Source organism: Streptomyces sp. NPDC046915, from assembly GCF_040644935.1.
GTDB lineage: Bacteria > Actinomycetota > Actinomycetes > Streptomycetales > Streptomycetaceae > Streptomyces.
Map to the genome: position 1 here is coordinate 626,446 of NZ_JBEYXB010000001.1, position 56,999 is coordinate 683,444.

The window sequence follows — 56,999 nt, forward strand, 5'->3', positions numbered from 1 at the left end:
TGCGCCAGCCGTAGAGGTAGACGGCGATGAGGACGGCCTCCAGGAAGAACGCCCAGGCCTCGACACCGAACCCGATGCCGAAGACATCGCCCCACCTGCCCATCATGCCCGGCCAGAGCAGGCCGAACTCGAAGGACAGCACGGTGCCGGTGACGACCCCGATCGCGAACTGGACCGCCATCACCGCCGACCACCGCCGCGCCAGCAGCAGGGCGGTCGGGTCGTCGCGGCGCAGACCGTAGCCGTGCATGATGAGCGTGATCAGCGGCAGCGCCACGCCCAGCGGCACCAGGATGATGTGGGAGGCGAGGGTGAAGGCCATCAACGATCTGGCCGGGAGCGTTTGCGCCGGCACGTCCGCCAGCGACAGGACCGTGTACATGGGAGCCTCTCCGGGGCCGGCGCGGGTGCGGTGGGTCAGCCGCCGGTGGCGAACCCGGGGAAGAGGGTCATCCCGCCGTCCACGAAGAGGGTGGTGCCCACGACGTAGTCCATGAGGTCGGAGGCGAGGCCCACGACGGCGTTGGCGATGTCGTCGGGGTCGCCGACGCGGTCGTAGGGGATCAGCCGCAGGAGATCCTTCTGAGCCGCGGCCGTCTCCCAGGCGCTGCGGTTGATGGGCGTCTTGATGGCTCCCGGGGCGACCGCGTTGACGCGGATCTTCTTCGGGGCGAGCTCCTGGGCCAGGGTCTCCATCATCATCTGTACGCCGCCCTTGGAAGCGGCGTAGTTGACGTGCCCCGCCCACGGGATGACCTGGTGCACCGAGCTCATGCAGATGATCTTCCCGGCGGCGCGGGACACCTCGGGGACGACTCCGCGCCGCAGGAACTCCTTGGTCGCCTCCCGGGCGCAGAGGAACTGCCCGGTGAGGTTGACGTCCAGGACCTTCTGCCACTGGGCGAGGCTCATGTCGGTGAACGAGGCGTCGCGCTGCATCCCGGCGTTGGCGACCAGGATGTCGATCGTGCCGAACTCCTGGACCATCCGGTCCATCATGGCGACGACCTGGTCCTCCTTGGACACGTCCGCCTCGTAGGCCGCGGCCCGCGCGCCGAAGGAGGTGATCTCGTCGACCACCTTCTCCGCTTCCTCGGCGCCGGCCACATAGTTGACGACCACGTCGGCCCCGGCCCGGCCGAGGGCGATGGCCGTCGCCCTGCCGATTCCGGAGTTCGCGCCGGTGACCAGCGCCTTCTGGCCCTTGAGCAGCTGCGCGGGGATCACGCCCTGGGGTGCGCCCTCGGTGGAACTCACGATGCCCTACTCCTCCGTCGCGGGACCCGGGATTCCGCAGGGCCGTGGCGGGGCCGTGGCCCGGGGTTCGGTGCCACACCACCACCGTGGCCGGGCGGCGGCACCCCGGGAGGCCCCGCATTGAGCCGACCGGCTGAGGATCTCGCCCGGTCGGACGGTCGGGCCGCTCGTCGGATGCCGGTCAGCTCAGCCGCTCCAGGAGGTGGTCTCCCACCCGCAGGGCGTTCGCGATGGCCGTCAGGGACGGATTCACCGCCCCGATGCTCGGGAAGAAGCTCGTGTCGACGACGTACAGGTTGTCCAGGTCGTGGGCCTTGCAGTTGACGTCCAGGGCCGAGGACACCGGATCGGTGCCGAACCGCACCGTGCCCGCCTGGTGCGCGGTCGCGCCGATCGGCATGCCCTTGTGCAGATAGATGCTGTGGGACAGCAGACGGTGCTCGTGCATGCCCAGGTGGCCGAGCATGTGCTGGAGCTTGTGCCGCAGGCGTTTCAGACCGGCGATGTTGTTGTCCTCGTCGAGCGTCAGCCGGATGCGGCCGTCGCCGTCCAGGGTGACCCGGTTGTCCGGCTGCGGCAGGTCCTCCCCGCACAGCCAGAAGTCGACGGCGTGATGGGCCAGGACCTCGAAGGGCATGTCCGGTGCGACCGCTCCGGCCCAGCGCGGGGCCTCGCCGTGGATCTGCTCGGCGTCCGACTTGCCGAGCATCTGGATGCCACCGAGGGGGTACTCCCAGTCGTCCGCGCCGAGGTACCAGTCGTGCAGGGCGAGGGTCTTCTGGAACTGCGTGTCGTTGGGCTCCTTCGAAATGGCCATCAGGGCGAGGTTGTTGTGCCGCATGTAGTGCCGGCCGACCACGTCCGAGCTGTTCGCGAGCCCATGGGGGTGCCGGTCGTTCGCCGAAGCGAGCAGCAGCACGGCGGAGTTGACCGCCCCGCAGGCCACCACCACGATGTCCGCGGTGAATCGGGCCTCCTCCTCGCCCGGGAGCCGGGCGACGACCGTGGTGACGCTACGGCCCGCCGGATCGGTCTCCAGCCTCGTCACATGGGCCTTGGTCACCATGTCGACGTTCTCGTGCCGCAGCGCGGGTTCCACGCAGATCACCTGGGCGTCGGACTTGGCGCGGACCAGGCAGGGGAAGCCGTCGACCCGGTTGCAGCGGATGCAGGCGCTGGAGTGGGTGGCCTGCCCGTTCTCGCCCTGGGTGAGGTTGACCCCGATGGGCAGGTGGAAGGGGTGCAGTCCCTGCTTCTCCAGGTCGTAGCTCAACTGCTGGATGCGCGGCTCGTGTTCGACCGGCGGGTAGGCGTATTGTGCGCTGCTCGGCCCTTCCCAGGGGTCCTCGCCGTGCCGGCCGTGCACCAGGTACAGGTGCTCGGCCTGGGTGTAGTACGGCTCCAGGTCCTCGTAGCGGATCGGCCAGGCGGGAGAGACGCCGTCGTGGTGGCTCAGTTCTCCGAAGTCCTCGGGCCGCAGCCGGAACAGCGCCGCCCCGTAGAACTTGGTGTTGCCGCCGACGTAGTAGTTGACCTCGGGCGGGAACTCGTTGCCGTGCTTGTCGAGCCAGAACTCGTCGGCCCGGTACTTGCCCTTGACGAACACGGCCGTGGAGTCCCAGTTGTCGCGTTCGCGCCGCAGATAGTCACCGCGTTCGAGGACGAGCACCCGTTTGCCCGAGGGGGCGAGGCGGTGGGCGAGCGTCCCGCCGCCGGCGCCGGTACCGATGATGATGATGTCGTAATGGGGGGAGTCGCCCATGGCGACCACCGTCCTCACTTCGTCATTGTCCCACTTCGAACGTATATGCCCTGGGGCGGTGCGGCACCTGGAGCGAACGGTGCCCGGACGCGGTCACAGGACGGCGATCGGGTTGACCGGAGAGCCGGTGGCCGCCGGCAGCCGCAGGGGGGCGACCACGCACAGGAAGTGCCAGCGGCCCAACCGTTCACAGACAGGTGCCAGTTCCTCGAAGTCGAGCCAGTCCATGAGGTGCAGCCCCAGCGCGTTCACGGCCAGTACGTGCACGGGGAACGGGACCTCGGCCACCGCGCTGGGGGCCGTGTCGTTGTTGCCGTCCGAGCCCAGCGCGGCCACGCGCCGCTCGGCCACCACGGCCATCGCCGCCGGGTGCAGGCCCGCCCGCGCCTCCGTCGTGTCCCAGGCGCCGTGGCTGCGCCGGCGACGCCGGTGCCCGACCCGTACGAACAGCAGGTCACCCGGGCCGACCGTGACCTCCTGGGCCGCCTCGGCCGCCGTGAGGTCACCGGCGGTCACATGGTCGCCGGGGGCGAGCCACGGCACGCCCCGCAGGCGCGGGATGTCCAGCAGGACCCCGCGGCCGACGATGCCGTCCCGCACCAGGTCCAGCGTGAGCGCGCCGGCGCCCTCCGGTGTCACGCTGCTCGCCGGGACACCGCCGTACAGTTCACCGTCGAACATCACGTGGCACAGCGCGTCGAGGTGACTGTCGGCGTCCCCGTGCACGTTCATGGCGAACCGGTCGCGGGCGAACCGCAGCCCTCGCGCGTCGTCGTCCGCCCGGTGCGCCGCCGCGGTCATCCTGTGCTGGGCGGGCTCGGGGTTGTCCGGACCCGGCGTGGTCTCGATGGGGGCGGCGAGCGACACCGTGTGTCCGTGCCGGACCTCGCCCGCGGCGGCCAGCACCCGCTCGGGGGTGAGGTGGCCCAGCGCTCCGCGCGGCTGGTCACCGTCGTGCCGTGCCTGATCGCGCAGCCGGCGGTACAGGGAGCGGAAGTCCGCCTCGGACATCGTCCGCCGGTCACCGTGCATCACGGCGGGTCAGCCGAGCACCCGGCGCTTCTGGGCCTCGAACTCCTCCTCGGTGAGCACCCCTTGGGCCTTCAGGTCGGCGAGTTGCTTCAGCTGGTCGATCTTGTCGGTCATGTCGTCGGCGACCGGTTGCGTCGCCGCGGGCGGTGGCGCGGGGGGCGGTGGTGCCGCGGCCTGCTGGGCCGCGAGTTGCCGCTCGTAGTCCTGCTCGGCCCACCGGCCCGCCTGCCGCCGGGAGACGCGGTTGGACACCGCGGTGGCCGTACCCGCGACCACCGCCGTGCGGGCGGCGCCGCGAAGAAGTCCTGGCATGCTCACTCATCTCCCATCAGGCGGCCACGGGCCCGCTCGGGGGCGTCGTCGGTTCGGTCGCGTCCAGCGAGGCCAGCAGCGCCTGCACGGGAATGCGGCCGCTCGCCACCAACTGGGCTCCCTCGCGCCGCAGGGCACGGGCCAGCGGCGCGGCCCACACGTTCTCGTACACGAGGACCGCGGCGGAGTTGCCGGGTTCCAGCGCGGCACCCGCGTCGTCCAGGTCGCTCTGGTCCAGCACTCCGGAGGAGGCTCCCTCGAACACCGTGAGATCGATCTCGTCCCCGATCTCCTTGAGTTCCAGCGCGGCGATCGACCCGTCGGTGTCCTTGCGGACGAAGACGAGGTCGATGATGCGGATGATGCCGCGTTCGACCAGATCGACGAGCAAGGGGAAGCCCTCCCCCGTCATACGGTTGCCGGGGAACTCGACGATCAGATAGTCGACGGGTCCCATTTCCTCGAGGTCATCGGTCATGGCCACTCCTCGGAGGCGGACGGTCCCTCCAGCCATTGCAACACCCGGCCCAGGGACCCGCACGTCCAGCAGCCCGCTTCCGGCGGCCGGGGGCCGCCCCGGTCACCTCACCCCTCGGTGACCTCCATGCGCTGGGTGCCGATGACCGACAGCAGCCGCAGCGCCTCCTCGGACCGTGAGCCGGGTTCGGCGGTGTAGATCACGACCCGCTGGTCGCGGTCGGTGATGGACAGGACGTCGCAGTTGACGGTGACGGGGCCGACCAGCGGGTGCTGGAAGGTCTTGATCAGGGTGGGCGCGGCGGACACGTCGTGGGAGGCCCACAGCCGGGCGAACTCCGCGCTCCCGCGGAGGAGTTCGCCCACCAGCCCGGTGACTTCCGGATCGTCGGGGTAGCGGGCGGCGGTGGCGCGCAGGTGCTGGGCCGAGGCATGGCCGAAGGCGTCCACGTCCGACAGCCCGTAGAGCCGCAGCCCCTGCCGATGCGGCCCGAGGAAGGCACGGCGCACCAGGTTGCGCTCGCGCCGGGGCAGGGCGGAGAAGTCCTCCATGAGGGCGGCCGCGAGATCGTTCCAGGCGATCACCTCGTACGTCGCGGACGTCACGATCGCCGCGGCCTGCGGCAGCCGTCGCAGCAGGTCGAGGATGCTCTGGCGGACCTCGCGCGAGGGTCCCGGCGGCGGGCCGGGCGGGGCGCCGGCGAGATGGTGGAGGTGGTCGCGCTCGGCGTCCGACAGCCGCAGGGCCCGGGCCAGCCCGGCCAGCACCTCGCGCGAGGGGCGCGGGCCGCGGGCCTGCTCCAGCCGCGTGTAGTACTCGGTGGAGATGAACGCCAACTGCGCCGCCTCCTCCCGGCGCAGTCCCGGAGTGCGGCGGCGCGGCCCGGCGGGCAGCCCCACATCGGCAGGGGTGATCCGCTCCCGCCTGCTGCGCAGGAAGGCGGCCAGTTCTCGTCGGTCCACCTTTCGAGTGTGCCCGAGTGCCGGTGAGCCGATCCAGGTACTGCCGGTGCCTGGATCGGCCCGGCCGGGCGGGCGCAGGCTCGCTGCCATGGACAACACACAGACCGACGACACCACCACTCCCGCCACCGCTCCCGCCGCGCCCGGCCTGCTGGCCGGCAAGGTCGCCTTCATCACCGGTGCCGGGCGCGGCATCGGCGCCGCCGCGGCGCGGCTGTTCGCCCGGGAGGGCGCCCGGGTGCTGCTCGCGGCCCGCACCGAGGACCAGCTGAAGGCGGTGACCGAGGAGGTCCGGGCGGCGGGTGGCACCGCCGACCACGTGGTGTGCGATCTGGCCGACGCCGACAGCGTGCGCGCCGCCGTCGACCGCGCCGTGGACCTGTACGGGCGGCTCGACGTCGCCTTCAACAACGGGGCTACGATCCAGCCGCCGGGCCCGATGGACCGGCTGCCGGAGGCCGGCTTCGACCACGTCTACGCCGTGAACCTCAGGGGCCCGTGGCTGGCCATGGTCGCCGAGGTCGCCGCCATCCGGGCCACCGCCGGGACGGGTGCCATCGTCAACAACTCCTCCGTCGGCAGCCTGCGGGGCAACCCCGAACTCCCGGCCTACGGTGCGATGAAGCGGGCGCTCAACAGCCTCACCGAATCGGCCGCCGTCACCTACGGCCCCGAGGGCATCCGCGTCAACGCCATCGCCCCCGGCGGCACGCTGACCGACATGATCCGGGCCTGGGAGGCGGAATCACCCGGTCTCCTGGAACGCCTCAAGGCCGCGACCCCCCTGCGCCGTCCGGCCGACCCCGACGAGATCGCGCAGGCCGCGGCCTGGCTCCTCAGCGACCGTGCCTCCTTCGTGACCGGCGCCGTCCTCCCCGTCGACGGAGGCGCGCGGGCCTGAGCCGGCCGAGCCCCGCCGCCTGTGAGTCGCCCGTGAGCCGTCCGTGAGGCGTCTGTGCGGGCTGATGTAGCGTCAGCGGACATGACCATAATCATGTCCGCAACACATCGACGGTGGAGCGGGGTGGTCGGCGCGTGTCTGGCTCTGCTGCTCTCGGCCGTCACGCTGTCCGTGGCGCACCCGGCGGCCGCCGCGTCGGTACTGGCCCCGATCGACCCCGGTGGCTTCAAGATGCGGGCGGGGGACTTCACGGACCGTGGTGACGCGATCCAGCACATCGAGGCGTCGGGGAGCGTCTCCGTGCGCACCTCGCCCGAACAGGTGCTCGCCGACGGCGGCCACGCCGGCCGGGCGGCGCTGTGCCACAACACCAACCTGGACGGCTCGCTCAAGTACGACGGCTTCTGCTGGGACCAGGCCGACGACACCTCGGCCGACTGGACGCCCCAGGGACTGACCGGCTCGCACGACGCGCAGCCCGGCGGGACCTGGAACGGGCACTACCTCTACATCGCCTCCTGGCACTACACGGACAACGGCTACGCCCGGATCACCATCGCGGAGTCCACGGGCACCTCGGTCACGTACCAGCACGTGCTGCTGGTCGACCCGTACTCCACCGGCAGCGGCTACACCTTCCGCCCGGTGGGCGGGGCCGGTGACCGGTCCGGGATGGACGTGCTGAGCGGCCACGCCGACGGTGTCACCTGGTACGGCAACAAGCTCTTCGTCGCCACCGGACACCAGCTCCAGGTCTACGACCTGCGGCACCTGTGGAAGATGAGCGACACCTCCACCGACCAGGTCGGCATCCTGCCGGGCGGCAAGTCCTCGGCCCGCTACCACAACTGGGCGCTGCCCATGGCCGGCATCTACTTCACCGGCAGCACGGGTGACCCCTGCGACGCCACGCGGCCGTGCCTGACCTCGCTCAGCCTGGACCGGAAGTCCTCTCCGGACGCCCTGGTCACCTCGCAGATCGCCACCAAGGGCGGTGGCCCGCTGATCCGCTGGCCGCTGAACGCGAGCACGGCGCTGCCGGACACCGACACCGCGAACGACTACACCGGGACGGTCACGGCGACCGGGGCCTACACCGTGCCGATCTGGAAGGTGCAGGGAGCCGCCACCGACGGCACCTACTACTACTTCAGCGGCGAGTGCCCCGAGACGGCGGGCACCACCGACTCCGACGTGCCGTACTGCATCCACCGAGCGCTGCCGGGCGCCGCCCCGCACGTCCTCACCCATGCCCCGCCGCTGACCCAGAACCTCTCCTACGCCCCGTCGTCGGGACGCCTGTGGGGGCTCAACGAGCGGGAGAACACCACCACCGGGAAGCGGGTGGTCTTCTCCCTGGTGCCCTCGGCCTGAGGACACTCCGGCCGGCCGCCCACCGGGGCGGCCGGCACGCCGTCACTTCCGGTAACCGAGGATGGTCATCATTCCGGACTCGGAGTGGTACTGGTTGTGGCAGTGGAGCATCCACAGGCCCGGGTTGTCGGCGTTGAAGTCGACGACCATCTTGCGGTGCGGCATCAGGATGGAGGTGTCCTTGCGGGCCCCGAGCCCGTCGAGGCCGCGCAGGGCGAACGTGTGGCCGTGCAGGTGCACGGGATGCCACATGTCGGTGGCGTTGATGAGGGTCAGCCGGACCCGTTCACCCTGCCGGACCGGACGGCGCTCCTCGACGGAGTAGGGCCGGTGGTCGAAGCCCCAGTTGAAGGCCCTCATGTTGCCGGTCAGCCTGATCCGCATCTCACGGTCCGGCTCCCGGTGGCACAGGGCGACGGACTCGTCCGGCACGAGCCGTCTGGCCGGCACGACCTTCCCCTCTAGTTCATCCGGGTGCACGGAGGAGCGGGGCATGCCCCCGCCTCCGGTACGCAGCACCGCCAGCGCCCTGCCGTTCTTGCCCTCCGCCAGCGCGACCAGCGGGAACACCCCGTCCTTGGCGGTGATCAGCACGTCGTAGCGCTCGGCCATCCCCAGCAGCAGCGCGTCCGTCCGCTTGTGCTCGACCGGGTAGCCGTCCGTGTGCGTCACCGTCATCTCGTGGCCGCCCAGGGCGACCCGGAAGGCCGTCTCGGCGCCGGCGTTGATGATGCGCAGCCGGATGCGGTCCCCGGGGCGGGCCCGGAAGACCGAAGGCTCGTGCGCGAGACGCCCGTTGACCAGGTAGAACGGGTAGTCGACGCTGCCGCCCTCGCTGTGCAGCATGCGGCTGTGGGAGTCGTGGAGCAGCCGGGAGGGGCTCTTGGACCTGCCGGGGTCCCAGTCCCCCGATTCGTCCCAGGTCTCGTGGCCGGAACCGTCGTGTTCCGTGCCGTGTTCCTCGTCCTCCCCCATGTCCATGCCCATCGGCGCACGCTTGCCGTGGTGCAGTTCCGCGAGCACCGCGTCCGGGGTGGAGCCCTGCACGCCGTCCAGCCAGTCGTCCAGGACGACCACCCACTCCTTGTCGTACGACAAGGGCTCCCTGGGGTCCTCGACGATGAGCGGCGCGTACAGGCCGCGGTCCAGTTGCAGCCCCGTGTGGGAGTGCAGCCAGTAGGTGCCGGGGTGGACCACGGCGAAGCGGTAGTTGTAGTCCTCGCCGGACTGGATGGAGCGCTGGGTCAGGCCCGGTACGCCGTCCATGTCGCAGCGCATCCGCACCCCGTGCGAGTGCAGTGTGGTCGACCGGGGCAGCCGGTTGGCGAGCGTGAGGTCGAGGATGTCACCCGCGTGGATCCGCACCTCCCGGCCGGGCAGTCTGTCGTTGTACGCCCATGACCTGACCATCAGCCCGCCCAGGTCAAGGAACGTTTCATCAGCGGTGAGCCGGAACCTGCGCACCGGTCCCTGACCACGTTCCCGTTCGGCCTCGAGGACCTCGGGATCGGACGGGTTCACGTACCCCGCGGGCCCCCTGGGAACGAATGCCTCGCCTTGGTGGCCGGCCGTGCCGGTTCCGGGACGGGAGCCCGGCGCCGGGCGGGGAGCCGGGCGGGCGTGGGGGCTGTCCGCCGGGTGGGAGCCGGGCTCCGAGAGGGGTGCGGACCCGGAGCATGCGGTCAGGATCCCCGAGCCGCCGGCCACGATCGAGGCACCGAGCACTGTGCGCCGTGTGTGTGTCTGCATGAATAAATAAGACACGTTTTATGACCATATGTGTGAGAACTGGCGCGGCGCGTCTCATGAATCGCGGGCGCCGACGACGGTGCGGCCGATAGTGCGGCTATGCGGATCACGATCGCCGGCACCTCCCTCACCAAGCGCAGGCTGCTCGCCCTGGCCGTCGCCGGCGCCGTCGCCGGTGCCGGCGTCCTGGTCGGCACCCTCCAGCACGGGGGCCGCCGCTCCCCCGCCCCCGGCCCCTCCGCCGCCTCGTCCGGCGCGGCCCCCTCCCCCGGCGCCCCCGGCATCGGCGACCCGCTCCTGCCGCTCGACGGCAACGGCGGCTACAAAGTCCGCCGCTACACCCTCGGCTTCGACTGGCGGGCGCCCCGGACCCCCTTCGACGCCGCCACCACCATCAGCGCCACCGCCACCCAGGCCCTGTCCCGCTTCGACCTCGACTTCGCGGGCAACACCCTGCGCACGGTCACCGTCGACGGCGTGCCGGCGACCACCGCACGCGAAGGCGACGAACTCGTGATCACCCCCGCGAAGCCGATCCCCCGGGGCGCCGGCTTCACCGTGCGGGTCGCCTACACCGCCGACCCGACGCGGCAACGGCACCGCGGCGACGCGATCGCGGACTACGGCTGGGTGCCCACGCCCGACGGCACCGTGCTGTGCCCGCAGCCCGACGGCGCCAAAATGATCTTCCCGGCCGACGACCATCCGAGCCTGCGCGCACCGGTCACCTTCCGCATCACCACCCCGCCGGGCGTCAGCGCCGTCGCGACCGGCCGGCTCGTCGAACGCGTCCGGCGGCCCGACGGACGCACCCGGTGGACGTACGACTCCGAGCAGCCCGTCGCGGCCCAGCTGGTCCAGATGGCGATCGGAAGGTTCGCGGTCGTCGACACCACCGGCCCGCACGGGCTGCCCGTCCGGGACGTGGTCCCCGAGGACCTGGTCACCGGCACCGAGGCCTACCGCTCGCTCACCCCCGGGCATCTGGCCTGGCTGGAGCGGCGGCTGGGCCCGTACCCCTTCGGCCGGTACGGGGTGCTGGTCGGGGACACCGCCCTGCCGGTGGCCCTGGAGACGCAGTCGCTGTCCGTCCTGCCGAGCGCCGATCTGCTGGGCGACCGGGTCCACGCCGAACGCAACCTCGTGCACGAACTGACCCACCACTGGACCGGGGACAGCGTCGCCATCCGACGGTGGTCCGACCTGTGGCTGAGCGAGGGGCACGCCCAGTTCTACGAACGCCTGTACTCCGACACGCACGGCGGCGACAGCATGGAGGCCGCGATGCGGGCGGCGTACGAGCGGCACGACCAGTGGCGGCACGACGACGGGGCGCCCGCCGAACCCACCGAGCCGACCCTGTTCCGCCAGATCAGGTACGACGGCTCGGCGCTGGTGCTGTACGCCCTGCGGGAGGAGGTCGGTGAGGAGACCTTCGGCCGGATCGAGCGGTCCTGGGTGACGAGGTACCGGGGCCGGGCCGCCGGCACCGCGGACTTCGTCGCGCTCGCCTCCGAGGTCGCGGGCAGGGATCTGAAACCGTTTCTGACGCCGTGGCTGTACGGGGAACACACCCCGCCCATGCCCGGGCACCCCGACTGGCGGACCGACCCGGTCGAGGACTGAGCCGCCCGGCCGCCGCGGCCCGCGTACTGCCGCCGACCGAGTGGCGTGTGCCGGGCGGCTGGTCCACGTGGTCGACGTTCGGCGCGACGCGGCGCGCGGAGCACGGAAACGTACGAGGGGTGGCGTAAAGGGCAACTTTCCTTGCCCTGCTTGCGCTTGTCCTGTCGCGACGAGCCCGTTGGAGACATCTGCCATGAGAAGACGCGTCGCCCCCCGTGTCCTCATCGCCGTACGCGAGCACCGCCTGACGGCCTGTGTGGCAGCGTCGGCAGCGCTCCTGATTCCGGTACTGGCCTTCCCACCGTCCGATTCCGAGGAGGCGGCCGACCAGCACCTGCAGAACGACTTCACGGCCGCCGCGGACGAGTTCCACGTGCCGCGCAGCGTACTGATGGGCGTGTCCTATCTCCAGTCGCGCTGGGACTCCCATCCGGGCGCGGCGAGCGTGAGCGGCGGTTACGGGCCGATGCACCTGGTGGACGCCGTCCCGGGGCGGGCCGCCGGGCCGCCCGCGCAGCCGCCCGATCCGGGCCGCGCCCAGCCGCCGGCCGAACTGCGCCGCGCCGCCGACCTGATCGGGGTACCGGCGAAGCGGCTGCGCACCGACACCACCGCCAACGTGCGCGGCGGGGCCGCCCTGCTGGCGGCGACCCAACGACAGCTCGGCAAGCCGCTCAGCGACAACCCGACGGACTGGTGGGACGCGGTGGCGCGCTTCTCGGGCACCAGCGACACGGACGAGGCGGCGACCTATGCCAACGACGTGTTCGGGGTGATCAGCAAGGGTGCCCACCGCATCACCGACGCGGCGCAGAACGTCACGCTCCCCGCCGACCCCAAGGTGCGTCCGCACGCCCCCCGTCCGGCGGAGAAGCGACCGAAGGAGGTCGAGTGCCCGGCGGAGCTGGCCTGCTCCTGGCTCAGCGCGCCGTACGAGCAGACCGGCGACGCCTACGGGAACCACGACCTGGCCGACCGGCCCTGGGACGAGAAGATCGAGTACATCGTCATCCACGACACCGAGGCGTCCCTGAAGTCCATGTTCCAGACGGTGCAGGACCCGACCGAGGCGTCGTGGAACTACTCGATCCGCTCCGGCGACGGCCATGTCACCCAGCACATCAGGACCAAGGACTCGGCCTGGCACTCCGGCAACCAGTTCGTGAACGCCCACTCGATCGGCATCGAGCACGAGGGGTTCCTCACGCAGCCCGACGCCTGGTACTCGGAGAAGATGTACCGGGCCTCGGCCCGCCTGGTGCGTTACCTGGCGAAGAAGTACGGCATCCCGCTCGACCGGCAGCACATCTTCGGCCATGACAACGTACCGGCGCCGACCGGTTCGTCCATCCCCGACATGCACGAGGACCCCGGCCCGTACTGGGACTGGCGGCACTACTTCGACCTCCTCGGCGCACCCTTGCGTGCCACGGCCGGGCCGGACAGCGCCATGGTGATGGTGCTGCCGGACTACGCCACCTACAAACCGCGGTACACGGGCTGCAAGGGCAGCGGTGTGCCGTGCGCGCCGCACGGCTCGAGCGCCGTCCGCCTGCACACCGAGCCGCGCGAGGACGCCCCGCTGATCCAGGACATCGGCCGCCGTCCGAACGGCGAGGACTCCACGGAGGACGTCAGCGACCTGGGGTCACGGGTCTCCACCGGCCAGACCTACGCGGTCGCCGACCGCAGCGGCGACTGGACGGCGATCTGGTACCTGGGCCGCAAGGCGTGGTTCAACAACCCGAGGAAACACCCGACGGCCGTCGGCGCGAGCGGCCGGATGGTGACTCCGAAGGAAGGCCTGAGCGAGATCCCGGTGTTCGGGCGTGCCCTCCCGGAGGAGGAGGCCTACCCGGACGGGTTCCCGGAGCAGACCGAGTCACCGCTTCCGTACAGCGTCCTCGCGGGCCAGCGGTATGTGACGCAGTCCAGCCTCACCGGTACCGACGTCGACAGATCCTCCTTCGTGCAGACACCCAACCCGGTGATCAACGGCCAGGAGCAGTACTACGAGATCCAGTTCGGCCACCGGCTCGCCTACGTCCGGGCGAACGACGTGGACGTGGTGACCGCGCCCGCCGCGCCCGCCGCGGCAGGGGCGCCGGGACACGCGACGCGCTCCGGTCGGCGGTGACGAGGGCGGAGCCCACGGTGCCACCGCCCTCGGCGGACGCGCTCAGCACACCCCGGGCGGCCGGGCTCGCGGGGATCCTCTTCGGCCTGCTGCTGGGGACCGCCATCGTGCTGGTCAGACTCGCGCTGCCGGCGCATCCGGCGGACGCCGGCCCCTGGCTGACCGGCTCGTCGCGGCGCGCGGCCGTCCAGGTCGCGCTGGACCTGGTGCCGTTCGCGGGGATCGCCTTCCTGTGGTTCCTCGCCGCGGTACGGGACCGGATCGGGGAGCGCGAGGACAGGTTCTTCGCCACCGTCTTCATCGGCAGCGGGCTGGTGTTCACGGCCGTTCTGCTGTGCGGGGCCGCGGCCGCCGGGGGGATGCTGGCCACCGCCGGCGACACGAACCGGCCGCTGTGGGGCTACGGCCACAGCCTCGCCTACGCCCTGCTGACCGAGTACTCGATGCGCATGGCCGCGGTGTTCGTGCTGTGCACCTCCACCATCGGCCACCGGCTGCGCGTGCTGCCGCGCGCCCTGGTGTGGCTGGGCTGGCTGGTCGGAATGGCACTGATCATCGGTACCGGCGACGTGGCCTGGCTGGAGCTGGCGTTCCCGCTGTGGAGTGTGCTCCTCGGCGGACACATGCTGACCGCCGGGCCGAGGGCGGTCCGGTGAGCGCTATCCGGCGGGCGTCCGGGGTGCCGACAGCGAGCGTTCGATGCCGGTGAACTGGCTGTCGATGCCCGTCAGCCACACTTCGAGATCGACGACCGTGGGCAGGGCCGGACGGGACGGCGGTGGCGGGGCGTGCGGGGCACGGCCGGACGCGGTGCACCGGGCCCGGCCGAGGAGTTCGGCGATCCGGTCGGCGTCCGCCCCGAGCCGCGCGGCCGTCCGGCGGGTCCAGGCGCTCGTCGTCCCCGGCACCTCGCCCGGCGTCTCCTCGAAGCGCGGCAGCCGTTGTGCCCCCAGTACGGTCGTGTACGCCACGACGAGGACCGCGTGCCAGTCGGCGCGCACGCCTTCCCGGTTCGCGGGCGGCTCGCCGCAGAACTGCGCGTAGGCGGACTCCGCCAGCCGCAGGTGCCGCTCGACCGGCCAGGTCCGGGGCGGGGAGGGGCGCCGGTCCGGGGAGGACAGCACGGTGTCGACCGTGACGGGGATCAGCGCGCCGCACGAGCGCAGCAGGCTCGCCATGGTCCGGTGGACCTCCCGGCGGGCTCCCGCCGGCCAGGCCAGCAGTCCGCACACCAGGCCGATGGCGCTGCCGGTGACGACATCGGCCAGGCGGACTTCGGACAGCCGCCAGGTGGTGGGGGCGATCTGGGCGAAGACGAGGGAGACCACCAGCGTGAACAGCCCCTGCGCGTAGGCGATGCCGAGCAGGGGTCCCAGTGTGAAGGCGATGAGCATGCCGGGCACGAGCAGGACGGCACCGGCGTCCTGGTGGGGGCCGACCGCCAGGAGCAGCGCGCCGGCCGCGACGGCTCCGACCAGGGTGCCGGCCACGGCCTGGCGTACGGCCTGCCAGGTGGCGCCGGCCGTGGTGCGCCCCAGGGTGAGGACCGCCAGGAGGACCCAGAATCCGTGGGTGAGGTCGAGGCTTCCGGCGACGAGCCGGGCCGCCGCGAGACCGCAGGCGACCCGCACGGCGTTCTGGAACCACACCGAGCGGGGCGTCATGTTGCCGGCGAGCCGGGTCGCCCACAGCCAGGCAGTGGACCGGTCCGCGTACCAGAAGAACTCGTGCGGCGGGTGCGGCCACGGACCGCGGCCGGCGGCGACACCCACGGCGACCACCACGATCCAGGTGGACTCGGCCAGGGCCAGCACGATCGCCTGCCGCCGCCGGCCGTCCGGGCCGGGGCCCGGATCCGCCGGATCGGCGGCGCACCGCATCCGGTCCGCCTGGAACCGCCGTATCGCCTGCTCCAGCGGCCCGGCCGCCGGTGGCTGCCCGCCGGTGCGCAGGGCCGTGCTCGTGGCGGCGCACATCGAGGCGACCCGGTCGAGGAGGGCCGCCGACGAGCGGTCCGGCACGGGAGGTGTCCCGGCCGGCGCGGACGCCGTGGCCAGGGACGCGAGGTGGTCCAGCATCCGGCGGGCGGCGGCACCGGCGTGCGAGAGCGCCCGGTCCCGGCGGCCCGCGCCGGCCGGGCGCTCACCGGGCGCGACGTGCGACGCCCGCAACGCCTCGCCGCGGTCGCGCAGGTGGGTGAGCGAGGCGTGCCCCGGTTCGGCCGCCGCCCGGGCCGCCGTCTCCAGCGCGTCGGCGAGACGCCGCCGATAGCTCTCGGCAGGCGGTCCGGGCAGGAGCAGGGCCTGGCACAGCGCGATGAGGACGACGCCCACGGCCAGTCCGGTCAGCCGGGCGCCCAGTGTCTGCGGAGCGTAGGGCGGGAAGCACGCCAGGATGTAGAAGAGCTGGAGCGCGGGCGCGGCTCCCGCCGGACGGGGGCCGGCCACCGCGGCGAAGCTCAGCAGGAAGCCGATGACGAGCATCCCGGCCACGGCCGCCGCGGTGCTCGCCGCGAGCGCCGTGCCCAGGGCGACCAGAAGTGCCCCGAACGGCAGGGTCCGCAAGGTGACCGACGCCTGCTCACGGCCGGTCCCGGGGATGACGGACAGCACGCCGAGCGCGATGGGCGCGAAGAGAGCGTAGAGCGCCGCGACGGGCTGCCCGAGGCCGTAGAGGAGAACGAGGAAGCCGGTGCCCGCCGCGCAGCTGACCTGGATCGACCGTCGTACGATCACCGCGCGGTCCGGCCGACGCCCCATGCCTCCCATTCTCGACCCGCCGGAAACCGGGCGCCTGCCGTGCGTCAGTGGTCGAAGGCGGTACCGACAGGCGGCCCGTGTACGCCAGTTCACGGTGCCCTCCACCTGGTGTTTATGTCGTTCGGAAGCGGTGAGACGGCTGGGATGCAACCTGCGCAGGTGGCCCGGTGAGCGAAACCGTACAGGCCGTATCCGTCCATGGCAGCCCCGCGAGCGGGACAGGGCCCGCACCGCACACGTCACCCGTTCGCGCCGAGGGGCGCGACGCCTTCTTCGACAACGCCAAGTACCTGGCGATCGTACTGGTGGCGATGGGACACGCCTGGGAGCCGCTGCGTTCCGGCAGCCGTGCGGTCACCGCGCTCTACACGGTCGTCTACGCCTTCCACATGCCGGCGTTCGTCATCGTCTCCGGCTACTTCTCACGCGGTTTCGACGCGAGTCCCTCGAAGATCAAGCGCCTCGTCGCCGGGCTCGTCGTGCCCTACGTCGTCTTCGAGACGGCGTACACCCTCTTCACCAGGTGGAGCGACGGGGCCTGGGACCGGCCGGTCAGCCTGCTCGACCCGCTGTACCTGACCTGGTTCCTGGCCGCGTTGTTCATCTGGCGGCTGACCACGCCGCTGTGGCAGCGGGTGCGCCATCCGCTGCCGCTCGCGCTCGGCCTCGCGGCGCTGGCGACGCTGTCGCCGTCCATAGGAAGCGACCTCGACCTCCAGCGGACCTTGCAGTTCCTGCCCTACTTCGTGCTGGGTCTGTGCCTGCGGCCGGAGCACTTCCTGCTGGTGCGCCGCCGCGCGGTGCGGGTCGTGGCGGCCGGCGTCTTCGCGGGCGCGCTCGCCCTGGCCTACTGGGCGGCCCCCCGGTTCGACTACGCCTGGTTCTTCCACCGCGACAGCGCCGCGGAGCTGGGCGTGCCCTCCTGGTACGGGCCGGTCATGACCCTGGCCGTCTTCGGCTGCTCCCTGACCCTGGTCGCCTGCTTCCTCGCCTGGGTGCCCGGCCGTCGCACCTGGTTCACCGCGCTGGGCGCGGGCACCCTCTACGGCTATCTGCTGCACGGCTTCGTCGTCCAGGCCGCGAACCACTGGAACTGGTCCCGGTCCGGCTGGAGTCGTGAGCCCTTCGGCGAGCTCACCGCCACCCTCGTCGCGGGCCTGGTGGTCACCGCGCTGTGCACCGCTCCGGTACGCCGCGTCTTCCGCTTCGCGGTGGAACCCCGACTCGACGGGGCGTTCCGCCGGGACGCGGTCCTGGCCGCGCCCTCGCGTCAAAGCCGGCCGGACGGGTATATGCGCTGACACGGCCACGGCAGGGAGGCGACCGGTGTGAGCGATTCTTCACTGAGGGCGGTGGGCTGGGCACGTTCGCTGCCGCTCGACAGCAGTGTCAAGACGGCGCGCGACTGGGCGCGAGGCCATCTGCGCTCACTGGGCTGGACGGAGTCGGCACCCGACACGGTGGACGACGTGCTGCTGACCATCTCCGAACTGGTCACCAACGCCCATGTGCACGCGCACAGCACCGCGCACCTCGTGCTGACGTGGGACAGCCGGTGCCTGCACGTGTCCGTCCACGACTCCTCCCCGCTGCTGCCCACTCCCCGCCCGCCCTCCGCCGAGCGCACGGGCGGGCGGGGCATGCTCCTCATCGACGCGTTGGCCGACACCTGGCAGGCGCGTCCCTGCCCCGACGGGAAGATCGTCCACGCCTGCTTCCGGCCGCCCGACTCCGCGGCGCCGAGTCGTCACTGACGGGAGCCGTGCCGCTCACCAGCTGTGGGCGACGTCCACCACCAGCCGGTCGGGCAGTGTGAGCACCCGGAACGGAAGCCGCGCCCGCACCCCGAGTCCGACCTGCGTGACGCCTTCGAAGCTGGAGCCGAACTTCGTGTCACGGAAGGTGCGGTAGCCCGTCAGGTCGACGCCGGGCAGTGCCTTGCCGGGCCGGCCGGGATAGGTCGTGTGGCCGGTCTCCGGGTCGTACGCGGTGGCGCCGACACGGATGTCGAGGATCGCCCCGCCGGAGACCGGTATCACCGCGCCGGACGGATCCTGGTGGAACACGTCGACGTACGCGACGGAGTAGGCCAGCGGGCCGGTGCCCGAACCGACGTCGAGGACGAGGCGGTCGTAGCAGTCGTGCCGCCCGGTCCGGATGCCGGTCAGCGAGTGCGGCGCCACCTCGGCCGTGCCCTGCTCGGGCAGGCTGCCCCAGCCCGTCGGGCACGCGGTCGCGGCCGTGCCGGCGGTTCGGCCGGCGGCGGATGCCGCCGGGGCCGCCAGGCCCAGAGATCCCACTGCCACCAGCACGGCCGCCGCAGCCGCGATCTGTCGTCCCTTGTGCATGATTTCCCCCTTGCTGTGGCGTTTTCCCACGATGCGTCACCCCTATGACCTCCGGCACGACCGATTGGTTGTACGGCGCCCGGCCCGTTCCGGATCGACTGCCACGCGGGAGCGACGAGGGGGAGGAACCGCCGCGCCATGTGGCAACGTTGGGCCATGACCACCGACAACGACGGGGCGCGTCCCGCGAACCAGCCCGGACCGCTCACCGAGACCCTGCGCTACGCGGCCTTCACCCACGATCCCGCGGGCGGCAACCCGGCCGGCGTGGTGCTCGACGCCTCCGGGCTCGACGACGCCGCGATGCTCGCGATCGCCGCCGACGTAGGCTACTCCGAGACGGCCTTCGTGACCCGACGTGACGAAGCGGCCCGGCGGTTCCAGGTCCGCTACTTCAGCCCACTCGCCGAGGTGGCGTTCTGCGGGCACGCCACCGTCGCCCTGGCGGTCGCCCTCGCCGAGCGGCTGGGCGCGGGCGACATCGTCCTGGACACCCCGGCGGGTGAGATACCGGTGGCCACCGGCGTGGGCGACGACGGCACCGTACGGGCCACCCTGACGAGCGTTCCGACGCGTTCACGTCCCGCCACCGACACCGAACTGGAGCCGGCGCTCAAGGCCCTGGGCTGGGCCCCGGGCGATCTCGACGCGGCACTGCCGCCGCACGTGGCGTTCGGCGGGAACGACCATCTGGTGCTGGCCGCCGCCACCCGCGAGCGGCTGGCGGACCTGGAGTACGACTTCGACGGTCTCGCCGAACTGATGAGCCGTCATGGATGGACCACCGTGCATCTGGTCTGGCGGGAGTCGCCGGAACGCTTCCACGCCAGGGACCCCTTCCCCGTCGGCGGCGTGGTGGAGGATCCGGCGACGGGAGCCGCGGCGGCGGCCTTCGGCGGATACCTGCGCACGCTGGGCCTGGTCACCGGACCGGCCACGATCACCGTCCGCCAGGGGGAGGACATGGGGCGCCCCAGCGACCTGCTGATCGACGTGACCCCGCAGGACTCCCGAACCCGGGTCAGCGGGCAGGCCGTGCCGATGACCGCCGGGCACTGAGGCCCCGCAGGGCGGCTCGGTTATTCGAAGCGTCCCCTCATGACGCGCGCCGCCGCCTCGCTCTCGGCGGCGGCGGGCGACAGCTCGCTCAGCGTGTCCAGGTCGGTGTCCACCTGGAGCTCCGTCTCCCACGCGGCGGCGAGTCTCTCCTGCTCCTCGCGTGACTCCCGCTGGACCTCTTCCCGGTCGTGCGGGCTCAGGGCGGCCAAGAATCGCTCGATGGTATCGATCGGCATCCTGTTCTCCTCGGTGACGCAAACCGGGTGACGCAAACCGGGTAACGGAAACGCGGTGGCGGAAACCCGAACCCCAGCCGAATGGTCCGGGCCGCGGAGGGGAGCGGTGCCGGACCCAGCCGGTGATTCGCCCGCGTTCACCCGCGCGGACGAAGCGTCATGCCGTCACATGGCCGACCGGACGGGTGACCGCGAGGAGTGCGGCACGGAAGTCCGCCGCCGTCCGCGGGTCGGAGAGAGTGCGGCCGGTCAGCTCCTCGACGCGGCGCAGCCGGTAGCGGACGGTGTTGGGGTGCACGAAGAGGCTGCGGGCCGCGCCGGCCGCGGAGCCGGCCGCGGCGAACCAGTGCTCCAGGGTTTCCAGGAGACGGGCGCGTTCCGGGGCGGGCAGGTCGAGGACGGGCCCCAGGGCGACCGTCACCAGGTGCGCCGCTTCCGCCGGGGCGGCGGCGATCACCATGGCGAAAGGGTCGTCGTCGAACCGCGCGACACCCGGCCCGGCGCCCGGGAGGCCGGCCAGGGCCAGCCGGGCGAACCGCAGCGCCTGCGGGGTGTCGCGGAGGGAGCCGAAGCCGGGGCTGAGGCCCACGCGGGCGTGCGCGCGCCGCAGGATGCGCACGGCGGCGTGCTCCGCGGCCGGCGTGGCCAGGGCGACCAGACCGATCTGCTGGTCGGGCAGCAACCGCCAGGCGGACGGCAGACCCGCCTGCCGCAGGGCCGCCTCCGTCCCGGTCAGGGGCCCCGTGCCCGGCGCGACGGATTCGGCGGCGACGACCGCGTACGGTCCGCGCTCGGGCATGCCCAGCTCGCGGGCGGCCTCCCACAGGGTCGTGCGGTCGGCGATGGCGCCCGTGAGGAGCGCTTCCACCAGCGCCGAGCGCCGGGCCTGGCGTTGCAGGGACAGTTCGGCGGTGGTCTCCCGATGGGCCTCCGCCACCGCCTCGGCGTAGCGGCCGAACAGCGCCCAGATCTGGGCGGACCCGGCCACCAGCTCGGTGTCGGAGACCTCCGGATGGGCGCGTGCCTCCTCGAGGATCCGCGACCACAGGAACTCGAAGCCGATCCGGTAGGCGTGCAGGGTGTCGGCGAGCGGCATGCCGTACTCGGCGCGGATGCGGCCGGTCTCCCGGGCCGGGCCGGGGTCCGGGGCCTCGGCGGGATGGAAGTGTCTGAGGACCAGGTCGGCGTTGGCGGTGCACGAGCGGCGCAGGGAGTCGAAGGGGATGAGCGTCTCGTCCCGGTAGGCCTCGACGTCCGAGCGGATGCGCTCCGCGAGCCGTTCGCCGAGTTCCGGAAGCCGGGCGTGGATCGCCGCCACCACGCCCGAGAAGTCCATTCCCGCAGTTTAGCGCCGTGTGTTTGTTCCCCGGAACAACCGCGGGCGGGGGACGCTGTCGGCCCTCCCATAGGTCGTCGGGGCCGGCGCCAGCACCATGTCGTGAACGTGAACGGCGGATTTCGACGGTGACATGCGTGGAGGCGGGTCATGCCCAATCTGGCGGAGTTCCTGGTACGGACGGCGGCGCGGCAGCCGGAGCGTCCCGCGCTGCGGCTGGGCACGCAGGTCACCACCTACGCCGAGCTGGACGAGCGCACCGCCCGCGCCGCCGCGCTGCTGCGGGCCGAGGGGGTGCGGCCGGGCGACCGGGTCGCCGTGATGCTGCCGAACGTCCCCGAGTTCGTCGTGCTGTACTACGGCGTGCTGCGGGCCGGGGCGATCGTGGTGCCGATGAACCCGCTGCTGAAGACCCGCGAGACCGAGTTCCACCTGAAGGACTCCGGGGCCGTGCTGCTGTTCGAGTGGCACCAGGCGCCCGGCGAGGGTGCGCGGGGGGCCGCCGCCGCCGGAGTGCCGCACCTCTGCGTCGAGCCCGCCGCCTTCACCGCACTGCTGGCCGGGCACGAGCCGCTGACCGAGGTGACGGACACGGCCGGTGACGACGTGGCCGTCCTGCTCTACACCTCCGGCACCACCGGACGGCCCAAGGGCGCCGCGCTCACCCATGCCGGGCTGCGGCACAACACCGAGGTCAACACCGTCCATGTGCAGCGCATGACGCCGCAGGACGTGGTGGTCGGCTGTCTGCCGCTGTTCCACATCTTCGGCCAGGTCTGCGCCATGAGTGTCACCGTGCACAGTGGCGCCTCGCTCACCCTCGTCCCCCGCTTCGACCCGGGGACGGTCCTGGAGGCCGTCGCCCGGGACCGGGCCACGGTGTTCGAAGGGGTGCCGACGATGTACGCGGCGCTGTTGCAGCATCCGGGGGAGGCCGATGTGTCGACCCTGCGGACCTGTGTCTCCGGTGGTGCCTCGCTGCCCGTGGAGGTGCTGCACGGATTCGAGCGGCGCTTCGGCTGCATGGTGCTGGAGGGCTTCGGCATGTCCGAGACGAGCCCGGTGGTCTCCTTCAACCACCCCGACCGGCCACGCAAGCCGGGGTCGGTCGGCACCCCGATCCGGGACGTGGAGGTCCGGCTGCTGGACGGCCGGGGTGAGGAGGTGGCTCCGGGCGAGATCGGTGAACTGGCCGTGCGCGGCCCGAACCTCATGAAGGGCTACTGGAACCTGCCCGAGGAGACCGCGGCCGCCATGCCCGACGGCTGGCTGCGCAGCGGCGACCTCGCCCGGCAGGACGAGGACGGCTATCTGTACATCGTCGACCGCAAGAAGGACATGATCATCCGCGGCGGCTACAACGTCTACCCCCGCGAGATCGAGGAGGTGCTGCACGAGCACCCGGCGGTCGCGCTGGCGGCCGTGGTGGGCGTGCCGCACGAGCGGCTCGGCGAGGAGATCGCCGCCGCGGTCGTGCTGCGGCCGACCGTCCGGGCCACGCCCGCCGAACTCCAGCAGTTCGTCAAGGACAGGGTGGCGGCGTACAAGTATCCGCGCGCGGTGTGGCTCGTGGACGCGCTGCCGACCGGGCCCAGCGGCAAGATCCTCAAGCGGGAGATCAGCGCGCCGGCGGGATGAGCGGCGGGGCTCAGTGGAGCAGTCCGGCCTTGTCGCAGGCGGGCCGCAGCTGTCGGGTGCAGATCTGGTCGACGGTGTAGACGCGGCCCTTGACGAGCATCCGGTCGATGTCGCCCACCGTCACGGCCCGCGGGCTGAGCAGGACGGTCGGGACGTCGCGGGTGGTGGGGCTGTCCGTGGTCGTCGTGGCGATGTCCCGCGGATCCCCGCCGTGTCCCAGGGTGACGGCCATGGCGGCGACCGCGTCCGCCTCCGCCTTGAAGGGCTTGTACACCGTCATGTACTGCTCGCCCTTGACGATGCGCCGCACGGCGTCGATCTCGGCGTCCTGGCCGGTGACGGGGGGAAGGTCGCGGACCCGGGCGCTCTTGAGGGCGGAGATGACGCCCGCGGCCATGGCGTCGTTGGCCGCCAGGACGCCGTCGATCCGGTCCGGGCCCAGGGCCGCGATGGCGGCGGCCATGTTGGCGTGGGCGTTCTCCGTGCTCCAGCCCGGGGTGTCGTAGGACCTGCCGATCCGCACCTTGCCGGCGAGGACGGACATCGCGCCCTTCCGGTACCACGCGGCGTTGGGGCTGAGCGGATCGCCGTTCATCATGACGACGCGTCCGCCCTTCGCGTGGTCGCCCATGGCCCTGAGGAGTGCCTGGCCCTGGAGCCTGCCGACCTGCGCACCGTCGAAACTCACATAGCCCGAGATCGGGCCCTCGGCGAGCCGGTCGTAGGCGACGACGTGCACACCCGCCTTGCGTGCCTGCTGGATCGAGGAGCGGATCGCCCTGGTGTCGGCGGCGTCGACGATCAGGACCCTGACCCCTTTGGTGATCATGGAGATCATCTGCTGGCTCTGCCGTGTGGCGTCGTTCTCGGCGTTGGCGTACGCCACGGAGCAGCCGCGGCACAGATGCTTCACCCGCTTCTCGATCAGCGGTTTGTCGAAACGCTCCCAGCGGGGCAGTTCCCGGCTCGGGAGCAGCAGGCCGACGGTGAAACGGTCGCCTCCCACCGCGTCGTCCCGGCCGCAGGCGGCCAGGGGCATCGCCACGAGCCCGGCGAGGAGCGCCGCGACCATCCGCCACATCCGGGTTCTCACGACCAGCCCCCTCGCTCCGTACCGGGCCCCGGGCCCGCGCCGGCCGGCTCGCGCCCCGGCACGACGAGTTCGCTCCACACCTGCTTGCCGCGGGCCACCGGCATCGTGCCGAAGGCATCCGACATCGCCTCGACCAGGAGCAGCCCGCGGCCGCCGGTCGACTCCCAGTCCACGATGACCGGTTTGGCGGGCGCGCGCGGGGACGAGTCGCTGACGCTGACCCGCACCCGGTCCCCGCGCAGGATCAGGTCGACGTGGACCGGCCCCTGGGTGTGCACCAAGGCGTTGGTGACGAGTTCGGAGACGACCAGCAGCACCGCGTCGGCGACTTCCTCCACCTTCCAGCGGCGCAGGGTGCGCGCGGTGAAGCGACGGGCGTGCATGACCGCGTCGGGCAGCCGCCACACCGCCCATCCGGCCCGTATCGGCCGGGTCTTCATGCCGTCGTAGCGCAGCAGCAACAGCGCCACGTCGTCCTCACGACGGCCCGCTTCGCCCAGCAATTGGTCGGCCACGCGCCCCGGATCCGACGGATCGGCCGCGGCGAGCGAGGCGCGCGTCCGGTGCATGCCCTCGTCCAGGGGCAGGTCGGCGGCCTCGACCAGACCGTCGGTGATCAGGGCGAGCATCGTTCCGGGGGCGAGTGCGACCGAGGTCATGGGAAACTCCGCGTCGGCCGAGATGCCCAGCGGGAGCGCGCCCTCGACCTGCACCTCCTCGGTGCTGCCGTCGGGATGGCGGATCAGCGGTGCGAGGTGCCCGGCCCGGACGAACAGGATGTTGCCCTCCTCCAGGTCCAGCTCGGCGTAGCAGCAGGTGGCGAAGAGGTCGGTCTCCATGCCGACGAGGAGCCGGTTGGCGTGCGAGACGACCACGTCGGGCGGATGTCCCTCCACCGCGTACGCCCTGACCGCGGTACGCATCTGGCCCATGATCGTGGCGGCTCCGGCGCTGTGTCCCTGCACGTCGCCGATGACCAGCGCCACCCGGTCCTCGGAGAGGGCGATGACGTCGTACCAGTCGCCGCCCACCTCCAGCCCCCGCCGGGCGGGCAGGTAGCGGGCGACGGCCGTTCCGCCGGGCAGTTCGGGCAGGCGCCGGGGCAGCAGGCTGCGCTGGAGCATCGTCGCGAGCTCCTGCTCGGCGTCGTGCGCGTGGGCGCGTTTCAGGGCCTGCCCGACCAGCGCCGCGGTGGCGGTCAGCAGGGACCGCTCCTCGGGGACGAAATCGTGCGAGGCGTCCCAGCCGATCAGGCACACACCGGCCGCCCGGCCCTTGGCGGGGAGCGGCAGGACGGCCAGTCCCCCGGGGCCGATTCCCGTGAGTCCGGGTTCGAGGGCCGTGCCGGCGGGACACAGTCCCATGCGTCCCTCCCGCAGGACCGCCTGAAGGGTGGGCAGGGCGCTGACCGGCGTGTCGGGCCAGTCGGGACGCCACGCCTCCGGCCAGGCCACGGCCTGCGGCGGGTCCAGCACGGTGACCGTGAGCCGGTCGTCCTGCAACTCGGCGAGCGCCACCCGGTCGGCGCCCAGCGGCTCACGCAGCGCGGTGACCACCACGCGGCTGACATCGGGGACGCTCGCGGCATCGTCGAGTGCGGCGGTCAGCCACTGGATCCGGGAGACGTCGTCGGTGCTGCGGGGCAGGACCGAGGTCGCCGTCACCACTCCCAGCACCTGGTCCGGCCGGAGGTCGGTGCTGGCCGCCACCCGGCAGATCAGGCTCAGCCAGCGCATCTCACCGGTGGGGCGGCGGACCCGGAACTCCAGCTCCCTGCGTCCGATCGCCTGGGCCGAGGGTTCCAGGACCGACATGAGTGCGTGCATGTCCTCGGGGAGGGCGTGGGCGAGCAGGGTGTCCGCCTTGCCGTCGAAGCCGTCCGGGGTGATGCCGACCAGGTCGAGCAGAGTCTCGTCCGCCTCGATCAGCCCCGTGTCCGGCACCAGGACGAAGGAGCCGACGCGCAGGCTGCGCAGGGCGGGGTCCAGCAGGCGCGGCGGCGCCGGTTCGCCGGCCCGGACGTGCAGCAGGCCGGCGACCGCGTCGGCGTAGCGTTCCAGGAAGCGCTGCTGCTCGGGTTCGAAGCCGGCCACGCCGGCGCTCACGACGACGAGGCAGCCCAGCCGCCTGTTTCCCGTCATCAGGGGCAGCGCACCGAGCGACACCTCCCCGGGCGGTGGCGCGGGGCCGCCCTCCGGGAAGCCGGCCAGTGCCGCCGGAGTCAGCCACAGCGGCCGGCCGGCGTGCAGGGCGTGTGCCGCGGGTGAGCCACCGGACGTGGGCAGCCGCTCCGGCAGCCGGTACGCGGAACCGGCGGATCCGGCGGTCTCCACCAGCCGGAGCTCCTGGCCGGGGCCGGGAGCGTAGACGGCCGCCAGCACCGCTCCGGCGAACGTCAGAGCGCGCGCGCTCGCGGTGGCCTCCGGCACCGGAGGCGGTGAGCCGGTGTCCGCGAGGCCAGCCTCGTACGCCCGCAGGCGCGAGACCGCGGCCCGCGCACCGCCGTCATGAGGCATGTCCGCACCCCATCTCCCGTGCAGGCCGGGGCGCCGGCAGGCTGAGATCCCGGCATCCCGTACCAGAATCGCATATGTGAGCTAACCGTTCAGATCGGGTATATGCCATGGGTTCGCAGATCGCCGAGGCCGGTGCCACACTGACGGTGTGGTCGCCGCTCACGTGACGCGCGACCCGCACGGCCCGGCCTACTCGCAGACGATCTCCGCGCCGCGAAGCGCGCGCACCGGTCTCCCTCGGGAAGGTCCCTGGCATGAAGGCCCTCATCTGGAACGCGGCCAGGATCACGGCCGCGGCCTGCGCGGCCGCCGCACTCGCGGCCTGCGGGCCGGGGGCCGGAAGCGACCCCGGCAGGGGGAACACGCGGACGATCGGCATCCTGCTGCCGGACGCCACCACGGCCCGTTGGGAGACACAGGACCGGCCCCTGCTCGAGAAGAGGATCAAGCAGCTGTGCCACGACTGCGCGGTCGAGCATGTCAACGCCAAGGGTGACGTGGCCCTCCAGCAGGAACAGATGGACTCGCTGATCACCAAGGGGGTCGACGCCATCGTCCTGGTGGCCGTGGACGCCCGGTCGATGGGCGCCACCGTCGCGAAGGCCCATGCGGCGGGCATCCCCGTCATCGCCTACGACCGCCTCGCCGAGGGCCCGATCTCGGGATACGTCTCCTTCGACGGCCGGGAGATCGGCAGGCTCCAGGGCAGGGCACTGCTGAAGGCCATGGGCGGCCGGGTGCCCGGCGGCCGGATCGTCATGATGAACGGCGATCCCAGCGACCCCAACGCGGTGGCGTTCAGGCAGGGCGCGCTGTCCGTGCTCAAGGGGAAGGTGAGGATCGCCAAGGCGTACGACACCCTCGAGTGGCGGCCGGAGACGGCGCACATCAACATGAACGGCGCCATCTCCGCGGTCGGCGCCGGCAACATCGACGGGGTCTACGCGGCCAACGACGGCCTCGCCGCCGGCAGCATCTCCGCGCTGAAGGCGAACAAGGTCAGCCCGCTGCCCCCCGTCACCGGGCAGGACGCCGAACTCGCGGCCGTACAGCGCATCGTCGACGGCGATCAGTACATGACGGTGTACAAGCCCTTCGGCCCCGAGGCCTCCGCCGGTGGTGCGATGGCCGTGGCCGCGGTCCGCGGTGACAGCCTCGACAAGATCGCCACGGGCAAGGTACGGATGCACGACGGGAAGACCGTTCCGGCCGTCATGCTCACCCCGGTCTCCGTGACCGCCGCCGACATCAAGAACACCCTGGTCAAGGATGGCATGTACACAATACGGCAGATCTGCACCCCCCGGCTCGGGACCGACTGCGACAAGGCCGGGCTGACCTGACCGGCCGGCTCCCGACCAGGGGGAAGAGACGCACGACATGGCGGACAACACGCGGGCCGAATCCGCCGAGGCCGCCACCGGAAGGCGGCGGCCGCACCCGGGGCGTGCCGTCGCCCGGGCGGCACGGGACGCGGCCGCCGCCTTCCGGCACAAGCTGAGCTCCGGTGAACTCGCCCAGCTCCCCGTCGTCCTGGTCCTCGCCGTGGTCTGGATCACCTTCCAGAGCATCGACCGGAGCTTCCTCTCCCCCCGGAACCTGTCCAACCTCAGCGTGGACATCGTGGGTACGGGGCTGATCGCGGTCGGCATCGTCTTCGTGCTGCTGCTCGGTGAACTCGATCTGTCGGTCGGCTCGATCAGCGGCCTCGCTGCGGCGCTCTTCGCCGTGCTCAACGTCGACAACGGCGTGCCGGAATGGCTCGCCCTCGTCCTCGCGGTGCTCGCGGGCACCGTGGCGGGCACCGTCCAGGGCTACTCCTTCGCCAAGACCCGGGTGCCGGCCTTCGTCGTCACCCTCGCGGGGCTGCTGGCCTGGAACGGCCTCATGCTCTCCCTCCTCGGGACGAGCGGCACCGTCAACCTCGACGAGAACGGGCTCGTCGCCAGGCTGACCAGCTATTACTTCACCGATGACGGCGCCGCCTACGGGCTGGCGGCACTCGTCACGGGCATGGTGTTCCTCGTGTCCTACCTGGACCGGCGGCGCCGCAGGGCCATCGGCATGCCGCACCGCCCGCTCCGGGCCATCGGGGCGCGCACGGCGGGACTCGCGGTGGTCGCGTTCGCCTCCGCGTACGTGCTGAACCAGTTCCAGGGGCTGCCGCTCGCTCTGCTGATCTTCCTCGTGGTGGCGGCCGGCCTCGACGTCATGCTCCGGCGCACGCACTACGGACGGCAGGTCTACGCACTCGGCGGCAGCGTCGAGGCGGCCCGGCGCGCCAGCCTGAGCGTGACACGGGTGCGGACCGCGGTGCTCGCCGTCTCGGGCACCATGGCCGCGGCCGGCGGGCTGTTGATCGCCTCGCGCATCACCTCGGTGAGTCAGAGCTCGGGCTCGGGACCGCTGCTGCTCAACGCCATCGCGGCGGCCGTCATCGGGGGCACCAGCCTGTTCGGCGGCCGGGGTACGACCTGGTCCGCGGTGCTGGGCATCCTGGTCATCCAGTCGATCGCGTCGGGCATGGCGCTCACCGACACCCCCACCGCCGTCCAGCTCGTGATCACGGGCGGGGTCCTGTTCGCCGCCGTGGTCGTCGACGCCCTGTCACGACGCTCGCAGGAGGCACACGGACGGGCCTGACTCCCGCGCGGAGCGTGTGCCGGGGCGGTGCGTCCGCCGGGGGACGGCGTCCGGTCAGGACGCGCGGGTCAGCCGGGAGGGTGCGCCGGGTGTCGTCGGCCGCGCGGGCGATGCCGAAGTCGATGAGCGGCGGGTGGCGGCGGCCCAGCGGTATGCCGGACGGCTCGACGTCCCGGTGCGCCGGGCCCGCCCGGTGCACCGCCCGCAGGGCTTCGGCGAGTTCGGCCGCGAGGGCCCGTACGCCGGCTTCGGGCAGCGGTCCGTGCCGCTCGACCCGGTCGGCGGGGGAGGGCGCGGGCACGTACTCCGTGGCCGGCCACTGGGGCCGCCGGCCCGCCGGGCTGTGGTCGACCACGGACACCGTCCACGGGGAGCACGGTCTTCAGTGCCGGCGGGCGGCCGGAGGGTGCCGGACGGGATGGTCAGGCGGGCTCGTCGGGCAGGGCGATGCGGGCCGTGACGCGCTTGCCGACCGGTTCCCGCTGCACCTCGAAGCCCTGGGCGACGGCCATGACGATCTCCAGTCCGTGCTGGCCGACCCGGCCCGGGTCGGCGGCCCGCGCGACCGGCAGGACCGGGTCGCTGTCCCACACCTGTACTTCCACCAGGTCCCCGGCGATGCGCAGCTCCAGCAGCAGCGGGCCGGGAGCGTACTTGCGGGCGTTGGTCACCAGCTCACTGACCACCAGCTGGGTCAGGTCCACGGCGCGGGCGGACACCGGCAGCCCGTACTCGGCCTGGACGCGGACGAGGAAGCCGGCCGCACGGTGACGGGCCTCCGCGATGCAACTGCCGTCCTCGTCAAGGGCGATGATCTCCTGTAGCTCGGCGTCTCTCACGCCTTCACCGCCAGGGGCCGACTCCACTGGGTCCATAGCTGTTCCCCCGTTCACGCGGCAGCGTCTACCCGGAGGGCCGCGTCATATGCCTCGCGCGACGGAACGGGGCCGGACCGAGGTATGTCCGCGTGGCATCGGGGCAGGCTACCGACGCACGTACCGGACCGGGCCGGTGCCGGCGGACGGGTTGGTGAGGAGACCGTGACAGACACCCATGACGCGGCGCGGTCCGGCCGGCCGGCGATCGGTCACCGCACCGTCGACGGCATCCGTGTCGTCACCCTCAGCGGCGAGATCGACCACACCGTCCGCGACCGTCTCGGCCGGGCTCTGCTGCCGCCCGGCGACGCCGCGCGCCCGTGTACGGTCATCGACCTCAGCGGTGTGACCTTCATGGACTCCAGCGGTATCAACGCCCTGATCGCCGCCCATCACGCCACCGAGGACGCCGACGGCTGGCTGCGGCTGGCCGGCCCCCGGGAACCCGTCGTGCGGATCATGCGGCTGGTCGGTATCGACCGCCTCATCCCCTGCTATCCGGACCTGCGGCGGGCACTGGACAACTGATCGTCGTCCGCCGCCCATGACCCGGTTTCCCGCCGCCCGTGATCGCACCGTGGCGCCCGCCGGTACTGTACGGACAGCACCGACCCGGGAAGGGACCAACCACGTGATCATCTTCGGCACCAGGGGATACCTGTACCAGCTCGCGATACTGACGCTGGTGTGCGGCCGTTGCGGCAATCCCGCCGCGCACACGCTCCGCAAGCGCGTCACGAAGTTCACGCTGTTCTTCGTGCCGCTGTTCCCGATCTCGACGAAGTACACCACTCAGTGCACCTTCTGCGGTGCGGAGTCGAAGCTGGCCAAGGAGCAGGCGGAGCAGCTTCAGGCACAGGCCGCGGGCGCTCACGCCGGTCAGCCGTACGGGCAGCCGCAGCAGCAGCCGTACCAGTCCTGAGCGGTCACCGGCCGCGCCCGGACGGAGCCTTGGGCGGGGGCGGCCTAAGCCGTGGGCGGCGCCGCGACCAGCGCCGCCCCGTGCGACGGTGACATGCGTTGATAGCGTCGACGTGTGCCGTGCCGCCCGGTGCGGTGGCCGTTCGAGCGAGAGAGACCCGATGTCCCCGACGATCCGCAGGGCCGTGATTCCCGCCGCCGGACTCGGCTCCCGGCTGCTGCCCCTGACCAAGGCGACCCCGAAGGAGATGCTGCCGGTCGGCGACAAGCCGGTCATCGAGCACACGGTGCGCGAGCTCGTGGACTCCGGCATCACCGACATCACCATCGTCGTCTCCGGCGGCAAGTCGCTGATCCAGGACCACTTCCGGCCCAACCCCGCGCTCGTCGACCAGCTGCGGGCCGACGGCAAGACGGCCTACGCGGACGCCGTGGAGGAGGTCACCGAGCTGGCCCACCGGGGCCACATCACCTACCTCGACCAGCACGGCCCGTACGGCAACGGCACTCCGGTGCTGAACGCCGCCCGCAACATCGGCGACGAACCCGTGCTGGTGCTCTGGCCGGACGACGTGTTCGTGGCCGAGGTGCCCCGGGCCCAGCAGCTGATCCGCGCCTACGAGCAGACCGGCTGCCCGGTGCTGGCCCTGATGCCGATGGACCCGGGCGACTCGCAGCGGTACGGCGTGCCCCTGGTCAAGGAGGACCTCGGCGACGGCACGCTGCGCATCACGGGCCTGGTCGAGAAGCCGAAGCCCGCCGACGCGCCCTCCTCGTACGCGGCCATCGGCGGCTACGTCATCACCCCCGGCATCATCGACGAGCTGCGCGAGCAGACCCGCCGCTGGTACGAGCACCGGACCGGCGAGGTCTATCTGACCGACGCCATCAACGCCTACGCCGCCACCCGGGCGGTGTACGGACAGGTCATCCAGGGCCGCTGGTACGACACCGGCAATCCGGCCGACTACCTGGTCGCCCAGATGGCCTTCGCCCTCGCCCACCCCCGCTACGCGCCCCTGCTGCGCGGCCTGGTCGGCGAACTCGACGGCGGAGCCGGGTCGGACCGGGGCGCGTAGGCGGGCGCGAAGTCCCAGCTCGCAGCGGGCGCCGGGGCGGCGGGAGAGCCGAAGCGGCGGGAGAATGGAGGCAGCGCACCCCTGCGCCAAGCGGCGAGCGGCTGGAGGAGGGCGACCCAGATGGCGCGTCCGGTCGGCATTGATCTCGGTACGACGAACTCGGTGGTCTCGGTCCTCGAGGGCGGCGAGCCCACCGTCATCACCAACACGGAAGGCGCGCGGACCACCCCGTCGGTCGTGGCCTTCGCCAAGAACGGCGAGGTGCTGGTCGGCGAGGTCGCCAAGCGGCAGGCCGTGACCAACGTGGAGCGCACCGCCCGCTCCGTGAAGCGGCACATGGGTGACCATGGCTGGCGGTTCCCGGAACCCGGGGACGGCGACGGCATCGACGGCATCGACGGCAAGCGGTACACCGCGCAGGAGATCTCCGCGCGCGTGCTCCAGAAGCTGAAGCGGGACGCGGAGTCGTATCTGGGTGAGGACGTCACCGACGCCGTGATCACCGTCCCCGCCTACTTCGACGACGCCCAGCGGCAGGCCACCAAGGAGGCGGGCGAGATCGCCGGGCTGAACGTCCTGCGGATCATCAACGAGCCGACGGCGGCGGCGCTGGCGTACGGGCTGGACAAGGAGAACGACCAGACGGTGCTCGTCTTCGACCTCGGCGGCGGCACCTTCGACGTCTCCCTGCTGGAGATGGGTGAGGGCGTCATCGAGGTGAAGGCCACCAACGGCGACACGCACCTCGGCGGCGACGACTGGGACCAGCGGATCGTCGACCACCTGGTCAAGCAGTTCAAGAACAACTACGGCGTGGACCTGAGCAAGGACAAGATGGCCGTGCAGCGGCTGCGGGAGGCCGCCGAGAAGGCCAAGATCGAGCTGTCCAGCTCCTCGGAGACCACCATCAACCTCCCGTACGTCACGGCGTCCGCCGAGGGCCCGCTGCACCTGGAGGAGAAGCTCACCCGCGCCCAGTTCCAGCAGCTGACGAGCGAGCTGCTGGAGCGCTGCAAGGGGCCGTTCCACAACGCGATCAAGGACGCCGGCATCAAGGTGTCCGGCATCGACCACGTCGTCATGGTGGGCGGCTCGACGCGTATGCCCGCCGTGACGGAGCTGGTGCGGGAGCTGACCGGCAAGGACCCGCACAAGGGCGTCAACCCGGACGAGGTCGTCGCCATCGGCGCGTCCCTCCAGGCCGGAGTGCTCAAGGGCGAGGTCAAGGACATCCTGCTGCTGGACGTCACCCCGCTGTCCCTGGGCATCGAGACCAAGGGCGGCATCATGACCAGGCTGATCGAGCGGAACACCACCATTCCGACCCGGCGTGCGGAGATCTTCACCACCGCCGAGGACAACCAGCCCTCGGTGACCGTGCAGGTGTACCAGGGCGAGCGGGAGATCGCCGCGTACAACAAGAAGCTCGGCATGTTCGAGCTGACCGGTCTGCCGCCCGCGCCACGCGGCGTACCGCAGATCGAGGTCGCCTTCGACATCGACGCCAACGGCATCATGCATGTCTCCGCGAAGGACCTCGGCACGGGCCGGGAACAGAAGATGACGGTCACCGGCGGCTCCGCGCTGCCGAGGGACGACATCGACCGCATGGTCCGCGAGGCGGAGCAGCACGCCGAGGAGGACCGCGGGCGGCGCGAGGCGGCCGAGACGCGCAACCAGGCCGAACAACTCGTCTACCAGACGGAGAAGCTCCTCAGGGAGGACGCGGACGGACCTGCCAAGGTGCCGGGCGAGGTGCGCGGCGAGGTCGAGGGCGCGCTCGCCGACCTGAAGGAGAAGCTCAAGGGCGAGGATTCGACGGCCATCCGGGAGTCCCTGGACCGGGCGGCCCAGGCCGCGCAGAAGATCGGCACCGCGATGTACGAGCAGGCGCGCGCCGAGCAGGCGGCGTCGGGCGCGGCATCCGGGGCCTCCGGGCAGTCCGGCTCCTCCGCGCCGTCCGGGGCGTCCGGAGCGGACGAGGACGTGGTGGACGCCGAGATCGTCGACGACCAGGGCGAGAAGGACGACAAGGCGGGCTGAGATGAACCGGAGCCGGCCGCGGAGCACGGCGGAACTCGAGCGCCTGCTCCAGGAGCGCACCGCCGATCTCCAGCGGGTCAAGGCCGAGTACGACAACTACCGCAAGCGGGTGCGGCGGGACCGCCTGGCCGTGCGGCAGATCGCGGCCGCCAACGTGCTCACCGGCCTGCTGCCGGTGCTGGACGCCGTCGACCGCGCCTTGGCGCACGAGCCGCCGACACCTGGGCTGAAGGACATCGCCGACACGCTGGAGAGTCAGGCCGGCGGCCTGGGGCTGGTGGCGTTCGGGGAGGTGGGCGACGAGTTCGACCCGACCCGCCACGAGGCCCTGGCCCACCACGTCCGCGCGGACGCCGACCGCCTGGTGTGCACGGCGGTGCTCCGCCCCGGCTACCGTCTCGGCGACCAGTTGCTGCGCCCCGCCCATGTGGAGGTGACGGGCCCGCCTCCGGCACGGGCGACGCGGTCGGACCCGCCGTTTCCGCCCCATCCGTACATCAGGAGGGCGTGAGCGGGAGGTCGTCCGTGTAGGCGTTGACCGGCTGGGGGACGCGCTGGACGCCGTGCACGTCGAGGGCCGCGGGCGCGGACCGGGTGCCGAGCGTTCCCCCGGGGTGCCAGGTGCCGGTGACGGCCACCCAGGTGTTGGCGGGCAGTGCGTCAGGCCCGTACATCCGTACCTTGACCGACTGCGAATCGGCCGCGCAGCAGGTGAAGATGATCCGGGTCAGATACCAGCCGCCGCCCTGCCCGGCCGGCGTGACGAAGCCGGTCATACGGACGCTGCGGCCCCTGATGCCCTGCTGCCGGTCCTGCCGCACCCGGGCGGTGAAGTCCGTGAGGGTCATGGGCAGCGGGGACGGGGTGTCCGGCAGCGGGTCGAACCGGTTCCCCGCCTGCACGGGCGTGTCGTTCGCCCGCGACGCGGTGTACGCGCCCAGGGCGGGCGGGGCGAAGAGGAGGAGGCTGAGGGCGGGCAGGAAGAGCAGCCAGGCGATCCGGGGGGCGGCGGAGTGGTCGTGGCCGTGCGTGTGCCCGTGGTCCCCGCCCTTCTCGCGGGCCGCCGCGCCGGCCAGTCCCGCGAGCAGGAGCAGCACACCCGAGGCGATCAGCGGGAGGCGCAGTCCCTCCTTGACGTAGCGCAGGTAGAGGTCGGTGAAGAGGGCGGCGTGCAGCACACCGAGGCCGGTCAGGACCAGCAGGAGTGCCTGCGCGGTGCGTTTCACAGCAGTGCGCCTCCGATCAGGACGCTCGCCGCCACGGCCACCACCGTCGTCGCCGCGCAGAAGCGGAGCGCGAAGGCCCGGCCGAAGGTGCCGATCTGAAGCGCGATCAGTTTCAGGTCGACCATCGGGCCGACCACCAGGAAGGCGAGCCGGGCGGTCGGTGAGAAGCCGCTCAGCGATGCCGCGACGAAGGCGTCGGCCTCCGAGCAGACGGCGAGCAGGACGGCGAGCGCGGCGAGGAAGAGCACCGACAGCCAGGGCGAGCCGGTGAAGGTGTCGAGGACGGAGCGCGGCACGGCGACGTTGAAGGTGGCCGCGGCCATGGCCCCGAGGACCAGATAGCCGCCCGCGTGCAGGAAGTCGTGCTGGAAGCCGAGGCGGAACTCCGTCCAGCGGCTGTGGCCAGGGTGATGGCCGGAGTGCCGGACCGCGGGCCGCAGCCATTCCTCGCGCCCCAGCCAGAGCCACAGCCAGCCCATCACGACGGCGGTGGCGAGCGAGGCGAGCAGCCGGGCCAGGACCATGGCGGGGTTGCCGGGGAAGGCGACCGCGGTGGCCGTCAGCACGATCGGGTTGATGGCGGGCGCCGACAGGAGGAAGGCGAAGGCGGCGGCCGGGGTGACGCCACGCCGGATCAGGCTGCCGGCGACCGGTACGGAGGCGCACTCGCAGCCCGGCAGGACGACGCCGGCGGCACCGGCCACCGGGACGGCGAGCGCGGGGCGTCCCGGCAGCACCTTGGTGAACAGGTCGGCCGGTACGAAGGCGTTGATGGCGCCGGAGAGGGCCGTACCCAGCAAGAGGAAGGGCAGGGCCTGGACGGTGATGGCCAGGCAGACCGTACGCCAGGCCGCCACGGCCGGAGGGTCGGGCCACCGGGTGTCCCACAGCACCAGGACCGTCGCGAGGCCCGCGACGGTCGCGAGGGCGACGGCGTACGGCCACGGGGTGGCACGGCGTGCGGGAACGCCGGGCGGCGGGGCCGCCATCCCGCCCCTCACATCAACCAGTTCATCCGTTTTTGCCATTTTTACTCCGGATGTCGGATGTTCTGCCGAAGATAAGCCCGCGCCACCGGCTTCGCCCGCCGCACACGCCGCGGCCCACGAATGGCCCCGGGCATACACTGGGCGCCGTGAGTGGGGAGCACGGGGGAACGCACGGCGGGGGGACACCGTTCGGCCGGATGCTGCGGGAGCTGCGGCTGAGCCGCCGGCTGACCATCGAGGAGCTCGCCGAGGCGTCGGGCGTCTCCGGGCGGGCCATCGGGGACATGGAGCGGGGCCGGAGTCTGCGGCCGCATCCCGGGACCGTCACCGCACTCGCCCAGGGCCTGCGGCTGGACGAGGCGGCCCGTGCCGAACTTCAGGCCGCCGTCCGCGCCACCCGTCCGGGGCCGAAGGCCGCCGCGCCCGTCAAGGCGGCGCAGTACACGCTGCCGAGAGGTGTCCCGGACTTCGTCGGCCGACAGTCGGAGCTGTCCGCCCTGCGCGCCCTCGCCCGGCGGGCGGCCGACGACGCCGGACCGGCTCAGCCGGGGCCGGCGGCGCCGCCGGTGGCGGTGGTGTCCGGGCCGCCCGGCAGCGGCAAGACCACGCTGGCGGCGCGGCTGGCCAAGGAGTCGGCGCCCTCGTTTCCGGATGGAACGTTCCTGCTGGACATGCGGGGCCTCGACGCACAGCCGCTCCCGGCGGAGCAGGCCGTGCCGCGTCTGCTGGCCGCGTGGGGCGTGGGCGACGGCGAGTTGGCACAGCTCGGCGCCGAGGAGCGGCTGGCGCGCTACTACGCGATCACGGCCGGGCTGCGCGCGGTGCTGGTCCTGGACAATGCCGGGAGCGAGGCCCAGATCAGGCCGCTGCTGCCGCGCGAGGGGCAGCTGCTCGTCGTGGTGACCAGTCGCCGCACGCTCGCCGGTCTGGAGGGAGTACGGCGCCTGGAGCTCGGCGCGCTGGACCCGCGGGAGTCCGCCGCCCTGCTGCGCGCGGTCGTGGGCGCCGACCGCGTCGACGCCGAGCCGGCCGCCGCGCACCTGGTCACCGAGTTGTGCGGGCACCTCCCCCTGGCCCTGCGGGTGGCCGCCAACTGGGCCGCCACCCGCACCAACTGGAGCCTGCGACGGCTCGCCGACCGGCTGGCCGACGAGGACCGCAGACTGGACGCGCTCAGCGCCGGTGATCTGCGGGTCAACTCCGCCTTCGCGCTGTCCTATTCACGCCTCGCGCCCGAGGCCGCCCGGATGTTCCGGCTGCTGTCGCTGGTCCCGGGAGGGGATTTCGGCGTGCCGTCGGCGGCCGCGCTCACGGCGGCGCCGCCGGCCGCCGCCGAGGACCTCCTGGAGGAACTGCTGGAGGCGGGACTGCTGATGACCTCCCGTGACGACCGCTACCGCTTCCACGACCTGCTGCGCCTGTACGCCGGGGCCCGCCACCGCGCCGAGGACGGGGAGGCGGAGTCCGCGGCCGCGCGCGCCCGTCTGCGTGCCTGGCTGCTGGACACCGCCGTCCTCGCCGGCCGCTGGTACGAGCCCGGTTACGGTGCTCCGCCGCCGGATCCCGGCCGCCTGGTCGCCCTGGACGACCGTGACCAGGCGCTGCGCTGGATCAAGTCCGAGAGCGACAACTGGCTCGCGGCGTTCCGGGAGGCCGCCGGTACCGGTGAGCACGCCGTGGTCGCCGAGGTCGCCGAGGCCATGCACTGGTTCTCGGAGCACTGGGTGTCCTGGGGCCAGTGGACGGAGATCTACGCACGCGCCGCCGAGGCCGGAGCGGCACTGGGGGACGCCGCGCTGGAGGCCACCCACCGCAACTACCTCGCCTGGGCCTACTGGGCCTGTGAACGCCGCCATGCCGAAGCGGTCACGGAGGCCACGCGCGCGCTCGGCCTCGCCAGGGGCTGCGGAGACATCGGCCAGCAGGCGGAGGCGCACGCCTACCTCGGCTGGCTGCAGAACGCCGTCGGTGACCTCTCGTCCGCCGCCGACAACTGCCACCGCGCCCAGGAACTGTTCGGCCGGGCCGACAACATCAACGGATACCTCCAGGCCGCCAATCTGAGCATCACGCTCCTGCAGAAGACCGGGCGCGCACCGGAAGCCGTCGCGGCCTACCGGAAGGTCATGGACGTCCTCGCCGATCCCCGTAACCGCGAGTGCGTGCCACCCAACGTACGGCACATCACCGAACTGATCGCCAGGTACCACCTGTCGTACGTGCACATCGACCAGGCGCACTGGCGGGATGCCCTCGAGGTACTGCGCTCCATCCGCGGGCAGTTCGACACCCTCGGCTACCACCGGCAGGCAGGCCGGGTCCATCTCCACCTGGCCCGCGTGCTCGCCCACCTCGGCGAGGACGCCGAGGCCGCCGCCGAGTACCGCACCGTGCTCACGATGGAGGACCGCCTCCCGGGCGACATCCTGGAAGAGGCCCGTGCGGGCCTGGGCTCGCTTGCCATTCGCGCGGGCTCATCCCGTACGCCGCACGGAACGCCCGGCTGAAGTGGCTGGGGCTGACGAAGCCCCAGCGCCGGGCGATGCCCGCCACGCCGATCTCCTGGGCCGTGGGCCTCAGCAGGTCGCGGCGGCAGCGCTCCAGACGCTGCGTCCGGATCCAGGCCCCCACCGTGGCCCCGTCCTGCTCGAACAGCTGGTGCAGCCGGCGGACCGACATGAAGTGCGCCGCGGCGATCGTGGCGGGCGACAGACCGGGGTCGGCGAGGTGGCGCGTGATGTGGTCCTTCACCCGCACGAGGGTGGCCGCGGCGGTCTCCGGGGCTCGGGAGCCGGTCCGGCCGCGGCGCTCGTCGATCAGCAGGGTCAGCAGGTCCAGCCCGGTGGCGGCGACACGGCGGCGGACGGCGTCGTCGAAGCTCGCCGCCTCGCGCGCCATGCGGGTGAAGTAGGTGACCAGCAGTGCGGCACTCCCCGTGTCACCGGTGAAGGCGGTCGCCGTCAGCGCGCGCAGGTCCTCTTCCCCGACCTGGAGTTCCCGCCGGGGAAAGTGGAAGGCGATGAAGGAGAACTCGCCCTCGAGCCTCTTGCGGAACGGGCGGGAGGAGTCGGAGAGGGAGAAGTCACCGGGATGCAGCAGGGACTCCCGCCCGTCCTGCTCCTTCAGTGCGGTGCCCCGCTGCTGGATGCTGAGGGTGAGGTACTCGCGGCCGTCCCGGGCGATGTGCCGCTTGCTGCGCGTCACCGCCTGCGGGCCCGCCCGCACATGGGCGACCCGCACGGCACCGAGCCGTTCGCTGACGATCGTGCCGGGCGACGGCTCCTTCTCCAGGAGGGCCACGTCGAGCGGCACGAAGGTGCGGGAGACGACGTCGTGCCAGCACTCCTCCCGCTCGGAGGTGGCCAGCGGCGCCGTGGACAACGTCTTGGACACGGGACCATGTCATCACCGCGGTGCCGGACGGTCCAGGAAGAATCGGAGGAAGAATCGCGCGGCCCGGACGCCGGGGCGGGTCACGGGACTCCCGCCTCGAAGAGCACGTACCCCGCGTACGAGCCCGAGGCCACCGCGGCGATGCCGAGCACCGTGCACAGCAGGGGCAGCCGCAGCCGGCGCAGTGCGAGTGCGACGGGGATGAAGAGCGGGAAGGCGGGGAGCAGGTAGCGGGAGACGTTGCCGAAGATCTGCTGGCTGCCCAGGACCAGGGCGAAGGTGAGGAGCGTGTAGACGGTCAGGACGGCCGGCGGGCGCAGCTGGATCAGCAGCGGGATCAGGATCAGCCCCAGCAGCACGACGCCCACGCCGATGGTGTCCTCGAAGGGGAACGCGAAGAGGTAGTCGAAGTGGCCCACCGCGACGGAGGTGAAGACGTCGAGGGTCTGCTTCCCGTAGTCGAAGGTGTGCGCCCAGGCTCCCTTCTGGAGGGCGAAGTAGCCGCCGTAGTCGCCCATCCGGTGGCCGACCCACAGCAGGTAGCCGACGAGCCCGAGCGGGGCGATCAGCACCGCGGTCAGCGGCCGCGCGACACCGTCCTCGCGCCGTCGCAGGGAGAGCAGCGCGGCCACGGCGAGGCCCGCGACGAGCGCGCCGGCGGTGGGGCGGTTGAGGCCGGCGAGGAAGGTGAGGATGCCGGCGGTGAGCCATCGGCGGGTCATGACGGCGTGGCAGGCCCAGACGGCGAGCGCGACGTAGAGGGACTCCGAGTAGCCCGACCACTCAAGGCCGGAGCCCGGCCACACCGCCCACAGTCCGGCCGCGGCCAGCCCGGCCCGTCTGCCGCCGAAGCGGTCGGCGACCGCGTAGATGCCGAGGGCGGCCACGAACGAGGCGACGACGGAGACCAGCATGCCGGAGCCGTACAGGCCGAGACCGGTGCAGTCGGAGACCACCTTCATCGCCGCGGGGTAGAGCGGGAAGAACGCCGCCGAGTTGCCTTCGAGGGTGATCAGCCCGGTCGCGCCGGGAACATGGACGAGGGCGGGGTGGTAGCCGTGGGCGGCGATCTGCTGGTACCACCAGCCGTCCCAGCTGGCCAGGACGTCCCAGGCATGGGCACCGCCGCCGAAGCGCGGGTACTTCTTACGGAAGTCCCCGGAGGAGTCCAGCAGATACATGAAGACCAGGAAGCCGATGAGCTTCAGCACGCCGTAGAGCGCGAGCACGGGGCCGTGGTGACGGACCGTACGGCGCAGTTGTGAGCCGGGGTACCGGTCGAACTCGTCGGCGCGGGCGGGGGTTTCGGGTGCGTCGGTGCCGGGTCCGGTCACCGGCACGATGGTGTGGTTCATGCGGCCGTGCCTCCCGTGCCACGGCGACGGGCGGGGAACACCCAGGCCCGGAAGAGCAGGAACCGCAGGAGGGTCGCGGCCAGGTTGGCGGCGACGAGCACGGCCACCTCCGTACGGCGCCCGGCAGCGGGCGCCACCTGGTGGAGCACGGCGAGCGCGCCGCTGGTGAGCGCCAGGCCGATCGCGAAGACCAGGAGGCCCTTGGCCTGGTGGCGCATCGCACCGCCGCGACCGCGCAGCCCGAAGGTGAGCCGCCGGTTGGCGGCCGTGTTGGCGACCGCGCAGATCAGCAGCGCCAGCGCGTTGGCGGCCTGCGGCCCCGTCGCGGGACGCGACAGGGCGTACAGGAGCACGTATCCGACGGTGCTCACGGCTCCCACCGCGGCGAACCGCAGCAGTTGGCCGGCCAGGCCGGGGCCGCCCGGCGGGTCGCCCTCGGTGTTCCGGCGCAGTCCGGCCATCGGAAGGGTGCCGCGGGCCAGCGCCCGGCCGATCCTGGCGATGCCGCGCAGGTCGGCCAGGGCCGTGGACAGGATGTCGACCCGGCTGTCCGGATCGTCCACCCAGTCGACCGGCACCTCGTGTATGCGCAGCCCCGCCCGTTCGGCGATCACCAGCAGTTCGGTGTCGAAGAACCAGTCCGAGTCCTTCACCAGGGGCAGCAGCCGCTCGGCGACATCGCGCCGCACCGCCTTGAATCCGCACTGCGCGTCGGAGAACCCGACGGCGAGCGTGGACCGCAACAGGGCGTTGTAGCAGCGGGAGATGACCTCCCGCTTGGGGCCGCGCACCACCCGTGAACCGCGTGCCAGGCGCGTGCCGATGGCGATGTCGGAGTGCCCGGAGATCAGCGGGGCTACCAGGGGAAGCAGTGCCGCCAGATCGGTCGACAGGTCCACGTCCAGGTAGGCGAGCACCGGCGCCGGCGAGGCGGACCACGCGGCCCGCAACGCCCGGCCGCGGCCCTTCTCGGCCAGTCGCAGCCACTGGGCCTCGGGGAGTTCTTCGGCCAGCCGGGCCGCGATCCTCGGGGTCTCGTCGGTGCTGGCGTTGTCCGCCACGGTGATCCGGAACGGGTACGGGAAGGTCTCACGCAGGTGCGCGTGGAGTCTGCGCACGCTCGGTTCCAGGTCCCGCTCCTCGTTGAACACCGGGACGACCACGTCCAGGACGGGCTCCCGCTGGTGTGCCGGCACCGGTGTGCGCAGCGGCAGTCGGTCCGGGGCGAGAGGGTCCGTCACGGCTGTCGGGCCTATGTGTGTCAAGACGTGTCCAGGTTCGGGCCTGCCGCAGAGTGCGCGAGGTGACGCGGCGACGCTGCGGTCAGGGTCACGGATGGGTGGTCGCGGGGACTTGGGGTTCTCCCCTATCCGGGATCCGCCGTGGCCGACGACACCGGCGGTCCGACGGTCGAGGCCGTGTGCGACGGTGTGGCCGGTGGGCTCGGCGTCCCCGATGTGGAGGGCACCGACGTGGTGGGCGCGGCCGGGGGCGGGGACGGCGTGTCCGAACTCCCCGTGGTGGAGGGCGCCTCGGGTGGTACGGAGGTTTCCTCGGCGGGCCCGGTCGGCAGCGCGGCGACGGTCCCGCTCGGGGAGTCCTCGGGCGACGGCGCCGGGCTCGGGGAGGCCGGGCTGATCGCGGGCCGCGGCAGGGGGGCCTGCGGTCTGTTCTCGACGCGGTCGTGGGGCAGCAGGAACAGGCCGATGCCGAGTCCGGCGACGGCCAGGACGGAGCCGACGGCCTTCTGTGCCAGGCGGGTACGCCGACGCGCGCGCACCCCGGACCGCAGGCGCAGCTGGTGTCCGGCCTCGAAGGGGGTGTGTTCCTGGGTGTCGCGCATCATGCGCGCGAGCTCCCGCTCGAAGTGATCCATCAACTCCCCTTAACCCACCGGCTCGATGACATCGGCCAGGATCCGGCGCAGCCGTGCCACGCCGCGCGACGTATGGGATCGAGCGGTGCCGAGCGGGCACCCCAGCACCTCCGCGACCTGTTTCTCCGGCAGGTCCTGGTAGTAGCGCAGCACCACCGCGGCCCGCTGCTTCGGCGGCAGTTGGGCGAGGGCGGCCTCCAGTCTCGAGCGCTCCGCCACGGAGGCGGACACGTCGTCCGCCTCCGCCCGGTCCGGCAGCTGCTCGACCGGGCGCTCCCCCCACCAGCGCCGCCGCGCCGAGCGGGCCGCCGCGCGCGCCAGGATCCTGCGTACGTACGCCTCCGGGGCCTCGTCCGCGATCCTGGGCCAGACGAACCAGAGCTTGACCAGCGCCTCCTGGAGCAGGTCCTCGGCCCGGTGCCGGTCGCCGCCCACGAGGAGCCGCGCGAGGTGGAACAACGCCGACCAACGGGCTGCCACGAACCCGTCGAACCCATCGGTCCGACCCTGCTCCATCCGCACTTCCCCCGCTTCGGCCATCCCCCTACGCCCTGTGAAAGACGTTGGCCCCCGCTGTGCGATGCACTCCAACCCTGTGATCCGGGTCACTTGACGGCTCGAGGTCAGGTGGAGCGGTCCGTCGCTTACCTGACGGGTCATCGCGTCCGCCGTGCCCGCGTGCCATGATCACCGGCGTACGGAGCCCGACCGAACGGAAGGACACCATGCCCGCCTACGTCATCGGCCACCTCAGGGACGCCACACCGCACCCGGAGATTCCCGAGTACATCGAGCGCATCACCGCCACCTTCGAGCCCTACGGCGGCCGCTTCCTCGTGCACGCCGCCCAGCACGAGGTGAAGGAGGGCAGCTGGCCCGGGCACGTCGTGGTGATCGGCTTCCCCGGCATGGCCGAGGCGCGGGCCTGGTGGGACTCACCCGAGTACCAGGAGATCGCACCACTGCGCCACCGGCACATCGAGGGCGACATCATCCTGGTCGAGGGCGTGCCCGAGGGCTACGACGCGGCCGGCACCGCGAAGGCGATGCGGGAGGGCATGTCCGCCGGGTAGCGACCCGGACGCGTCATGAACTCCTCGAAGTCGGCCACGAGTTGGCAGTGACCCGCATCACACGCGGATCCGGAACCCGGATGCGGGCATCGGCCCCGTAGGCGAGGCAGTGACCGGTGGCACGGGGACCGGACCGGTTGCGGGGCCACGGGGGTGCCCCGAGGCTGGGAGCGGCGGACCGGAGGGGGCGAGGAGGCGGTGTGGCTTCAGCACAGCACCCGGTGCACCCCGAGGGTTGCGGTGTCTCACGGCGCCGGTTCCTGTACCTGTGCGCGGGCGCCGGCCTGGGCGCGACGGCCTGCGAGCACTCGCACGCCGGCCGTCCGCCCGGCACGGGCGACGGCGGTCGTCTGCCGGAAGCCGAACGCGACGCCCCGGGATCGCCCGACTGGCGGATCACGTCCGTGGGCCCGCCGGAGGCGATCGCGGGCTACGCCGACCGGGTGAGCGTGACGCCCGGCGAGGAGTGCGGGCTGTTCGTGTCGACGACGGCGGCCTCGTTCCGGGTGTCGGCGTTCCGGGTGGGCTGGTACGGCGGTGCCCTGGCCCGGCGGGTGTGGTCCTCTCCCCCGGTGCGCGGCCGGGTCCAGCGGGCCCCGCGGACCGAGCCGGAGACCCGTACCGTCCGGGCGGGCTGGGGACGCAGCCTGACGCTGGACACCGCGGGCTGGCCGGAGGGCGCGTACCTGCTGCGGCTGGACGCGGACAGCGGTCATCAGCGCTACGTGCCCCTGATCGTGCGCTCGGCGCGGGGCGCGGGGCGCACGGTGCTCCTGCACGCCCCGGCGACCTGGCAGGCGTACAACCGGTGGGGCGGGGCGAGTCTCTACGCCGGCGCGTCGGGGGCGTACGCGACCAGGTCCCTCGCGGTCGGTTTCGACCGGCCCTACGACGCCGACGGCGCCGAGAAGTTCCGGGTGTACGAGTGGGCGGCGGTGGTGCTCGCGGAGCGGCTGCGCATACCGCTCGCCTACAGCACCGGCGTCGACGTCCACGACGACCCCTCGGTGCTGGCCGGCGCCGCGTGCGTGGTCTGCCTGGGGCACGACGAGTACTGGACGCCGGAGCAGCGCGCGCACGTCACGCGGGCCCGTGACACGGGCTCCAACATCGCGTTCCTCGGCGCGAACACGTGCTTCCGGCGGATCCGCCTGCGGCCCGGTCCGGATCCGGCCGGCCGCACGGTGGTGTGCTACAAGTCCGACTACCGCGCCGACCCGTGCTATCCCGCCCAGCCGGCCCTGGTGACCACCGACTTCCGTGCCGGGCCGGCACCGGACCCCGAATCGTCCCTGACGGGCGTGTTGTACGAGGGATACCCGGTGGACGCTCCCTACGTCGTCCACTCGGCCGGCCACTGGCTCCACGAGGGCACCGAAGTGCGCTCCGGCGACGCCTTCGCGCACCTGGTGGGCGTCGAGTACGACCGTGTCACGCCCGCCTCCCCCACCCCGCGCCTGCTCGAGATCACCGCCCACTCACCGCTCGTCAGCGCGGGCCGGCCCAGCCACAGCGACTCCGCGTACTACACCGTCCCCAGCGGCGCGGGCGTGTTCGCGACCGGCACCATGCGCTGGGTGGAGGCCCTGATGGCCGGCACCGGCGAACTCGGCCGCGACCACGGCATGGACGCCCGCACCCGCGCCTTCGTGACCCGCACGACGGAGAACCTCCTGCGCGCCTTCGCCGAGGGCTTGGCCGCCCGGCACCGGCCGCCGCCCCGCCCCAACACGAGCGAGATCTACACCACTTGAGCCCTGCTGGCGGTGACGTGTCGGCGGTGTCACCGGTCCAGGTAGGTGAGTTGCTTGACCTGACGAAGTGTCAGTGTCGTCTCCACGGACTGCACGCCGTGGAGGGCGCCGATCCTCTCGCTGAGATAGGTGTACAGGTCGCCGACGGCGGCGTGCAGCGTGGAGACCGCGATGTTGGCCGGGCCGGTGATGGCCGCGGCGAACCGCACCTCGGGGTGGGCCGCGAGCGCGCGGCCGACGTCGGCGAGCGCGGCCGGTGCCACGGTGAGCCAGAGCATCGCGTCGACCTCCAGGCCCAGCGGTTCGTGGTCGTGCTGAACGTCGAAGTACAGCAGGCCCGTCGCCCGCAGGTCCGCCAGGCGCCGTTTGACCACCGGCTCCGAAAGGCCTGTGGCGGCCTGGAGTTCGGTGAGGGAGGCGCGCCCGTCGCGACGGAGTACGTCGAGCAGCCGCTCGTCGTCCGCGTCGAGCGACACCGGTCCCGCCGCCGGCGCGGGCTCCGGCGGCCGGAGCGCGGCCTCCTCCGCCGGGGTGAGGGCGTTGATCTTCGTGAGCCAGCCGAGGGGTCCGCCGTAGAAGAGGTGCAGTACGCAGTGGGCGCTGACCGACGTGACGCGTGGTGTGCGCTGGAGGCGGTCGAGGAGCAACTCGTCGCGCTCCTGCCGGCTACGTGGCTTCATCGCGCACATCACCTCCGTACCGCCGGAGATCAGGCCCACGTACGCGGTGTCGGACCGCCTGGCGAGGGCACCGGCGAGCCGGTCGGCCACGTCCGGCGTACAGCACAGCCGCACGATCCAGGTGCTGCGCCCGAGCCGGCCGTCGTCGGTCAGGCCGAGCACGCGCAGCCGTGCCGTGTCGTGCAGGCGGCGCAGGCGCCGGGCGACCGTCTGGTCGGAGACGCCCAGTACCTGTGCGATCCGGCTGAACGGCGCCCGTCCGTCGAGCTGGAGCGCCTGGAGCAGTTTCAGGTCGAGCACGTCGGGTGCGCGGGAGTTCACCGGGTCGTCTCCTGGCCGGGGGTGCGTCGGGAGTGGGCGGGACCATCGTCCACGGCCCGGACGGCCGGGGCCCGGAACACCGGCGGCGCGGTGTCCCGGGAGCCCGGCCCGTCGTCACCGGCCGACGGGCTCCTGGGCGGTGCCGGCCGCCTGCCGGGGATGCGGCACGGGCGCCGCGGGCGGGGTCCGGTGCGGCCGGCGCAGCAGGACGGCGCCGAGTACGGCGGCGAGCAGCATGAGGGCCGCGGAGACGAGCAGGCAGAGGTGCAGGCCGTCGAGGAAGGCCTCGGAGAGGGCGCCCAGGGCCCGCCCCCGGGCCGCTCCCAGGTCCATCCGGGCGACGGCGCCGAGGCCGCCCGTGTCCACGGCGGCGGCGATGCGCCCGCCCGTCACGCCACCGATGCCGGCGTCGGCGAGGTGCCCCGGCAGGGTGTCGACGGCCTCGGTGGTCAGCAGGGTGCCCAGGACTGCCGGTCCCAGCGCCGCGCCGACCTGCCGGAAGGCGTTGTTGCCGGCCGCCGCCATACCGGCCAGGTGCTGCGGCACCGAGGCGACCGCGGTCGCCGTGATGGAGGTGAACGCCGAGCCGAGCCCGAGCCCGAGCAGGGCCAGCCGCCAGGCCAGCGAGCCGAACGAGGTGTGCGCGTCGATCGTGGTCAGGGTCAGCAGCGCACCCGAGGTGACGAGCAGGCCGCCGGTGATCAGGACGCGGGCCGGCACCCGGTGGGAGAGACGGCCGAACACCCCGCCGAGCAGGATGGGCATCAGCGTGACCATCAGCAACCGCAGCCCGGCCTGAAGCGTGCTGAGCTGCTGCACCATGCCGAAGTAGAGACTGAGCACGAAGAAGAAGCCGATCAGCCCGAGGAAGCTGATCAGAATGACCACGGTCGTCGCGGTGAAGGCGGGGCTGCGGAAGAGGGACAGGTCGAGCATGGGGCTGTCGCTGCGGCGCTCGGCCAGGACGAAGGCGGCCGCGCCGGCCGCCGCGACGGACAGCGCGAGCATCACCCGGGTGTCGGTGAACGACCCGGCGCCGCCTTCGATGACGCCGTACACCAGCGCGGTGATCGTCAGCGCGGCCGTGAGCTGGCCGGGCCAGTCCAGGCGACGGGAGCCGGGGGCGCGGGAGTCGGTCAGCAGCGGTACCGACAGCGCCAGCACGACGAGCGACACCGGGATGGGCAGCAGGAAGACCCAGCGCCAGGCGAAGTGGTCCAGGATCAGCCCCGCGATCAGCGGGCCGACCGCGAGCGCTCCCATCAGGGACGTCGCCCACAACCCGATGAACCTGCCGCGTTCCCTGGGGCCCGGCACCGCGTGACTGGTGAGCGCCAGCGTCATCGGCAGCAGCGCGGCCGAGCCCACGCCCGAGAGCGCCTGTCCCACCCATACGGTCCGCACGGACCCGGCGGACAGGGAGACGGCCGCCCCGAGGGCGCAGCAGGCCAGGCCCGCCTGGAACACCTTCTTGCGGCCGTGCACGTCGCCGAAGGCACCGGCGGTCAGGATCAGCGCGGCCACCGGCAGTACGAACGACGAGGACACCCAGGACAGCTGGGACGTCGACGCGTGCAGCGCCCGCTGGAGGGCCGGCAGGCTCACCGAGACCGTGGTCACCGGCAGATAGGCGACGAACACACCGACGCAGGCCATGACGAGTGTCGCCGCCCGCCGCTCCTGCGGCGCGCCGGTGGGGGTGACGGTCGGGACGTTCACGGAATCCTCTTCCTCGCGGCGGCGCCGGGCACCGCGCCCGGCTTCGACCGCGCCCACCTTCCGGTTTCCGCCCCTCGGGGGCCAGCCACGGGGGCCGCATCCCGGGAAATCCGACATCGAGGCACCGGTTCCCGGGGATTTCCTCCACCACCGGGATGATCACGACACACCCTAAACTTGAATGGTTCGTCTTACTTCACAGCTCGTGTTTAGCGAGGTAGGTTGGCCGCCATGACCGCATCCCGGACCCCGCCCCCCGCCGAGGAGCTGCGCGGTGCCGGCCTTCGCGTGACGGCCGCCCGCGTCGCGCTGCTCGAGACCGTCCGGGCCGGTGACCACCTCGACGTCGAAGCGATCGCCTCCGGGGTCCGCGATCGCGTAGGCCATATTTCCCTGCAAGCCGTCTACGAGGCTCTCCACGCGCTCACCGCGGCGCGTCTCATACGGCGGATCGAGCCGGCCGGCAGCCCGGCCCGCTTCGAGGGACGTGTCGGGGACAACCACCATCACGTCGTGTGCCGGTCGTGCGGTGCCGTCGCCGACGTCGACTGCGCGGTCGGCGACGCCCCCTGCCTGCACGCCTCCGACGACCACGGCTTCTCGATCGACGAGGCCGAGGTCACCTACTGGGGCCTGTGCCCCGAGTGTTCCACCGCCCTCAGTTCCTGAGCATTGCGATCCAGCCAGTTCGGAAGGACTCCCATGACCGAGAACCACGATGCGATCGTTACGGACCCCAAGCCGGAGGAGGCAGGTGGCTGCCCCGTCGCGCACGGGCGTGCCCTCCACCCGACGCAGGGCGGCGGAAACCGCCAGTGGTGGCCGGAGCGGCTCAATCTGAAGATCCTGTCCAAGAACCCCGCCGAGGCGAACCCCCTCGGTGAGAAGTTCGACTACACCGAGGCGTTCCGGTCCCTCGATCTGGCGGCCGTGAAGCAGGACATCGCCGAGGTGCTGACCACCTCGCAGGACTTCTGGCCCGCCGACTTCGGCAACTACGGCCCGCTGATGATCCGCATGGCGTGGCACAGCGCGGGCACCTACCGCATCAGCGACGGCCGCGGCGGCGCCGGCGCCGGACAGCAGCGCTTCGCCCCGCTCAACAGCTGGCCCGACAACGGCAACCTGGACAAGGCCCGCCGGCTGCTGTGGCCCGTGAAGAAGAAGTACGGCCAGAGCATCTCCTGGGCCGACCTGATGGTCCTCACCGGCAATGTCGCGCTGGAGCAGATGGGCTTCACGACCTTCGGTTTCGCCGGCGGCCGCGAGGACGTCTGGGAGGCCGAGGAGGACGTCTACTGGGGCCCCGAGACCACCTGGCTCGACGACCGGCGCTACACCGGCGACCGCGAGCTGGAGAACCCGCTCGGCGCGGTCCAGATGGGTCTGATCTACGTCAACCCCGAGGGCCCGAACGGCAACCCGGACCCGATCGCGGCGGCCCGCGACATCCGTGAGACGTTCCGCCGCATGGCGATGAACGACGAGGAGACCGTCGCCCTGATCGCCGGCGGCCACACCTTCGGCAAGACCCACGGCGCAGGCCCGGCCGACCACGTGGGCGACGACCCGGAGGCCGCCTCGCTGGCGGAGCAGGGCCTGGGCTGGAAGAGCACCTACAACACGGGTGTGGGCAAGGACGCCATCACCAGTGGTCTGGAGGTCATCTGGACCACGACCCCGACCCAGTGGAGCAACGGGTTCTTCAAGAACCTCTTCGAGTACGAGTACGAGCCCGACCAGAGCCCGGCCGGCGCCCACCAGTGGATCGCGAAGGACGCCCCGGAGATCGTGCCGGACGCCTTCGACGCGGAGAAGAAGCACCGCCCGCGGATGCTCACCACCGACCTGTCGCTGCGCTTCGACCCGATCTACGAGCCGATCTCCCGCCGCTTCTACGAGAACCCCGAGGAGTTCGCGGACGCGTTCGCCCGGGCCTGGTACAAGCTGACCCACCGCGACATGGGCCCGAAGTCGCTGTACCTCGGCCCCGAGGTCCCCGAGGAGACCCTGCTGTGGCAGGACCCGCTGCCGGAGCGCGAGGGCGAGCTGATCGACGACGCCGACGTGGCGGCCCTCAAGGCCAAGCTGCTCGAGTCCGACCTGACCGTGTCCCAGCTGGTCGCCACGGCGTGGGCGTCCGCGTCCACGTTCCGCGGCAGCGACAAGCGCGGCGGTGCCAACGGCGCCCGTATCCGTCTGGAGCCGCAGCGCGGCTGGGCGGTCAACGACCCCGACGAGCTGGCGCTGGTGCTGCGCGCCCTCGAGGGCATCCAGCAGGAGTTCAACGCCTCCTCCGGCGCCAAGAAGGTCTCCCTGGCCGACCTGATCGTCCTCGGCGGTGTCGCGGCCGTGGAGAAGGCGGCCAAGGAGGGCGGCTTCGAGGTCGAGGTGGCCTTCACGCCGGGCCGGGTCGACGCGGGCGAGGAGCACACCGACGCGGAGTCCTTCGAGGCGCTGGAGCCGACCGCGGACGGCTTCCGCAACCACCTGGGCAAGGGCAACCGCCTGCCGGCCGAGTTCCTGCTGGTCGACCGGGCGAACCTGCTCACGCTGAGCGCCCCCGAGATGACGGCCCTCGTCGGCGGTCTGCGTGTGCTGGGAGCCAACCACCAGGGTTCGCAGCTCGGTGTCCTCACCAAGACGCCCGGCTCGCTGACGAACGACTTCTTCGTCAACCTGCTCGACCTGGGCACGACGTGGTCGGCGACCTCGGAGGACCAGAGCACGTTCGAGGGCCGCGACGCCGCCACGGGCGAGGTCAAGTGGGCCGGCAGCCGTGCCGACCTGGTCTTCGGCTCGAACTCCGAGCTGCGGGCGCTCGCGGAGGTCTACGCGAGCGACGACGCGAAGGAGAAGTTCGTGTACGACTTCATCGCCGCGTGGACCAAGGTCATGGACCTCGACCGGTTCGACCTCGTCTGATCAGGGCGTAGTCCCGTAAGGGCGCCCAGGCCCGGTCCCCGCGACCGGGCCTGGGCGCCCACGCGCGTGCCCACCCGCGCGTATGCGCCCTAGTGAACGAAATCGGCGAGATGGGGCACCACGCGCGTCAGCCGGAGGACGCCCCACAGGATCAGCAGCGCACCGGCCAGCTCGGGCAGCAGCCACCAGCCCGTGCGGATCTGCTCGTCGTACAGCGCCACGCCCAGCGCGAGGCTCACCGTCGCGTCGCCGATGGTCAGGGCGGGCTGCGAGGCGACCAGCGGGCCGGCCTGGAGGGAGTTCTCCAGCAGCAGGACCGCGCCGACGCCGACGAGCGCGAAGCCGTACGTCTGCCAGGTGGCCAGAAAGGCGGGCAGGCCGTCGTCGGCGAGCCGGTCCGTGGCCGACTTCATCAGGGCCGCGGTCAGCGCGTTGCCGATCGCGGCCGCCGAGGCCAGCGCGGCCGCCCGGAACAGGGCGGAGCGCGACGGAAGCGCGAGGGCGACGGCCGCGCCCATCGCGCCCAGGCACAGCGCCAGCACCGGCACCCAGCGCACCATGGCCGCCTGGTTCCGGGTGCCCGAGGGATCCGCCGCCACCAGGACCAGCGCCAGCCCGCCGACCACTCCCGCGACCGCGTGCCAGCCGGCGCCGGGCAGCCGGCGGTGCATGAGCGGAGCGGCGATCAGCAGCGCGAACGGCAGCTCCAGGATGAACAGCGGCTGGACCAGCGCCATGGGCCCGTTGATCAGTGCGATGGCCTGGAACAGGGCGGCGCCCGCGACACCGGCGATGCCGATCATCCACGCGGGGCGCCGGACGAGCGCGGCCAGCAGGCTCAGGCCGCCACCCCGTGACACCGTCGAGGCGGCCTTGCGCTGGAACGCCGTACCCACGGCGTTGCTGGCGGCGCCCAGGACGGCGAAGAGCACGGCGAGCACGATCACCCCTCCACCATGCCTCGTCGCGTACGGTTCGGCCTCGTCACGAGGGGCGCACGGTGCACGCGGGTGAGCCCTGTACGCGCCCCCACGTACCCGGGGAAAATGCGCCAAGTCAGCGGCCGGGCGGCCGAGATGTCCCCTCCGTCGCCCCCTTTCCAGGAAGGCAGGTCGGCGCCGTGCTCCTGCGTCTGCCCACGTCCGTGTCCGAAGCGCAGGAGTGCCTGGCCGAAGGGGCGGTGCCGGTCGGCGGCGCGACCCTGGTGTGGGCCGCCTGGCAGCGGGACGGCTTTCCGGAACAGGCGATGTCGCTGCGTGCCCTTCCCGAAGCCAATGTCGTCGGGCGGGGGACGCTGGGCGCGGCCGTGGTCCTGAACCAGGTGGGCGATTCGGTGCCGGAGGTGCTGCGCCGGGCGGCCGGCTCGGTGGGGACGGGAGCCGTGCGGCGCGCGGCCACGGTCGGCGGCAACCTCGTCGGCAGCACTTTGCGCTGCCTGCTGCCCCCGGCGCTCGTGCTGGACGCCCGGTGCACGGTGCTGGAGCCGCACAGCCGTTACGAGACCGACCTCGCGGAGGTGCTGGCCAAGCGTCCTGTGCTGCTCAGCCTGCACTGGCGGGAGCCGCTGGTCAGCGGGTACCGCAAGCTGTCCGGTGACGCGGGCGGGGAGCCGCCGCTGGTGGTCGCCGCCGCCGTGCACGCCGAGGGCGGCGGGGCCCACCGTCTGCGGGTCGCCGTCCGCGACGGCTACGAGGTGCTCAGCGGGAGCACTCCGTGCGGCACCGGAGCCGAGCAGGCCCTCGACTCCCTGCGGGACACGGACCTCGGGGCACTGCCCGCCGCGGCCCGGGACGTCGTCCGCCAGGAGGTCACGGCCCTGTTGACGCGCCTCACCGGCCGCTGAGGAACCTCCTCTTCCGTCGCCGCCTCGCGGACCGATTGTCAGTGCCCTCCCGTATGTTCCGGTCATCGAGGGCGGACGGCCGAGTCGTCGGTCCGCTGTGGGGACGTATGCGTGCGGGAGGGGCCTGTCGTGGCGGAGACGACGTATCTGGAGCTGTCCGAGGACGGTGGCGGGGCGCACAAGTTCTACGAGGTGACGGTCGACGGGACCACCGTCACGGTGCGCTACGGCCGCATCGGCGCGTCCGGCCAGGTGCAGGCGTCCTCGTTCGCGACACCGGCCAAGGCGCGGACGGCCGCGGCGAAGAAGATCGACCAGAAGGTCCGCAAGGGGTACGCGGCGGCCGTTCCCGGTGGCCGGGAACCGCGCCCCGTGACCCGGCGTCAGGTCAGCTCCGCTCCGTCCACGGCGCGCGCCACGGCGCCGGTGCTGTGGCGCTTCCGTACCGGTTCCGCCGCGTTCGGCATCCATGTCGACGAGGAGCGCGTGTGGGTGGGCAACCAGGCGGGCGATGTCTACACGCTGGGCCACGACGGCGAGGTGCTGGCCCGTTACCTGCTCCCGGACGGCGTCAAGTGCCTGGTGGCGGACGACTTCTGGATCTACGCCGGGTGCGACGACGGCAGGGTGTACGACCTGTCGTCGAAGCTGCCGTTCGCCGCGTACGAGATCGCGGCGAACGTCGACATCTTCTGGCTGGACATCCACGAGGGCGTGCTCGACGTCTCCGACGCGGCGGGCGGTCTCACCGTGATCGACCACGAGGACGAGCACCAGTGGTCCAGGCGGTCGTCCGGCCGCCACGGCTGGATGGTGCGGGCGGACGAACACGCCCTCTACCACGGGCACGGCCACGGCGTGACGGCCTACGCGCCGGACGGGAGCGGCCAGTTGTGGCACACCGACACACGCGGCGGCGTGCTGTTCGGCTGGCAGGAGGCGACGGCGGTGTACGCGGGCACGGACCGCCACGTGGTGCAACGGCTGTCGAAGGCGAACGGGCGGGTCGAGAGCGTCTACACGTGCGACGACGTCGTGTACTCGTGCGCCACCGCGCCGGGAGGCCGGTATGTCTTCGCCGGTGACAACGCCTCCTCCGTCTACTGCTTCGACGCCTCGGGCACCCGGCTGTGGAAGCTGCGCACGGGCAACGGCTCGGCCCTGTCCATGCAGTACTTCGACGAGCGGCTGTATCTTGTGACCACCGACGGGTCCCTGGTGTGCGTCGACACCTCGGAGGCGGCCATCGCCGCCGCCCAGCAGGGTTCGCTGCCCGTTGCCGTCGACGTCAAGTCGGCCGCGGCGCTGCCCACCTACAACCCCGCGACCTCGGTGTCCGCCCTGGCGACGGTCAGCACTCCGCCCGCGGGCGGAGTGGTCGTCGAGTGCGTCCAGCACGCCGGCCGGATGCGGGTCCACGTCCTCTCCGAGGGCTTCGAACCCGGCTGGAACGTACAGTTCCCGCGCGAGATCCGGGAGCCGGGAGCGCGCTACGTGGTGGACGCCGTGCACGCGGCGGCCGGCGGCTTCTACCGTGTGCGCGGCGAGATACGCCGGGTGCGGTGATCCGGCCGCGACGGGGTACCGGAAGCAGTGATCAGCCGGTCAAGTACCCCCGAGGAGGCTCGAGATGACCGACGACGCCTACCTGTTCCTGCTCACCGGCACGGCCGTGCCGCTCGGTGTTCCGCCCGCCGCCGTCGGGGAGCCGGCCTGCATGGAGACCCCGGCGGTGCGGGCGTGGCTGGACGCGCACCACGTGTCGGCGACGTCCCCGAGGCTGCGTGTGGTGCCGCCCGAGGACACGGCGGCCATCCCCGAGGACGCAGAGCGGCTGCCGGTCCCGCTCGGGGACGAGGAGCTGAGCCGGCTGCGGCAGCACACCGGCCCGGAGTCCATGGCCCGCGTCGAGAAGGAGCTCCTGGCCTACCGCGACTGCGCCGACGGCCGGGACGCCCTGCTGGGGCGGGCCCTGGCGGCCGGTGTGCCCCTGAACCGCATCGTGGAGCTGACCGGCGAGGATCCCGCCACCGTGGCGGCCGCCGCGAGATGAAGGGCCGGGGCGGCCCGTTCCGCCGCCGCCGTTACTCCGCCGCGCGGGGAGGGAACTCGGACCCCAGCCGGTTTACCGCACCACACGCACCAGGGGGTGCCCAGGATGCGACCACTGACCAAAGGACTGCTGGCGGGGGCGGCCGGCACCGTCGCGCTGAACCTGGTGACCTACGGCGACATGCTGCTGCGCGGCCGGCCGTCCAGTGACATGCCGGCCCAGCTGGCCGACCGGGTCGCCGACCGCGTGGGGGTGGGACTGGGGGACGGCGAAGCCGGGGAGGCCCGCGAGGAGGCCGCCGGTGCCCTGCTCGGCTATGTGACCGGGCTCGGCGTCGGGGCCGCCTACGGGCTGCTGCGAGGGGGTGACGGATCGTTCCCGGCCGTGGCGGCCGGGCCGCTGATCGGCGTCGCGGCCATGGCCGGCAGCGACGTCCCGGCCACGGCGCTCGGGGTGACCGACCCCAGTTCGTGGGATCTGACGTCATGGCTGTCCGACGTGGCGCCCCACCTCGCCTACGGTCTCACCACCGCCTGCGTGTACCAGGCACTGCCCTGACCGACCCGCGTTCCGCTGCCGGCCCGTGCCCTTCGGTGCGGGCCGGTGGTGTGCCCGGAGGGACTTTCACGCGCTGATCTGGCATGCCCTGGTCAAATCTGTCAGGCTTCGAGCGATACACGCAGCCCACGGCCGCCCCGGCGCACCCCAGCCGACCGGACGGCCGCCGAGCAGGCCGGAATCCCGGCCGCCGCAAAGGAGTTCCGTGTGAGACCGACCCCCCACAGAACCGTCCGCAAGGCCCTCGCAGCGGGCGCGCTCGCCCTCGCCGCGACCGCGGCCGTCACGCTGCCGGGCACCCCCGCGGCAGCCGCGCCGGCCGCCGCCTGCACCCCGGCGCAGGTGATGACCAACGGCGGCTTCGAGAGCGGCACTTCGCCGTGGAGCCAGTCCTCGACGAACGTGATCACCAGCCGCACCGGCCAGAGCGCCCACGGCGGGGCCTCCTTCGCCTGGCTGGACGGTGTCGGCGGTACGCACACCGACACGCTGACGCAGAGCGTCACGATCCCGAGTGGGTGCAGCAGCGCCACCCTCACCTTCTGGCTGCACATCGACACCGCCGAGACCACCTCGTCCACCGCGTACGACAAGCTGACGGCGAAGATCGGCAGCACCACGCTGGCGACGTACTCGAACCTCGACAAGAACACCGGCTACGTCCAGAAGTCCTTCGACGTGTCCGCGTTCGCGGGCCAGACCGTGAGCGTCGCCTTCACCGGCACCGAGGACTCCAGCCTCCAGACCAGCTTCGTCGTCGACGACGTCGCCCTCGCCACCTCCGGCGACACCGCCCCGCCCGCGGACTCCACCCGCACCCCGGCCGCGCCCTCGTACACCGTCAGCCTGAGCAGCAACACCAGTGGCACCGGGTGGACCGGCCACGAGAGCGCGACCTTCACCAACGCCTCCGCCACCGCGCTCAGCGAGGTGTATCTGCGGCTGTGGGACAACTACCACGGCACCTGCTCGGCCCCGCCGATCACCGTCACCAATGTCAGCGGCGGCACCGCGGGCGCCCTCTCCGTCTCCTGCACCGCCCTCCAGATCACCCTGCCGACGCCCCTCGCGCAGGGGCAGACCGCCACGATCGGC

Annotated in this window: 52 protein-coding genes (2 of these 52 only partly in view); 26 read left to right on the forward strand and 26 right to left on the reverse strand. The window is 72.4% G+C overall.

Annotated elements, in window-relative coordinates:
• From ABZ915_RS02760 to ABZ915_RS02790, 7 genes are all read right to left on the reverse strand, one after another.
• Positions 1-382, reverse strand: partial view of a cytochrome ubiquinol oxidase subunit I gene (locus ABZ915_RS02760; protein WP_361794624.1) — the start only. The gene continues 1,046 nt to the left of window position 1, outside the view; the window shows 382 of its 1,428 coding nt (coding positions 1-382); its start codon is at positions 380-382; the stop codon falls past the left edge of the window.
• 35 nt (positions 383-417) lie between these two features.
• A complete protein-coding gene (locus tag ABZ915_RS02765) occupies positions 418-1,257 on the reverse strand; it encodes an SDR family oxidoreductase (protein WP_361794627.1) in 840 nt (279 codons plus the stop codon).
• Between the two features lie 181 nt (positions 1,258-1,438).
• Positions 1,439-3,019: a GMC family oxidoreductase gene (locus ABZ915_RS02770; protein WP_361795771.1), complete on the reverse strand. Its 1,581-nt coding sequence runs from the start codon at positions 3,017-3,019 to the stop codon at positions 1,439-1,441.
• A 93-nt stretch (positions 3,020-3,112) separates the two neighbouring features.
• Entirely contained in the window at positions 3,113-4,030 is a 918-nt protein-coding gene (locus tag ABZ915_RS02775; RefSeq protein WP_361794630.1) for a cyclase family protein, read from the reverse strand.
• A gap of 30 nt (positions 4,031-4,060) precedes the next feature.
• Positions 4,061-4,363 carry an SHOCT domain-containing protein gene (locus tag ABZ915_RS02780; protein WP_361794633.1) on the reverse strand — a complete coding sequence of 101 codons (303 nt, stop codon included), beginning with the start codon at positions 4,361-4,363 and terminating at the stop codon, positions 4,061-4,063.
• A 16-nt stretch (positions 4,364-4,379) separates the two neighbouring features.
• Complete coding sequence (locus ABZ915_RS02785; protein ID WP_361794636.1) at positions 4,380-4,841, reverse strand: DUF6325 family protein; 462 nt, start codon at positions 4,839-4,841, stop codon at positions 4,380-4,382.
• A 107-nt stretch (positions 4,842-4,948) separates the two neighbouring features.
• Positions 4,949-5,803, reverse strand: a complete 855-nt coding sequence (locus ABZ915_RS02790) for a helix-turn-helix transcriptional regulator (protein ID WP_361794639.1) — start codon at positions 5,801-5,803, stop codon at positions 4,949-4,951.
• A gap of 88 nt (positions 5,804-5,891) precedes the next feature.
• On the opposite strand from ABZ915_RS02790, the gene ABZ915_RS02795 reads away from it, so the two are divergent.
• Complete coding sequence (locus ABZ915_RS02795) at positions 5,892-6,704, forward strand: glucose 1-dehydrogenase (protein ID WP_361794642.1); 813 nt, start codon at positions 5,892-5,894, stop codon at positions 6,702-6,704.
• Between the two features lie 81 nt (positions 6,705-6,785).
• Positions 6,786-8,078 carry a hypothetical protein gene (locus ABZ915_RS02800; RefSeq protein ID WP_361794645.1) on the forward strand — a complete coding sequence of 431 codons (1,293 nt, stop codon included), beginning with the start codon at positions 6,786-6,788 and terminating at the stop codon, positions 8,076-8,078.
• A 42-nt stretch (positions 8,079-8,120) separates the two neighbouring features.
• On the opposite strand, the gene ABZ915_RS02805 is transcribed toward ABZ915_RS02800, so the two are convergent.
• Positions 8,121-9,827 carry a multicopper oxidase family protein gene (locus ABZ915_RS02805; RefSeq protein WP_361794648.1) on the reverse strand — a complete coding sequence of 569 codons (1,707 nt, stop codon included), beginning with the start codon at positions 9,825-9,827 and terminating at the stop codon, positions 8,121-8,123.
• Positions 9,828-9,926: 99 nt separating this feature from the next.
• Between ABZ915_RS02805 and ABZ915_RS02810 the strand changes: the two genes are divergently transcribed.
• The 3 genes from ABZ915_RS02810 to ABZ915_RS02820 all read left to right on the forward strand — a co-directional run bounded on the left by ABZ915_RS02810 (position 9,927) and on the right by ABZ915_RS02820 (position 14,246).
• A complete protein-coding gene (locus ABZ915_RS02810; RefSeq protein ID WP_361794651.1) occupies positions 9,927-11,453 on the forward strand; it encodes a M1 family metallopeptidase in 1,527 nt (508 codons plus the stop codon).
• Positions 11,454-11,646: 193 nt separating this feature from the next.
• Positions 11,647-13,590, forward strand: coding sequence for a peptidoglycan recognition family protein (locus ABZ915_RS02815; protein WP_361794654.1), 1,944 nt, complete (start codon positions 11,647-11,649; stop codon positions 13,588-13,590).
• A 17-nt stretch (positions 13,591-13,607) separates the two neighbouring features.
• A complete protein-coding gene (locus ABZ915_RS02820) occupies positions 13,608-14,246 on the forward strand; it encodes a hypothetical protein (protein WP_361794657.1) in 639 nt (212 codons plus the stop codon).
• A 3-nt stretch (positions 14,247-14,249) separates the two neighbouring features.
• Here ABZ915_RS02820 and ABZ915_RS02825 read toward each other — a convergent pair whose 3' ends face one another.
• On the reverse strand, positions 14,250-16,349 hold the full coding sequence (locus tag ABZ915_RS02825; RefSeq protein ID WP_361794660.1) for an FUSC family protein: 2,100 nt from the start codon (positions 16,347-16,349) through the stop codon (positions 14,250-14,252).
• A 167-nt stretch (positions 16,350-16,516) separates the two neighbouring features.
• Between ABZ915_RS02825 and ABZ915_RS02830 the strand changes: the two genes are divergently transcribed.
• Together ABZ915_RS02830 and ABZ915_RS02835 are read left to right on the forward strand one after the other, a co-directional pair.
• Entirely contained in the window at positions 16,517-17,650 is a 1,134-nt protein-coding gene (locus ABZ915_RS02830) for a hypothetical protein (protein WP_361794663.1), read from the forward strand.
• Between the two features lie 27 nt (positions 17,651-17,677).
• A complete protein-coding gene (locus tag ABZ915_RS02835) occupies positions 17,678-18,103 on the forward strand; it encodes an ATP-binding protein (protein ID WP_361794666.1) in 426 nt (141 codons plus the stop codon).
• A 15-nt stretch (positions 18,104-18,118) separates the two neighbouring features.
• Here the strand turns inward: ABZ915_RS02835 and ABZ915_RS02840 are convergent, their stop codons facing one another.
• The gene (locus tag ABZ915_RS02840) at positions 18,119-18,697 is read right to left on the reverse strand and encodes a hypothetical protein (protein WP_361794669.1); all 579 of its coding nucleotides are present in this window, start codon (positions 18,695-18,697) and stop codon (positions 18,119-18,121) included.
• Positions 18,698-18,853: 156 nt separating this feature from the next.
• Between ABZ915_RS02840 and ABZ915_RS02845 the strand changes: the two genes are divergently transcribed.
• Positions 18,854-19,756, forward strand: a complete 903-nt coding sequence (locus tag ABZ915_RS02845) for a PhzF family phenazine biosynthesis isomerase (RefSeq protein ID WP_361794672.1) — start codon at positions 18,854-18,856, stop codon at positions 19,754-19,756.
• Positions 19,757-19,776: 20 nt separating this feature from the next.
• Here the strand turns inward: ABZ915_RS02845 and ABZ915_RS02850 are convergent, their stop codons facing one another.
• Complete coding sequence (locus tag ABZ915_RS02850) at positions 19,777-19,992, reverse strand: hypothetical protein (RefSeq protein WP_361794675.1); 216 nt, start codon at positions 19,990-19,992, stop codon at positions 19,777-19,779.
• A gap of 157 nt (positions 19,993-20,149) precedes the next feature.
• Positions 20,150-21,328, reverse strand: a complete 1,179-nt coding sequence (locus ABZ915_RS02855; RefSeq protein ID WP_361794678.1) for a helix-turn-helix domain-containing protein — start codon at positions 21,326-21,328, stop codon at positions 20,150-20,152.
• A gap of 150 nt (positions 21,329-21,478) precedes the next feature.
• Between ABZ915_RS02855 and ABZ915_RS02860 the strand changes: the two genes are divergently transcribed.
• Entirely contained in the window at positions 21,479-22,966 is a 1,488-nt protein-coding gene (locus ABZ915_RS02860; protein WP_361794681.1) for a long-chain fatty acid--CoA ligase, read from the forward strand.
• 10 nt (positions 22,967-22,976) lie between these two features.
• Here the strand turns inward: ABZ915_RS02860 and ABZ915_RS02865 are convergent, their stop codons facing one another.
• Positions 22,977-24,059 (reverse strand): substrate-binding domain-containing protein, encoded by a 1,083-nt coding sequence (locus tag ABZ915_RS02865; protein ID WP_361794684.1) that lies wholly within the window; start codon positions 24,057-24,059, stop codon positions 22,977-22,979.
• Positions 24,056-26,575: a SpoIIE family protein phosphatase gene (locus ABZ915_RS02870; protein WP_361794687.1), complete on the reverse strand. Its 2,520-nt coding sequence runs from the start codon at positions 26,573-26,575 to the stop codon at positions 24,056-24,058. Before ABZ915_RS02870 ends, ABZ915_RS02865 begins: the two co-directional genes overlap by 4 nt.
• Positions 26,576-26,829: 254 nt before the next feature.
• Between ABZ915_RS02870 and ABZ915_RS02875 the strand changes: the two genes are divergently transcribed.
• Entirely contained in the window at positions 26,830-27,918 is a 1,089-nt protein-coding gene (locus ABZ915_RS02875) for a substrate-binding domain-containing protein (protein WP_361794690.1), read from the forward strand.
• A gap of 37 nt (positions 27,919-27,955) precedes the next feature.
• Entirely contained in the window at positions 27,956-29,218 is a 1,263-nt protein-coding gene (locus ABZ915_RS02880) for a sugar ABC transporter permease (RefSeq protein WP_361794693.1), read from the forward strand.
• Here the strand turns inward: ABZ915_RS02880 and ABZ915_RS02885 are convergent.
• Positions 29,139-29,573, reverse strand: a complete 435-nt coding sequence (locus ABZ915_RS02885) for a hypothetical protein (RefSeq protein ID WP_361794696.1) — start codon at positions 29,571-29,573, stop codon at positions 29,139-29,141. The two genes, ABZ915_RS02880 and ABZ915_RS02885, sit on opposite strands and share 80 nt — an antisense overlap.
• Positions 29,574-29,640: 67 nt before the next feature.
• Positions 29,641-30,093: an ATP-binding protein gene (locus ABZ915_RS02890; protein ID WP_361794699.1), complete on the reverse strand. Its 453-nt coding sequence runs from the start codon at positions 30,091-30,093 to the stop codon at positions 29,641-29,643.
• A 165-nt stretch (positions 30,094-30,258) separates the two neighbouring features.
• On the opposite strand from ABZ915_RS02890, the gene ABZ915_RS02895 reads away from it, so the two are divergent.
• From ABZ915_RS02895 to grpE, 5 genes are all read left to right on the forward strand, one after another.
• Positions 30,259-30,624, forward strand: a complete 366-nt coding sequence (locus tag ABZ915_RS02895; protein ID WP_361794702.1) for an STAS domain-containing protein — start codon at positions 30,259-30,261, stop codon at positions 30,622-30,624.
• 103 nt (positions 30,625-30,727) lie between these two features.
• Positions 30,728-31,018: a zinc-ribbon domain-containing protein gene (locus tag ABZ915_RS02900; protein ID WP_361794705.1), complete on the forward strand. Its 291-nt coding sequence runs from the start codon at positions 30,728-30,730 to the stop codon at positions 31,016-31,018.
• A gap of 160 nt (positions 31,019-31,178) precedes the next feature.
• Positions 31,179-32,096, forward strand: coding sequence for a UTP--glucose-1-phosphate uridylyltransferase (locus tag ABZ915_RS02905; RefSeq protein WP_361794708.1), 918 nt, complete (start codon positions 31,179-31,181; stop codon positions 32,094-32,096).
• A gap of 120 nt (positions 32,097-32,216) precedes the next feature.
• Positions 32,217-34,139, forward strand: a complete 1,923-nt coding sequence (gene dnaK, locus ABZ915_RS02910) for a molecular chaperone DnaK (RefSeq protein ID WP_361794711.1) — start codon at positions 32,217-32,219, stop codon at positions 34,137-34,139.
• A 1-nt stretch (position 34,140) separates the two neighbouring features.
• Complete coding sequence (gene grpE, locus ABZ915_RS02915) at positions 34,141-34,650, forward strand: nucleotide exchange factor GrpE (protein ID WP_361794714.1); 510 nt, start codon at positions 34,141-34,143, stop codon at positions 34,648-34,650.
• Here grpE and ABZ915_RS02920 read toward each other — a convergent pair.
• Both ABZ915_RS02920 and ABZ915_RS02925 read right to left on the reverse strand, forming a co-directional pair.
• The gene (locus tag ABZ915_RS02920) at positions 34,637-35,365 is read right to left on the reverse strand and encodes a TIGR03943 family protein (RefSeq protein ID WP_361794717.1); all 729 of its coding nucleotides are present in this window, start codon (positions 35,363-35,365) and stop codon (positions 34,637-34,639) included. The two genes, grpE and ABZ915_RS02920, sit on opposite strands and share 14 nt — an antisense overlap.
• On the reverse strand, positions 35,362-36,393 hold the full coding sequence (locus ABZ915_RS02925) for a permease (RefSeq protein WP_361794720.1): 1,032 nt from the start codon (positions 36,391-36,393) through the stop codon (positions 35,362-35,364). The genes ABZ915_RS02920 and ABZ915_RS02925 overlap by 4 nt, the downstream gene beginning before the upstream one ends.
• A gap of 107 nt (positions 36,394-36,500) precedes the next feature.
• Here ABZ915_RS02925 and ABZ915_RS02930 point away from each other — a divergent pair, with 107 nt between their 5' ends.
• Complete coding sequence (locus tag ABZ915_RS02930; protein ID WP_361794723.1) at positions 36,501-38,861, forward strand: helix-turn-helix domain-containing protein; 2,361 nt, start codon at positions 36,501-36,503, stop codon at positions 38,859-38,861.
• On the opposite strand, the gene ABZ915_RS02935 is transcribed toward ABZ915_RS02930, so the two are convergent.
• The 5 genes from ABZ915_RS02935 to ABZ915_RS02955 all read right to left on the reverse strand — a co-directional run bounded on the left by ABZ915_RS02935 (position 38,749) and on the right by ABZ915_RS02955 (position 43,494).
• Entirely contained in the window at positions 38,749-39,747 is a 999-nt protein-coding gene (locus ABZ915_RS02935) for a helix-turn-helix domain-containing protein (RefSeq protein WP_361794726.1), read from the reverse strand. The genes ABZ915_RS02930 and ABZ915_RS02935 overlap by 113 nt on opposite strands.
• A gap of 80 nt (positions 39,748-39,827) precedes the next feature.
• On the reverse strand, positions 39,828-41,102 hold the full coding sequence (locus ABZ915_RS02940) for a hypothetical protein (protein ID WP_361794729.1): 1,275 nt from the start codon (positions 41,100-41,102) through the stop codon (positions 39,828-39,830).
• Positions 41,099-42,298, reverse strand: a complete 1,200-nt coding sequence (locus tag ABZ915_RS02945; RefSeq protein ID WP_361795774.1) for a bifunctional glycosyltransferase family 2/GtrA family protein — start codon at positions 42,296-42,298, stop codon at positions 41,099-41,101. The genes ABZ915_RS02940 and ABZ915_RS02945 overlap by 4 nt, the downstream gene beginning before the upstream one ends.
• A gap of 170 nt (positions 42,299-42,468) precedes the next feature.
• Complete coding sequence (locus tag ABZ915_RS02950) at positions 42,469-42,978, reverse strand: hypothetical protein (protein ID WP_361794732.1); 510 nt, start codon at positions 42,976-42,978, stop codon at positions 42,469-42,471.
• Positions 42,979-42,987: 9 nt separating this feature from the next.
• Positions 42,988-43,494, reverse strand: coding sequence for a SigE family RNA polymerase sigma factor (locus tag ABZ915_RS02955; protein ID WP_361794735.1), 507 nt, complete (start codon positions 43,492-43,494; stop codon positions 42,988-42,990).
• Between the two features lie 209 nt (positions 43,495-43,703).
• Here ABZ915_RS02955 and ABZ915_RS02960 point away from each other — a divergent pair, with 209 nt between their 5' ends.
• Both ABZ915_RS02960 and ABZ915_RS02965 read left to right on the forward strand, forming a co-directional pair.
• On the forward strand, positions 43,704-44,051 hold the full coding sequence (locus tag ABZ915_RS02960) for a DUF1330 domain-containing protein (protein ID WP_361794738.1): 348 nt from the start codon (positions 43,704-43,706) through the stop codon (positions 44,049-44,051).
• A 200-nt stretch (positions 44,052-44,251) separates the two neighbouring features.
• Positions 44,252-45,805 carry a N,N-dimethylformamidase beta subunit family domain-containing protein gene (locus tag ABZ915_RS02965; protein WP_361794741.1) on the forward strand — a complete coding sequence of 518 codons (1,554 nt, stop codon included), beginning with the start codon at positions 44,252-44,254 and terminating at the stop codon, positions 45,803-45,805.
• Positions 45,806-45,834: 29 nt separating this feature from the next.
• On the opposite strand, the gene ABZ915_RS02970 is transcribed toward ABZ915_RS02965, so the two are convergent.
• Complete coding sequence (locus ABZ915_RS02970; RefSeq protein WP_361794744.1) at positions 45,835-46,806, reverse strand: Lrp/AsnC family transcriptional regulator; 972 nt, start codon at positions 46,804-46,806, stop codon at positions 45,835-45,837.
• A gap of 114 nt (positions 46,807-46,920) precedes the next feature.
• Positions 46,921-48,462, reverse strand: coding sequence for an MFS transporter (locus ABZ915_RS02975; protein ID WP_361795777.1), 1,542 nt, complete (start codon positions 48,460-48,462; stop codon positions 46,921-46,923).
• A 294-nt stretch (positions 48,463-48,756) separates the two neighbouring features.
• Between ABZ915_RS02975 and ABZ915_RS02980 the strand changes: the two genes are divergently transcribed.
• Together ABZ915_RS02980 and katG are read left to right on the forward strand one after the other, a co-directional pair.
• Positions 48,757-49,194 carry a Fur family transcriptional regulator gene (locus ABZ915_RS02980; protein ID WP_361794748.1) on the forward strand — a complete coding sequence of 146 codons (438 nt, stop codon included), beginning with the start codon at positions 48,757-48,759 and terminating at the stop codon, positions 49,192-49,194.
• Positions 49,195-49,227: 33 nt separating this feature from the next.
• Entirely contained in the window at positions 49,228-51,450 is a 2,223-nt protein-coding gene (gene katG / locus ABZ915_RS02985) for a catalase/peroxidase HPI (protein ID WP_361794751.1), read from the forward strand.
• Between the two features lie 89 nt (positions 51,451-51,539).
• On the opposite strand, the gene ABZ915_RS02990 is transcribed toward katG, so the two are convergent.
• Complete coding sequence (locus tag ABZ915_RS02990) at positions 51,540-52,397, reverse strand: DMT family transporter (RefSeq protein ID WP_361794754.1); 858 nt, start codon at positions 52,395-52,397, stop codon at positions 51,540-51,542.
• A 173-nt stretch (positions 52,398-52,570) separates the two neighbouring features.
• Between ABZ915_RS02990 and ABZ915_RS02995 the strand changes: the two genes are divergently transcribed.
• From ABZ915_RS02995 to ABZ915_RS03015, 5 genes are all read left to right on the forward strand, one after another.
• Positions 52,571-53,293: an FAD binding domain-containing protein gene (locus ABZ915_RS02995; RefSeq protein ID WP_361794757.1), complete on the forward strand. Its 723-nt coding sequence runs from the start codon at positions 52,571-52,573 to the stop codon at positions 53,291-53,293.
• Between the two features lie 129 nt (positions 53,294-53,422).
• Entirely contained in the window at positions 53,423-54,859 is a 1,437-nt protein-coding gene (locus ABZ915_RS03000) for a WGR domain-containing protein (RefSeq protein ID WP_361794760.1), read from the forward strand.
• A gap of 64 nt (positions 54,860-54,923) precedes the next feature.
• Positions 54,924-55,346, forward strand: coding sequence for a DUF6003 family protein (locus tag ABZ915_RS03005; RefSeq protein WP_361794763.1), 423 nt, complete (start codon positions 54,924-54,926; stop codon positions 55,344-55,346).
• A 105-nt stretch (positions 55,347-55,451) separates the two neighbouring features.
• Positions 55,452-55,904, forward strand: coding sequence for a hypothetical protein (locus ABZ915_RS03010; protein WP_361794766.1), 453 nt, complete (start codon positions 55,452-55,454; stop codon positions 55,902-55,904).
• A gap of 207 nt (positions 55,905-56,111) precedes the next feature.
• A protein-coding gene (locus ABZ915_RS03015; RefSeq protein WP_361794769.1) for a M1 family aminopeptidase crosses the window boundary here: on the forward strand, positions 56,112-56,999 show its beginning. 969 nt of this gene lie beyond the right edge of the window; only the first 888 of its 1,857 coding nucleotides appear in the window; the start codon lies at positions 56,112-56,114; the stop codon falls past the right edge of the window.

Bases quoted from the DNA above. Each gene is read 5' to 3' on its own strand.
- ABZ915_RS02770 (WP_361795771.1), bottom strand. From the start codon at position 3,019: ATGGGCGACTCCCCCCATTACGACATCATCATCATCGGTACCGGCGCC.
- ABZ915_RS02775 (WP_361794630.1), bottom strand. From the start codon at position 4,030: ATGTCCGAGGCGGACTTCCGCTCCCTGTACCGCCGGCTGCGCGATCAG.
- ABZ915_RS02780 (WP_361794633.1), bottom strand. From the start codon at position 4,363: ATGCCAGGACTTCTTCGCGGCGCCGCCCGCACGGCGGTGGTCGCGGGT.
- ABZ915_RS02785 (WP_361794636.1), bottom strand. From the start codon at position 4,841: ATGACCGATGACCTCGAGGAAATGGGACCCGTCGACTATCTGATCGTC.
- ABZ915_RS02795 (WP_361794642.1), top strand. From the start codon at position 5,892: ATGGACAACACACAGACCGACGACACCACCACTCCCGCCACCGCTCCC.
- ABZ915_RS02800 (WP_361794645.1), top strand. From the start codon at position 6,786: ATGACCATAATCATGTCCGCAACACATCGACGGTGGAGCGGGGTGGTC.
- ABZ915_RS02805 (WP_361794648.1), bottom strand. From the start codon at position 9,827: ATGCAGACACACACACGGCGCACAGTGCTCGGTGCCTCGATCGTGGCC.
- ABZ915_RS02810 (WP_361794651.1), top strand. From the start codon at position 9,927: ATGCGGATCACGATCGCCGGCACCTCCCTCACCAAGCGCAGGCTGCTC.
- ABZ915_RS02815 (WP_361794654.1), top strand. From the start codon at position 11,647: ATGAGAAGACGCGTCGCCCCCCGTGTCCTCATCGCCGTACGCGAGCAC.
- ABZ915_RS02825 (WP_361794660.1), bottom strand. From the start codon at position 16,349: ATGGGGCGTCGGCCGGACCGCGCGGTGATCGTACGACGGTCGATCCAG.
- ABZ915_RS02840 (WP_361794669.1), bottom strand. From the start codon at position 18,697: ATGCACAAGGGACGACAGATCGCGGCTGCGGCGGCCGTGCTGGTGGCA.
- ABZ915_RS02845 (WP_361794672.1), top strand. From the start codon at position 18,854: ATGACCACCGACAACGACGGGGCGCGTCCCGCGAACCAGCCCGGACCG.
- ABZ915_RS02850 (WP_361794675.1), bottom strand. From the start codon at position 19,992: ATGCCGATCGATACCATCGAGCGATTCTTGGCCGCCCTGAGCCCGCAC.
- ABZ915_RS02855 (WP_361794678.1), bottom strand. From the start codon at position 21,328: ATGGACTTCTCGGGCGTGGTGGCGGCGATCCACGCCCGGCTTCCGGAA.
- ABZ915_RS02860 (WP_361794681.1), top strand. From the start codon at position 21,479: ATGCCCAATCTGGCGGAGTTCCTGGTACGGACGGCGGCGCGGCAGCCG.
- ABZ915_RS02870 (WP_361794687.1), bottom strand. From the start codon at position 26,575: ATGCCTCATGACGGCGGTGCGCGGGCCGCGGTCTCGCGCCTGCGGGCG.
- ABZ915_RS02875 (WP_361794690.1), top strand. From the start codon at position 26,830: ATGAAGGCCCTCATCTGGAACGCGGCCAGGATCACGGCCGCGGCCTGC.
- ABZ915_RS02880 (WP_361794693.1), top strand. From the start codon at position 27,956: ATGGCGGACAACACGCGGGCCGAATCCGCCGAGGCCGCCACCGGAAGG.
- ABZ915_RS02890 (WP_361794699.1), bottom strand. From the start codon at position 30,093: ATGGACCCAGTGGAGTCGGCCCCTGGCGGTGAAGGCGTGAGAGACGCC.
- ABZ915_RS02905 (WP_361794708.1), top strand. From the start codon at position 31,179: ATGTCCCCGACGATCCGCAGGGCCGTGATTCCCGCCGCCGGACTCGGC.
- dnaK (WP_361794711.1), top strand. From the start codon at position 32,217: ATGGCGCGTCCGGTCGGCATTGATCTCGGTACGACGAACTCGGTGGTC.
- grpE (WP_361794714.1), top strand. From the start codon at position 34,141: ATGAACCGGAGCCGGCCGCGGAGCACGGCGGAACTCGAGCGCCTGCTC.
- ABZ915_RS02925 (WP_361794720.1), bottom strand. From the start codon at position 36,393: ATGGCAAAAACGGATGAACTGGTTGATGTGAGGGGCGGGATGGCGGCC.
- ABZ915_RS02940 (WP_361794729.1), bottom strand. From the start codon at position 41,102: ATGAACCACACCATCGTGCCGGTGACCGGACCCGGCACCGACGCACCC.
- ABZ915_RS02950 (WP_361794732.1), bottom strand. From the start codon at position 42,978: ATGGATCACTTCGAGCGGGAGCTCGCGCGCATGATGCGCGACACCCAG.
- ABZ915_RS02955 (WP_361794735.1), bottom strand. From the start codon at position 43,494: ATGGAGCAGGGTCGGACCGATGGGTTCGACGGGTTCGTGGCAGCCCGT.
- ABZ915_RS02960 (WP_361794738.1), top strand. From the start codon at position 43,704: ATGCCCGCCTACGTCATCGGCCACCTCAGGGACGCCACACCGCACCCG.
- ABZ915_RS02975 (WP_361795777.1), bottom strand. From the start codon at position 48,462: ATGGCCTGCGTCGGTGTGTTCGTCGCCTATCTGCCGGTGACCACGGTC.
- ABZ915_RS02980 (WP_361794748.1), top strand. From the start codon at position 48,757: ATGACCGCATCCCGGACCCCGCCCCCCGCCGAGGAGCTGCGCGGTGCC.
- katG (WP_361794751.1), top strand. From the start codon at position 49,228: ATGACCGAGAACCACGATGCGATCGTTACGGACCCCAAGCCGGAGGAG.
- ABZ915_RS03005 (WP_361794763.1), top strand. From the start codon at position 54,924: ATGACCGACGACGCCTACCTGTTCCTGCTCACCGGCACGGCCGTGCCG.
- ABZ915_RS03010 (WP_361794766.1), top strand. From the start codon at position 55,452: ATGCGACCACTGACCAAAGGACTGCTGGCGGGGGCGGCCGGCACCGTC.